Below are 55,635 nucleotides of genomic sequence, written 5' to 3'. Positions count from 1 at the left end.
GCTGGCCGTGGTCACCCTCGGTGCCGAGGGCGCGGTCGCGGTGGACGCGGGCAGCGGCGAGACCGCGGAGGTGCCCGCACTGATCGTGGACGCGCTCGACCCCACGGGGGCGGGGGACGTCTTCGTCGCCGGCTTCGTCACCGGCAGCCTGGCCGGCTGGCCGCTCACCGACCGGCTGGCCTTCGGCTCGCTGTGCGCGGCCCTGTCGGTCCAGGAGTTCGGCGGCTCGCTGTCCGCCCCCGGCTGGATCGAGGTCGCCGCGTGGTGGACGCAGGCCAAGGCCGCCGCCGGCACCCCGCCCGAGGCGCTGCGGCGGTACGCGTTCCTCGACGCCCTGATCCCGCCGGCGCCGCGCCGCTGGCCGCTGCCGCGGGCGGTGCCGACCATCGGCTTCCGCCGTGCGTGACCCGCAGGGTTCCGCCGAGCCTGGCGGGGAGCGCCGTCCTCGCGCAGTGGCGGGGTCACAACCGCAAATCCCCTCGGCCGCCGACGGCCCACGTCGTAGGCTTGGTATCCCAGGCCCGATCGGGCTCCTCGATCAGCAGAAAGCGGGATGAGCAGGCCCTAGTGCCGGCCCATGACTCAGACACCGACAAAGCAGCAGCCGCAGCCGCCGCAGGCGCGCGCCCACTTCGTCGTACCGGCCAAGCACCCCATGGTGACCGTCCTGGGATCTGGCGATGCTCTCCTCCGCGTGATCGAGCAGGCCTTCCCGGCCGTCGACATCCACGTCCGGGGCAACGAGATCAGCGCGGTCGGCGATGCCGACGAGGTGGCCCTCGTCCAGCGGCTCTTCGACGAGATGATGCTGGTGCTCCGCACCGGCCAGCCCATGACGGAGGACGCCGTGGAACGCTCCATCGCCATGCTGCGGGCCAACGGGAGCGCCGCCGACCAGGACGCCGAGACGCCCGCCCAGGTGCTCACCCAGAACATCCTGTCCAACCGCGGCCGCACCATCCGCCCCAAGACGCTCAACCAGAAGCGGTACGTCGACGCGATCGACCGCCACACGATCGTGTTCGGCATCGGCCCCGCCGGTACCGGCAAGACGTACCTGGCGATGGCCAAGGCGGTCCAGGCCCTGCAGTCCAAGCAGGTCAACCGGATCATCCTGACCCGCCCCGCGGTCGAGGCCGGAGAGCGCCTGGGCTTCCTGCCCGGCACCCTCTACGAGAAGATCGACCCGTATCTGCGCCCGCTCTACGACGCCCTGCACGACATGCTCGACCCGGACTCGATCCCCCGCCTGATGGCGGCCGGCACCATCGAGGTCGCCCCGCTGGCGTACATGCGCGGCCGTGCACAGCCGGTGTTCACCAAGGTGCTGACGCCCTCCGGTTTCCGCCCCATCGGGGACCTGCAGGTCGGTGACCTGGTCATCGGGTCGAACGGCGAGCCGACCCCGGTGCTCGGCGTGTATCCGCAGGGCGAGAAGGACATCTACCGCGTCACGGCCCAGGACGGGTCCTCCACCCTGTGCTGCGGGGACCATCTCTGGACGGTCCGCACCGCTGCCGACCGCCGTCGCGACAAGCCGTGGCGCGTCTTTGAGACGAAGGAGATGATCGGCAACCTCCGAGCCGCGCACGCGCGGCGCTACGAGTTGCCGCTGCTCACCGCTCCGGTGTGCTTCCCGGTCCAGGACGTTCCGATGGACCCGTACGCCCTGGGGCTGCTGCTCGGCGACGGCTGTCTCACCGGGTCGACCACGCCCTCCTTCGCCACGGCGGACACCGAGCTGGTCGCGGCTCTGCAAGCTGCGCTTCCCGGCGTCGAGGTGAACTGGAAGGACCGGGTCGACTACACCCTGAACCGGGTACGCGCACCTGGCGGCGTCATCACGCTGGAGAATCCGGTCACTGCCGCACTCCGGTCGCTGGACCTGCTCGGCAACGGGTCGCACGCGAAGTTCGTGCCCGAGGCCTACCTGCAGAATTCCGCCGAGGTCCGGCTGGCCGTGCTCCAGGGCCTGCTGGATGCCGACGGCGGCCCGGTCGTCCAGACCGGCCGGACCTGCCGCGTGCAGTACACGACCACGTCGAGCCTCCTCCGCGACGACGTGGTGGCCCTCGTCCAGTCCCTGGGCGGCGTTGCGTACACCCGTCGCAGGGCTGCGGAAGGGCGCAAGCCCGGCCGGGTGAACGGGCGCGATGTGCACCACCGCTACGATGCGCACGTTCTCGACATCCGGCTGCCCGAAGGCGTGGAGCCCTTCCGGCTGGCCCGCAAGCGGGAGATGTACCAAGCGGCCGGCGGCGGCGGCCGCCCGATGCGCTTCATCGACAGCATCGAGCCCGCCGGGCGAGAGGAGGCGGTGTGCATTCAGGTCGCTGCGGCCGACTCGCTGTACGTCACCGAGGACTACCTGCTGACGCACAACACTCTCAACGACGCCTTCATCATCCTGGACGAGGCGCAGAACACCAGCGCCGAGCAGATGAAGATGTTCCTGACCAGGCTCGGCTTCGACTCCAAGATCGTCATCACCGGTGACGTCACGCAGGTGGACCTGCCGAACGGGACCAAGAGCGGGCTGCGCCAGGTGCAGGACATCCTCGACGGCGTCGAGGACGTCCACTTCTCCCGGCTCACCAGCACCGACGTGGTGCGCCATAAGCTGGTCGGACGCATCGTGGACGCCTACGAGCGGTACGACAACGCGGTCGCCGAGCAAGAAGGCGGCGGTGCCGGCAACGGCCGCGGCGCCGGCAACGGCGCACGGTCCAAGAGAAAGTAACCGACCACATCACCATGGCGATCGACGTCAACAACGAGTCCGGCTGGGAGATCGACGAGCAGGCGGTCCTCGACGCCGCCCGCTACGCCCTCCAGCGCATGCGCATCCACCCGCTCTCCGAACTGTCGGTGATCGTGGTGGACGCCGACGCGATGGAGCAGCTGCACGTGCAGTGGATGGACCTGCCGGGCCCCACCGATGTCATGTCCTTCCCGATGGACGAGCTGCGGCCCGGCAAGGAGGACGAGGAGCCCGCGCAGGGCCTCCTCGGCGACATCGTGCTGTGCCCCGAGGTCGCCAAGAGGCAGGGCGAGGAGGCGCCGACCGGGCACTCCATGGACGAGGAGCTGCAGCTGCTCACCGTGCACGGCGTCCTCCACCTGCTCGGCTACGACCACGAGGAGCAGGACGAGAAGGCCGAGATGTTCGGCCTGCAGAAGGCCATCCTCGACGGGTGGCGGGCCGACCGCGGCATCGAGGGGCCGTCGCCGGCGCCCACCACCCACTGACGGCGGCGCGCACCGCATGATCGTCTCCGCAGTCCTGCTCGTCATCGTCGCGTGGCTCGCCGCGTGCGCCGAGACGGCCATCGCCAGGATCTCCCGCTTCCGAGCCGAGGACGCGCTGCGCTCGGGCCGCAAGGGCGCCGCGAACCTGCTCGCCGTGGCGTCCGACCCGACCCGCTATCTCAACGTCGCCCTGCTGGTCAGGGTCGGCTGCGAGACCGCTGCCGCCGTGCTGATCACGGTGGTCTGCGACCGCAACTTCGACCGCACCTGGCAGGTGCTGGCCGTCGCGATCGGCGTGATGGTGCTGGTGTCGTACGTGGCCGTGGGCGTCTCGCCGCGCACCATCGGCCGCCAGCACCCGATGAACACCGCGACGGTCGCCTCGTACGTCCTGCTGCCGCTGGCCCGGGTGATGGGTCCCGTGCCCGGGCTGCTGATCCTGCTCGGCAACGCCCTGACGCCCGGGAAGGGCTTCAAACGCGGCCCGTTCGCGAGCGAGGCGGAGCTGCGGGCGATGGTGGACCTCGCCGAGTCCGAGTCGCTGATCGAGGACGACGAGCGCCGCATGGTGCACTCCGTCTTCGAGCTGGGCGACACCATCGTGCGCGAGGTGATGGTGCCGCGGCCCGAACTGGTGATGATCGAGCGCTTCAAGACGATCCGTCAGGCCACCACGCTGGCGCTGCGCAGCGGCTTCTCGCGCATCCCGGTCACCGGCGAGAGCGAGGACGACGTCGTCGGCTTCGTCTACCTCAAGGACCTGGCCCGGCGCACCCACATCAGCCGGGAGGCGGAGAGCGACCTGGTCTCCACGCTGATCCGCCCCGCGGCCTTCGTGCCCGACACCAAGAACGCCGGCGACCTGCTGCGGGAGATGCAGCGCGACCGCAACCACGTCGCGGTCGTCGTCGACGAGTACGGGGGCACGGCCGGCATCGTCACGATCGAGGACATCCTGGAGGAGATCGTCGGCGAGATCACCGACGAGTACGACCGGGAGACGCCGCCGGTGGAGGCGCTGGGCGGCGGCCGCCACCGGGTCACCGCCCGGCTCGACATCGGCGACCTCGGGGAGCTGTACGGGGTGCTGCTGGACGACGACGACGTCGAGACGGTCGGCGGGCTGCTCGCGAAATCCCTCGGCCGGGTCCCCATCCCGGGCGCCACGGCCGTGGTTCCGCTGCCCGAGGACGGCTCGGGCGGACGGGCCACGGTGGCGCTGCGGCTGACCGCGGAGACCCAGGCGGGCCGCCGCAACCGGATCGGCACGGTGCTGGTCGAACCCCTGGGGGCACCGGAGCCGGCGCCGGACGAGGACGACGTATGAGCGGCACTTCCGGTTCGTAGCCGAAGCAGTCCATGGCATGGCTCCGCGTGATCGACGGCCCCCTCCGGTTGTTCCACGTTTCTTTAGGTAGCGCGGGGCCACGTACGCTGCGTCAGCGTACGTACGCGAAGGGTGGACGGTACGCGTCACCGGCTGTGACGCTGGGCGTTCGTGCGTGTGGCACGGATCACTCTGCGTTGGGGAGGTGGCCGGGATGGTCGAAGGGGCGAACGGTGGCGGCGGGACGGGCGGGGAGCCCGAGGCGTCGGACAGCCTGCGGACGTTCGGTGCGATGGTGCACGCGCTGCGCGAGCACCAGGGGCTCAGCAGGGAGGAGTTCGGCGAGCTGGTGCGGTTCTCCAAGCACACGGTGGCCTCGATCGAACTGGGCCGCAGGATGCCGGACGAGGATTTCGTCGAGCGCGCGGAACCCGTGCTCGGCGGTACCGGGGTGCTCCGCAGGGCGATCAAGCAGGTCGCGCGGCAGCCGGGACTCGCGGTCTGGTTCCGGCAGTGGGCCAGGCAGGAGGCGCTGGCGATCAGCCTGTGCACGTACGAGTGCCGGGTGGTGCCGGGGCTGTTGCAGACGGAAAGCTACGCCCGCGCGGTGTCCATGAGCGTGCCGCCGCTCGCGGTCGAGGCGGCCGTGGACCAGCGCGTCAACGCCCGCCTGGAGCGCCAGCAGTTGCTCTCCACGGACCGCGAACCGCCCTGCGCCTTCAGCTTCATCGTCGAGCAGGCCGTGCTGGAACGCCGCACCGGCGGTGCGGAGATCACCCGGGAGCAGCTCGACCGCCTGCTCGCGGTGGTCGACCGGCACTGGAATGTCGAGGTCCAGGTCATGCCGCTGGTCCAGCCCGTGCACGCCGGCCTGGACGGGCCGATCGCACTGCTGGAGACCCCGGAGAACCGGTGGTTCGGCTACTCCGAGGGGCAGGAGAACGGCCGCCTCATCTCCGACCCGAAATCGATCAGCATCCTTCAACGGCGGTATGCAAAACTGCGCTCGCAGGCTCTCACCCCCGAGGACTCCAGGAAGCTGCTGGAGCGAATGCGAGGAGCGCTATGAGCACGTCAGACCTGGTCTGGTTCAAGAGCAGCCACAGCAGCGGCAGTGAAGGCGACTGCGTCGAAGTCGCCGTCTCCTGGCGGAAGTCCAGCTACAGCGGTTCCCAGGGTGACAACTGCGTCGAGGTCGCCGCCTGCCCCGGCACCGTCCACGTCCGCGACTCCAAGGACCCGGACGGCCCCCACCTCGCCTTCGGCCCGGCCGAGTGGGCGTCCTTCCTCGCCTACGCGGCGGAGCACGCATAGACCCGCACCATCGAGATCCGGACGCCGGGTCGGCACGAGCCCATGCCGCAGGCAGCGGGCTCGTAAACTGACAGTGCGCAGCCGTGCACGGTCAGCCGCCGCCTCGAAGGGAAGCCCGTTGCCCCGGTCGGATCTCCGCTCGCTCTTCCGCTCCAACCAGCAGGACCTGACCGCCGAGGACGTCTTCGCGGACCGCAGGGACGAGTGGGGTGCGGTGGCGCGCAGCCTGGCCGCGCATGCTGCCGCGATCCGCCAACCCGGTTTCGAAGTGGCGGACTTCGAGAGCCCGCGCCGCAACGTGCTGGTCTTCTACGGCGTCGGCGGCATCGGCAAGTCCACCTTCTCCCGGCACCTGGAAGAGCACCTGTCGGCGGACGGGCCGAGCACCGCACAGTGGACGCCGGTCCCTGACGGGGTGGGCCGCTTACTCCCGGTGCGGATCGACCTCTCCCGGCAGTCCGGCCTGGGCTTCGAGGACATCCTGCTGGCGCTGCGGCTGACGGCCGGGCGTCTGGGGCGCCCGATGCCCGCGTTCGACCTGGCACTGCGGCGCTACTGGGACGTGAACCACCCCGGCGACCCGCTGGAGGCGTATCTGCGCCGCCACGGCTTCCTTCGCCGGTTCGCCACCGCGGTGTCCCTGCCTGAGCAGGTCCAGTCCGTGCTGGGGGACATCGCGCAGGCCGTCGCCTTGCCGGGCACGCTCGGCGCACTCGTCGGCCAGAGCCTGCGCTCGGTGGTCGGCTCGCTGCGGGAGCACCGGCAGAGCGTACGGGCACTGGCCGGCTGCGCCCGCCTCGCGGATCTGCTGGAGGCCGACGCCGACCCGGACGCGCTCTCGTACTACGCCCACCTGCTGGCCTGGGATCTCGCCCAACTCCCCGCCGACCGGTCGGGCACACCGGTGGTGCTGCTCGACACCTTCGAGGATGTGGGGGACCGCACCCACCGTGAGCTGGAGCGGCTGATCCAGCGCGTCGCCTGGCTGATGCCCAACGCGCTCTTCGTCGTCACCGGCCGCAACCGCCTCCAGTGGGACGACGAACGCCTCGACGGCCAACTCGACTGGGTCGGGCCGTCCGCGTGGCCGCAGCTCGCTCCCGGCGCCACCGCGGAGCCCCGCCAGCACCGGGTCGGCTACCTCTCCGCGCAGGACTGCGAGCACTACCTGTGCAGGCGCCTCACCCGGGACGGGCAGCCGCTGATGGCCGCGGACACCCGCCACGAGATCGTCCGGCGCTCCCACGGACTGCCGCTGTACCTCGACCTGGCGGTCATGCGCTATCTCGACCTCTACCAGCGCACCGGACATCAGCCCGAGGCGGGCGAATTCCACTACGACTTCCCCGCACTGGTGGCCCGTACCTTCCGCGATCTGTCCGCGGCCGAGCGCCAGGTGCTCCGTACGGTCAGCCTCTTCGACTCGTTCTCGGTCGACCTGGCGACGGCCGCCTCCGGCCTGGCGCAGGACGCACCCGCACTGCAACTGGTCGAGCGGCCGTTCATCGACTCCGACCCTGCGGCGCCCTGGCCGTACCACCTGCACAACCTGATCCGTGAAGCAGTCCACGACGCCGACGCGACCGCCGACGACCGCTGGTCCCCGGCGGACTGGCATCGGGCGGCGCAGCGCGCACTCGACGCGCTGGGCGCGGAACTACCTCACCCCGGCGAGGACCGGCCCCGGCTGCTGGCGTGCCTCAACCAGGGGCTGCGGCTGGCCCGGGACCACGGGTTGGAGCTCGGATGGCTGGTGGACGCGGCGTACCGCTACGTCGCCGACTTCGTCTGGGAGCCCGTGGAACTGCCGCCGGGCGCGCAGGCCGGCCCGGCGTCCGCGCTCGCGGCCACTCTCAGCGCGGTCGCGCGCCGCCAGCGCGTCCACCGGCAGGAAGTCGTCGACGAACTCACCGCGGTTCTCGACAGCGGGCTCCTGCCGCCGTCCGCGCAGGACCTCGCCCGCTATTACCTCGCCGAATGCCAGCGTGATCTGGGTCGCGCGCAGGAGTCGACGGCCGGCATGCAGCGGGTTGCCGCAGGGGACAGCCCCCTGGCGGCGGACGCCGCCCGCGGGCTCGTCCACCTCGGCCGCCGCCTCGGTGACTTCCCCGCCGTGCTGTCCGCCACCGAACGGCTCGGTAGCGACAGCCGCCGCCACCGCACCCTCGGCGATCTGTGGTGGACCCAGGGCAGCATCGCCCTGGCCTGCTCCGCCTACGACGACGCCTGCCGCGAGGCGGAGGCCGAATCGAGCGATGGGGAGGCCGCGTTGAGCAGGGCCTGCCTGGCCTTCGCCGCCGCCTTCCAGGACAGGTCACGCGCCGACCAGCAGATTCAGCTCGCGGAGCACCTCCTGCAGAGCGCCCACATCCGCTGGGCCGAGATCCAGACCAGGAACGCCGCTCTGCTCAGGGACGCGGGGACCGCTCCCGACCTGCCCGCGCGGGCAGCCGAGGTCGAAGCCGACGCCCAGGCCAGCGGCCTCTCCTCGTCGGTCGCCTACGCCCGTCTCGCCGTCTGCTTCCACCACGCCGTCCGCGCCGACCAGCCGGCCCTCGACGCCGCCCGTGTCCGGCTGCGCAACTGCGTCAACGGCGCTGAATTCGCCTACCTCCTGGAGATCTCCCACTTCTTCGACGGCAGCGAGCCCCCGCGCGATCTCCCCAGGGCCAGCTGGATCGACGGCACTCCGGCGACGGCCGCACGCTGGGCGGCCATCGCCGCGGACCGCCGAGCCGCCCTCGGAGGCCGCTGAAAAGGCCGGTTGCCCCTCCGCCGTCGCGGCCGGACGCTACGGTGCAGCCGTGGCCACCTACACCGCCCTCGACGATCTCGACCTGCCCGCCCTTGCCGCCAGGTACGGGCTGCGGGAGCCTGTCGCGCAGCCCATGAAAGGCGGAGCGGCGAACTCCAGCTTCCGGTTGGACACCCCGCATGACGGCCGTGCCTATGTGCTCAGCGCCCTGGACAACCACGACGCGGCCAGTGCCCGGCATCTGGCAGGGGTCACCAGGGGCTTCGCCCGCCTCGGCCTGCCCACGGCGCAGGTGGTGGCCAACAGGGACGGCGAGGACGTCACCCTCGTCGGGGACCGGCCGTTTCTCCTGAAGGACCACATCGCCGGTGAGGTCGAGGACCCGCTGCCGAGCGCGCTGCTCCCGGCTGCCGGAGAGCTCCTCGCGACGCTGCACGGCCTGGTCCCGGAAGGCCTTGACCTGCCGGTCGGTACGCGCCGCCTGTCCGCGGAACACCGTGCCGCGGCCGGGGACTTCCCCGACCGGGATTTCGCCGCCTGGCTGGATGGGCGGTTGGCCGAGATCGGCCGCCACGAAGCCGGACACCGGCGGCCGCACACCGCGATCCACGGCGACCTTTTCGCGGACAACCTCATCGTGCGCCCCGACCGGCGGCTGTCCGTCATCGACTGGGAGACCGCCTCCCTCGACGACCCGTTGCTCGACTTGGGCATGGCGGCCGTCGGGCTCTGCCAGGACGCAGCGGGGCACCTGTCCACCGAGCGGCTCCGACTTCTCCTCCATGGCTACAACAGCCTGCGGCCGCTGACGGCGGAGGACAGGGCGGAACTGCCGGTCGAGATCGTCCACGCGGCGGTCATCATCGCCTTCCACCGGTACCACCGCCACAACGTGCGGTTTCCCAACCCTGACCGTGCGACGTACTACCGCCTGATGGTCGCCTTCGCGGAGTCGGTCCCGCGCGACGCCACCGGTTGAGGGCCCGGGCGTGGTGCCCGGAGGTGCGGCTGGCCGGGGTCAGACGCCGAGGGTGCCGAGCATGCCGAGCAGGTTGGCGCTCGCCGCGTGGATCGAGCCGGCCAGGCTGGTGTCGGCCAGGTAGAAGCCGAAGGCCCCGCAGGCGAAGGCGTGGCTGGGTTTGAGGGCGCTCGTGCGTTTCAGGAAGATCGTGACGGCCGCGAGCGCGATGACGAAGGGCATGTGCAGAAGCATGCGGATCACCTCTAACGGACACACTGCCCCGCCAGGCTAGGCGCCCGTCGCCGAATGCGCATGTTCGGACACGGAGAGCTACGTCCGCCGGTAAGCCCTATGATCGCGCCTATGACCGATCAGCAGCCGGCCACCGACCTGCCGGACCCGGAAGACCGCAAGCTCGTGACCCTGGCCAGGTCCGCCCGGGCGCGCAACGGAGTGCCCGAGGGCGCCGCCGTACGCGACGAGACCGGCAGGACGTACGTGGCCGGCACGGTCGCGCTGGAGTCGCTGCGGCTCAGCGCGCTGCAGACCGCGGTCGCGATGGCGGTGGCCAGCGGTGCGCAGTCGCTGGAGGCGGCCGTGGTGGTCACGGCCGCCGGGGCCGCCGCCGACGCCGACCGGGCCGCGGTGCGCGACCTCGGGGGGCCGTCCGTACCGGTGATCGTGGCAGGACCCGATGGGTCGGTCCGCGGCACCGTCACCGCCGGCTGACCTCAGAGCGCGTCGGGGCCGCGCTCGCCGGTCCTGACGCGCACCGCGGTCTCGACCGGCACCGCCCAGACCTTGCCGTCGCCGATCTTGCCGGTGCGCGCGGCCGCGACCAGGGCGTCGATGACCGCGTCCGCCTCCGCGTCCTCGACCAGCACCTCGATACGGGCCTTGGGGACCAGGTCGACGCGGTACTCGGCGCCGCGGTAGACCTCGGTGTGGCCGCGCTGCCTGCCGTAGCCGCTGGCCTCGGTGACCGTCATGCCCTGCACCCCCATCTCCTGCAGGGCCGTCTTCACGTCGTCCAGCTTGTACGGCTTGATGACGGCGGTGACCAGCTTCATCCCAGTGGGCTCCTGTCGTGGGCGGCGTGCGCGGCGGCGTGCACGGCGGCGCCGTGGGACATGCCGTGCGTGAGTACGCCGTGATCGTAGGCGGTCTCCGCGTGCACGGTCAGGTCCAGGCCCGTCCTTTCGTGCTCCTCGCTCGCCCGGAAGCCCATCACCTTGTCGATGGCCTTGCCGATCCCGTACGTCAGGGCGAAGGCGTACGCGCCCACCGCCGCGACGGCGACGGCCTGCCTGCCGAGCTGCGCGAGCCCGCCGCCGTACAGCAGGCCCTCGGGCCCCCCGGTCATCGACTCGGTGGCCAGCAGCCCGATGAGCAGCGTGCCGACGATGCCGCCCATCAGGTGCACGCCGACCACGTCCAGCGAATCGTCCACGCCCCAGCGGAACTTCCAGCTCACCGCGTACGAGCAGAGCACGCCCGCCGCGAGCCCCACGAGGGCCGCGCCGGGGACGTCCACGCTGCCGCACGACGGGGTGATCGCGACCAGCCCGGCGATCGACCCGGACGCGGCGCCCAGCGTCGTGGCGTGCCCGTCCCTGCGCTTCTCCACGATCAGCCAGCCCAGCAGGCCCGCGCAGCCCGCCGTCTGGGTGTTGAGGAAGGCCGCGCCCGCCATCCCGTTGGCGCCCAGCGCGGAACCGGCGTTGAAGCCGAACCAGCCGAACCACAGCAGCCCCGCACCCAGCAGCACCAGCGGCAGGTTGTGCGGCCGCATCGAGTCCTTGCGGAAGCCGAGCCGCGGCCCGAGCACGATCGCCAGCGCGAGCCCCGAGGCGCCGGAGCACACCTCGACCACCGTGCCGCCCGCGTAGTCCAGGGCGTGCAGGTTCGCCACGATCCAGCCGCCGTCGGCGAAGACCCAGTGCGCCACCGGGACGTATACGGCCAGCGTCCACACCACCACGAAGACCACCCACGCCCCGAACCGCGCCCGGTCCGCCACCGCCCCGCTGATCAGGGCCGCGGTGATCACCGCGAAGGTCAGCTGGAAGGTCGCGAAGAGCAGGGTGGGCACATGGCCGTGCATCGAGGTGGGGCCGATGCCGTGCATCCCGACCTGCCGGAGGTTGCCGATCAGGCCGAGGCCTCCGGCGTCGTGGCCGAAGGCGAGGGAGTAGCCGGCGATCAGCCAGACCATCGTGACCAGGGCGATCGACACGAAGCTCATCATGAGCATGTTGAGCACGCTCTTGCTGCGGACCATACCGCCGTAGAAGAGCGCGAGGCCCGGCGTCATGAGCAGCACCAGTGCGGTCGCGGCGAGCAGCCAGGCGGTGTCGGCGGCGTTCACGGCCGTCTGGTCGGCGGACAGCAGCAGCACGAGGGGGTCCCCTTCCACGGGCGGGTAGTGGAAGCGTCACGGGCTCGCGTTACCGTACGTGGGCAAGCGTGTTTCCGCGGTGTTTCGTGTTGCGTGGGCGTTTCGGCATACTCACCGCAGGGCGCGGCCGGCGCCGCGCCGCCCGCCGTCCACGGACACCTCCGCGATCGGGGAGAATGAAGCACATGAGCGCTCGTACCCCCTCCGCAGCCGGTCCCGTGCACAGATCCGGCTTCGCCTGCTTCGTCGGCCGGCCCAACGCGGGCAAGTCCACCCTCACGAACGCTCTGGTCGGCCAGAAGGTGGCGATCACCTCCAACCGGCCGCAGACGACCCGGCACACCGTGCGCGGCATCGTCCACCGCCCGGAGGCCCAGCTCGTGCTGGTCGACACCCCCGGGCTGCACAAGCCCCGCACCCTGCTCGGCGAACGCCTCAACGACGTGGTGCGCAGCACCTGGGCCGAGGTCGACGTGATCGGCTTCTGCCTGCCCGCCGACCAGAAGCTCGGCCCCGGCGACACGTTCATCGCGCGCGAGCTGGCCGGGATCAGGAAGACCCCGAAGGTGGCGGTCGTCACCAAGACCGACCTGGTCGACTCCAAGGCCCTCGCGCAGCAGCTGCTGGCGGTCGACAAGCTCGGCCGGGACCTGGGCTTCGAATGGGCCGAGATCGTGCCGGTCTCCGCGGTCGCTGGGGAGCAGGTCGGCCTGCTCGCCGACCTCCTCGTCCCGCTGCTCCCCGAGGGACCCGCCCTCTACCCCGAGGGCGACCTCACCGACGAGCCCGAGCAGATCATGGTGGCCGAGCTGATCCGCGAGGCGGCGCTCGAAGGGGTACGGGACGAGCTGCCGCACTCGATCGCGGTGGTCGTCGAGGAGATGCTGCCCCGCGAGGGGCGCCCCGCCGACCGCCCGCTGCTCGACATCCACGCGAACCTCTACATCGAGCGGCCCTCCCAGAAGGGCATCATCATCGGCCCCAAGGGCGCCCGCCTGAAGGAGGTCGGCGTCAAGTCCCGCCACCAGATCGAGGCGCTGCTGGGCACCCCCGTCTTCCTCGACCTCCACGTGAAGGTCGCCAAGGACTGGCAGCGCGACCCCAAGCAGCTCAGGAAGCTCGGCTTCTAGCTCAGGAGCGGGTGGCCCGCGCCGGGTCGAGGTAGGGGCTCGGCCCCTTCAAGGTGCGATGGATCGGCGCGGTCTCCATCCGGCGGACGCCGGCGATCGCCGCCACCGGCCCGGTGAGATACCGGTAGAGCGCCCTCGCGTCGCGGCACAGCAGCGCCGCGTACACGTTCGCCGTCCCCGTCGTGGCGGCGGCGAACGCCACCTCCTCGTGCGCGGCCAGCGCGCGCCCCGCCGCCGCGAGCTCGGCCGGCTCGACCTCCAGCAGCAGCACCGCCCGCATGTCGGGCGCGAGGACCCCGGGGCCGAAGTCCAGGTCGTAGTAGAGCGCGCCGCTCGCCCGCAGCTCCGCCATCCGTCGCCGTACGGTCGTCTGGGACCAGCCGGTGAGCGCGGCGAGTTCCGCCGCGGGGGTCCGCCCGTCGCGGGTGAGCGCGCCGAACAGCCGCCGGTCCTCCGCGTTCAGCACGACCGGCTCGCCGTCCGCCGCGACGGGCGGCGGGCGCAGCGCCCGTATCTGGTCGGGGGCCAGCGGCCCGGTCCTGCTGACCGGGCTGAGGTCGTGGCCGAAGAAGACGTGCAGCAGCGCGTGCGCCGTGACCTGCACCACCCGCGGCGTCGCCGGAAGCTTCTGCAGCAGCAGCGCGTCGGCGTCCGTGCCGGGGCGTGAGGCGTAGGTGAGGCAGCTGATCTCCGTCCCCCCGGACAGCAGGCTCACCCAGCGGGTGTCGGTGCGCCGGGCCAGCGCCTCGCCGATCGACGCGGCGGCGTCGGGCGCGCACCGCACCCGTACGAACCACGGCGTCAGCCCGATCCGCAGCGGGTCGCTCAGCCCGAGCACCCGCAGCCCCGCGGAGGTCCGCAGCCGGGCGTAGCGGCGGGCGACGGTCTGGTCGGAGACGCCGAGCACCTCGCCGATCCGCCGGAAGGGCGCCCGCCCGTCGAGCTGCAGCGCCTGGGCGACCTGCTGGTCCAGCAGGTCGAAAGAGGCCAGCGGCATCTGCGGGGTGTCGGATTCCATCCCGACAGCGTAGGGCGTGTCGGATTCCGCCGCCGGGACCCCATTGGCTGTGGGATCGAGGCGTCCTCCCCGAGTCTGGGACGGTCGCCGCGGCACCACAGGACCGCGCCGCACGAACGGAGTCCACCCGATGCGCAAATGGCTGCCCCTTGTGACGATCTGCCTGGGGGCGTTCATCCTCCTGGTCGACGTCACCATCGTGAACGTCGCCCTGCCGAGCATGGCGTCCGACCTGGACGCCCCCTTCTCCGCCCTCCAGTGGGTGATCGACGGGTACGCCCTCGCGCTCGCCGCGCTGCTGATGGTCGCGGGCTCGCTCGGCGACCTGTTCGGCCACCGGCGGCTGTACGTCGCGGGCCTCGTCGTCTTCGCGGCGGCCTCGCTGGGCGCGGCCCTGTCGCCGAACGCCGCCGTGCTGATCACCGCGCGTGCGGTGCAGGGGGTCGGCGGTGCCGCGATGTTCGCCACCTCGGCCGCGCTGGTCGCGGCGACCTACCAGGGCCGCGACCGCGGGGTCGCCTTCGGCGTGTGGGGCGCGGTGAACGGTGCCGCCGCCGCGGCCGGGCCGATCCTGGGCGGGCTGCTCACCCAGGGCCTGGGCTGGCAGGCCATCTTCCTGGTCAACCTGCCGATCGCCGCCGTCGCCGTCGTGATCGCGCTGCGTGCCCTGCCGGCCGCGGCCAGGCGCGGCACGGGCCGGCTCGACCTGCCGGGCGCCGCCACCTTCACGCTGGCCGCCGCGGCCCTGACGTACGCCCTGATCCGCGGCGGCGACGCCGGCTGGACCGACGCGCTGGCGCTGACCGCCTTCGCGGTGACCGCGGTCGCGGCGGTCGCCTTCATGCTGGTCGAGGCCAGGTCGGACCACCCGGTGATCGAGCCGGCACTGCTGCGCCGGCCGGGCTTCAGCGGCCTGCTGGGCGGGGCGCTGCTCTACCAGGCCGCGGCCTTCAGCGGGCTCGTCTACTTCTCCCTGTGGCTGCAGAACGTCCTCGGCCTCAGCCCGATCCGCGGCGGCCTGGCCCTGATGCCGATGGCCGGCACCGCCTTCGTCGTCGCCGCGGTCGCCGGGCGGCACATGCACCGGTTCCCCCCGCGGGTGCCGATCGGCGGCGGCCTGTTCGTCATCGGCCTGGGCTGCGGCCTGCTGGCACTGACCGTCGACGCCTCCTCGGGCCAGTCCGCGATCTTCGCGGGCCTCGCGGTGATCGGCGTCGGCGTCGGCCTCACCACGCCCGTCCTGGTCTCCGCCGCGGTGGACGCGGTGCCGCCGCACCGCGCGGGCATGGCGGGCGGCGCGGTCAACACGGCGCGTCAGCTGGGGATGACCCTCGGCATCGCGCTGTTCGGCGCGGTCTTCACCTCCCGGCTGCGTACCGTCGCCGGGCACGGCGGCAGCCCGCACGCGGCGTACGCCTCGGGCCTGGACCGCATCTCCCTCTACGCGGCTGCCGCGGGCCTCGCGGGCGCGATCGCCGTCTTCGCGCTCGTCCGCCCGTCCCGCGGCGCGGACCCCCTTCCCGTGGACGCCCCCGCCGCGGAGCCCGCGGCCCGCTGACTCGCTCCCCCCTATCTATAGGGGGCCCTATATAGAGGGGGGAGCCCCTCTCCCTACACTCATGCCGTCGAAGGGGTGGGGCATGAAGCGGCGTGGGGGGAGCGGCCCGGTTTCCGGGCCGCTGGAGATTCGGGCCACCGGGATCGGGTGGCAGCTGCTCAGCATCGGGTGCAGTGCGCTGGGCCTGACGCGGCTGGCCCGCGACCGGGGCCACGTCGCTGCCCTCGTCGGCCTGGCGCTGCTGGTCCTCCTCGTCACCATGGTGGCGCTGCTGGTCGTGCGCCAGCTGCGGCTGCGCGCCCAGGGCGCGCTGCTGCGGCTCGACGACGCAGGGATCGCCCTCTTCGACGGCCGGACGGTCGGCTGGAGCGAGATCGGCGAGGTCCGCGAGGTCAGCAAGGGCACGGCCCTGGCCTTCTTCGCCAGGGGCTCGGCGGAGCTGCCGGCCTTCGCCCCGGGGGTCCTCCTTTTCAGCGCGGAGGGCGTCGCCCGCCGCAGGACCGCGCGCTACGGCACCCCGCTGGTGCTCTTCCCCGTGGCTCTCGACGCCACCAAGGAGGACATCGTCGCCGCGGTGCGCCGGTACGGCGCCGGCATCGCCCTGACCAGCGCCGACGGCGCGGCCGTCACCGCGCAGTGACCCAGGGGCATTTCGGGGGATCTTCCGCGTTTATGTCCTGATTCGGACCCCCGATTTCGGTGACCGGGGTCACATATTCTCCTCACGTAAAGCGCCCCCTCGTTCACCCGCCGTGAATGAGGGGGCGCCCCCTTGTGATCCCCTCGATAGGGCGTGGGTCACATACTAAGCCGCTTAGTGAACAGTCGGCCCGGTATTGCGGGGAGGATCGCTCCTCCATTCGGTCACTACGAATGCGTTGCGTAGACGGGGTCTTTGACCCGGCGTTCCGCCACCTCTAACAATTCAGGGGTCCCGCTACGGAAGAGGTAAATCCCTAATGCAGCTCCCCACGATCCCGAAGAAGCTCCCGACGTTCGCGAAGTTCAACCAGATGTCGAAGAAGCACAAGATCACCGCTGCCGGCGCTGTCGCCGCTGCCGCGGTCGTGCTGACGGTCACCGGGCTGGAAGCGACCGCTGGAGCCGGTTCGGCGACCGCGGCGGCTGACCCCACCGGGTTCTCCGTCTCCACCGGTACGCACGCCAAGGAACTCGGCGCGCAGACCGGTATGGCGTCGCAGCACGTGATCCACGAGTCCACGCAGCAGAAGGCCCAGAAGAAGACCGACCTGGCCGCTGCCGCGAAGAAGGCGGCCGCCGAGAAGGCCGCCGAGAAGAAGGCCGCCTCCGCCGCCGCCGAGCGCGCGAAGGAGAAGGCCGCCGCCAACCGCTCGACCCACCGTGCGGCCGTGGCCGCGCCCAAGAAGGCGCACACCGTCACGCCGAAGAAGGCTGTCGAGGCGAAGAAGGCGGCCGCCCCGAAGAAGGCGACCGTCAAGAAGTACACGAACAACCTGGACGGCTGGATCAGGCAGTCGCTCGACATCATGCACAAGAAGGGGATTCCCGGTACCTACGAGGGAATTCACCGGAACATCATCCGCGAGTCCAGCGGTAACCCGAAGGCCATCAACCTGTGGGACATCAACGCCCGCAACGGCATTCCCTCGAAGGGTCTGCTCCAGGTCATCAACCCGACCTTCGACCGCTACCACGTCTCCGGGACGTCCCACAACATCTACGACCCGGTCGCCAACATCACCGCCGCCTGCAACTACGCGGCCGACCGCTACGGTTCGATGGACAACGTGAACTCCGCGTACTGATCGCCACCACCCACGGGTGAAAGGGCGGCGCGGCCTGCAAAGGCCCCGCCGCCCTTCGGCGTTCCCGCCCGCGCGGCTCAGGGCCGGCAGGTGCTCGAATCCGGCGAGCACAGCCATCCGTCGTTGCCCGGATGGTCGAGGTCGTGGAGGAGGCCGAAGAGGCTCGCGAGCACGTACAGCGTGAAGGCCGCGCAGGCGGCGAGGCCGACCCACAGGGCGACCTTCCGCCACGGCCGCGCGGGGGGCGGGCCGGTACGCGCGGGCCCGGTGTCCGGCGCCTCGGCCTGGCCGGTGTGACGGCCCGCGTATCGCGGGCTCACAGCGTGGCCGCGATCGGCTCGGACGTCCCGCTGACGTCGAAGTCGCGGGCTTTGCCCGTGGTGTTCAGGTGTGCCATGTCGGCCTGTTCGAGGGTGATGCCGAGCGGTCCGAACCCCTCGGACTGCGTCGCGCGGTGCTCGCTGGGCACACCCCAGTCGTACCGCTTCTTGATCTGTATCCGGTACACGACCTGATCTCCCCGCTTCTCGCCGACCATCCGGTACTGGAAGTGGTTCAACGAGTAGTACCAGTCCGGGTTCCCACCGTCGGACAGATTGGGTGCCGTCGTCTGCCACGGCGTCTCGAAGGGGCCGTCCGGCCGTTTGGCGACATCCTGGGCGAGGGTGGTGTCCGCGTCCTTCCGGAACTGCGGGACGCCGTCGAGCAGGACCAGCGGATCGATCTCGACCGGATCACCCGAGGCGCCCAGGTAGTGCTTGATCAGCCACGCCGTGTTCACCCAGCCGCGCGCGTTGGCGAGCGCGCCGACGTTGTTGAGCTTGTTCCACGTCCTGCCGTCGGTGCCGTCGGGATCGAGGATGTCGAACTGCCGGTTCTCGGACTCGAAGTTGTGCGGCGTACCGAAGATCACCTTGATGTTCTGGGCGATCCACTTGTCCTCGTGTGTGGCCTTGCCCAGCACCGTCCGTACGCGCTGTTCGAGCGAGTCCGCCGTGCCCTGGCGCGTCTTGTGCCCGGCGGCGCTCCCGGGGTCGTTCGGGTCGTAGACGTCCGCGAACGAGACGCTTCCGTCGTCGTGGATCGTCATACCGTCCTCGGCGCCTTCGTCCCTCAGCGCCTGCGCCTGGCTCTGCAGGTCCCGGAGACCGGTGAAACCGCCCGCGCCCTTCACCCCGTCGACCTCGCCGGTGAAGAAGGACCGCAGGCCCTGCACCTCGGTGTCGAGGGCGTCGATGTCCAGTTGGATGCGGTCGCAGAACGACTGGGCCGCCCGCCCGGCCTTCCCGCGCCAGTGGTCCTGGTGCAGAGGGGTGACCACCTCGTCGTGGAAGTGTTCGCGGGCGTTCCTGAGCCGGTCGTGGACGTCGCCCCAGCTCGTCACGAAGGCGTCCAGGCCGCGCACGTCCAGGGCCAGCAGTTGCGTGAAGGTGACCATTGTCCGCCCCCTGGAGACGTCAGTGCCGGAAGTCGAGATCGAACCCGGTCGCCGCGTCGGTCCCGTCGAAGGCGTCGGCGCTGTCGCGGAAGTTGCCGGCCGCCTCGTGGAGCCGCCCGACGATCACCTTGTTCAGCGCCTCCCAGCGCGCGTGCATGTCCGTCACGCTGGTGACGAAGGACCAGCCGTCGTCCTGGCGCGCGATCTCCCAGCCGGCTTCCTCCGCCGCTGCTGTCGTGGTCCTGATGCGGCCCGCGCCACCCTCGCACTCGTCGGCCAGCCGGCGCAGGTACGACGACGACACCCCCACGTCCGGATCGCCGCCCCAGACGGGCGGCGGCGGGACGGGCTTCGGCCCCGGCGCCGGAGACGGTAAGTGCGCGGGCGGGTCCTGCGACGAAGGATCCTGCGGTGGCGCGGGCGACAGCCCCGGGTCCGGTGCGGCCGGCGGAGAAGCCGACGAGCCCGAGCCCGACGTCGTGGAATAGGCCGCCCGAGGATCGACAGGATGAGTCATGCTGTCCCCCCACCGCGAACATCCCGTTTCTGGCTGGCCACTCTAGCCGCGTGCACCCCACGGCACACTGCCGTATTTGCGCCACGCGAAGCGGCGGGTGAGGGCTACGCGCCTTCGCCCAGGACCGCCGCGATCAGTTCGCGTTGGGCCGGGGTCAGGTCGCCGTCCACGCAGTGGATGGTGCCGGTGCCGGTGGTGATCGTGTAGGAGTAGCCGTCGGGGTAGGGGGCGCGGTTGGTGCCGGACGGGGAGAGGGCGGCCTCGGCCAGGGCGTGGAGGTGGCCCGCGTCGGGACGGTCCGCGGTGTCCAGGGCGGCGTGGCGGGTGAGGCCTGCGAAGCCGCCGGAGCGGGTCACCTCGATACGCATCGGGCTGCTCACACCTCCTGCGGTTGGCCCGGCTGCTGGCGGGGGAGTCCCGTGACGGTCGCCGGGGTGACGCCGACCTCGGTCCAGGCGGCGCGCACCGCCCGGCTCTGGGCGTCTTCACCGTAGCGCGCCACCGCCGCCGCGACAGTGGCCGCGGCGAAGTCCGCGAACTGCGCCTGCGCCGACAGGGTGCCCCCGGTGAGGGTGTCGTACCAGACCTGCCCCGCCTGCTCCCAGGCGTGGCCGCCGATTGCGGCCGCGGTCAGGTAGAAGGCGCGGTTGGGGATGCCGGAGTTGATGTGGACCCCGCCGTTGTCCTGGCCCGTGGTGACGTAGCCGGACATCGTGGCGGGCTGCGGGTCCTTGCCGAGCTGCGGGTCGTCGTAGGCGGTGCCCGGGGCCTTCATCGAGCGCAGCGCCTCGCCGTTGACGCCGGGGGCGAGCAGGCCCGCGCCGATCAGCCAGTCGGCCTGGTCGGCGGTCTGGCCGAGCGCGTACTGCTTGATCAGGCTGCCGAAGACGTCGGAGACCGACTCGTTCAGGGCGCCGGACTGGCCCTGGTAGTCGAGGTTGGCGCTGTACTGGGTGACGCCGTGCGTCAACTCGTGGCCGATGACGTCCAGCGGGAGGGTGAAGTCCAGGAAGATCCGGCCGTCGCCGTCCCCGAAGACCATCTGCTCGCCGTTCCAGAAGGCGTTGTTGTAGCCCTTGAGGTAGTGCACGGAGGCCTTCAGCGGCAGGCCCGCGCCGTCGATCGAGTGCCGGCCGTAGGCCTTCAGATACGTCTCGAAGGTCGCGCCGAGGGCGTCGTAGGCGCGGTTGACGCTGCCGTCGGAGGTCGGCCCCGCGCCCTCGGCGCGGACCTTGCGGCCGGGCAGGTCGTCCTTGTGGCCGGCGTCGAAGACCGTGCGCACCGGGTGGTCCGCGGGGCTGCCGCCGTGCGCGGCGACCGGGCCGAGGACGGTGTTCAGCTGCCGCCGGGTGCGCTCGCGCGCGTCGTGTTCCAGGGTGCGGCGGGCGGCGGCCGCCGTGGCCGCGTCGTCGGTCCTGGCCAGCCGGTCCAGGACGTGCGGCGGCACGATCGTGCAGAAGACGGGGGTCGTGGCAGAGGAGTCCATGCCACGCAATGTCGCACGGTGAGCACGCTCTGTCACCGCCAAGACGTCGGAATTGACGAGAAGGAGCGAAGAACCAGGATTCTGGTGGACAGAACCGACCATCTTGCATGGTGAGAGGAACTACGCACCGGCTACGTGATTGCGTCCGGTCTCGGTTATGGTCGTTGCCATCATGCGTTTCGGGCTGCTTCTCCTTAGCTGCCGCGGCGAGGGCCTGTAGTCGTAGGCCGACCCCCTCCCCGCGGAGTTCGGCGTTTCCAGCCGTCGGCCGTTCCCCGAACGGACTCCCGAGGAGCCAGAGCCCCCATGACCAGCCCCAACAGCGTCGGCCGTGCCACGCCCATCACCGCCGCGACCGTCACCCAGCGCGCCACCGCGATGCCGATCCACAAGTACGGCCGGTACGAGCAGGTGGACCTGGCCGACCGCACGTGGCCGGACGCGCGGGTCACGAAGGCGCCGCGCTGGCTGTCCACCGACCTGCGGGACGGCAACCAGGCGCTGATCGACCCCATGTCGCCGGCCCGCAAGCGGGAGATGTTCGACCTGCTGGTGCGGATGGGCTACAAGGAGATCGAGGTCGGCTTCCCGGCCTCCGGCCAGACCGACTTCGACTTCGTACGCTCCATCATCGAGCAGGGCGCGATCCCGCAGGACGTGACGATCTCCGTCCTGACCCAGGCCCGCGAGGAGCTGATCGAGCGCACCGTCGAGGCGCTGCGCGGCGCCCCCAGGGCCACGGTGCACCTCTACAACGCCACCGCCCCGGTCTTCCGCCGGGTGGTCTTCCGCGGCACCCGCGACCAGGTCCGGCAGATCGCGGTGGACGGCACCCGGCTGGTGATGGAGTACGCCGACAAGCTGCTGGGCGAGGACACCGTCTTCGGCTACCAGTACAGCCCGGAGATCTTCACCGACACCGAGCTGGACTTCGCACTGGAGGTCTGCGAGAGCGTGATGGACGTCTGGCAGCCCGAGGAGGGCCGCGAGATCATCCTCAACCTGCCCGCGACCGTCGAGCGCTCCACCCCGTCCACGCACGCCGACCGCTTCGAGTGGATGTCGCGCAACCTGTCGCGGCGCGAGTACGTGTGCCTGTCGGTCCACCCGCACAACGACCGCGGCACCGCGGTGGCCGCCGCCGAGCTGGCGCTGATGGCCGGCGCCGACCGGATCGAGGGCTGCCTGTTCGGGCAGGGCGAGCGCACCGGCAACGTGGACCTGGTCACGCTGGGAATGAACCTGTTCAGCCAGGGCGTCGACCCGCAGATCGACTTCTCGCAGATCGACGAGATCCGCCGCACCGCCGAGTACTGCAACCAGATGGAGGTCCACCCGCGCCACCCCTACGCGGGCGACCTGGTCTACACCTCCTTCTCCGGCTCCCACCAGGACGCCATCAAGAAGGGCTTCGAGGCGATGGAGGCCACCGCCGCCGCTGCCGGGAAGACCGTGGACGACATCGAGTGGGCGGTGCCGTACCTGCCCATCGACCCCAAGGACGTCGGCCGCTCCTACGAGGCGGTGATCCGGGTCAACTCGCAGTCCGGCAAGGGCGGCGTCGCCTACGTGCTGAAGAACGGGCACAAGCTGGACCTGCCGCGCCGGATGCAGATCGAGTTCTCGAAGATCATCCAGACCAAGACCGACGCCGAGGGCGGCGAGGTCACCCCGGGCCAGATCTGGTCGGTCTTCCAGGACGAGTACCTGCCCACCCCCGACAACCCGTGGGGCCGGATCGCGCTGCGTTCCGCGCAGGCGTCAACGTCGAGCGACGGCACGGACGCCCTGACGGTGGAAGCCGTCGTCGACGGTGCCCCGACGGTGCTGAGCGGCAACGGCAACGGCCCGATCTCGGCCTTCTTCGACGCGCTGGCGAAGGCCGGCGTGGACGCCAGGCTGCTGGACTACAGCGAGCACACCATGAGCGAGGGCGCGTCCTCGCAGGCCGCCTCGTACATCGAGTGCGCCATCGGCGGCCGGGTCCTGTGGGGCATCGGCATCGACGCCAACACCACCCGCGCCGCCCTGCAGGCGGTCGTCTCGGCGGTCAACCGCGCCGACCGCTGAGCGGTCAAAACGGTACGAAGTACCCCACGCGTACGGGGGTGGTGATGAATTGCCCCCGTACGCGGTACTGACTGGGCCTCGCTGATGTGGCTAACATCACGGCGTACGGCACCGTTGCCGGGGCGTCTTCGCGCGCGTACGGGCCGATGCGGGTACGTACCGGGACGAAGACGGCCGGAGGGTGCAGCGTGATGAAGCTGGGGCTGAGGATCTGGGGTGTGCGGACGTCCTGGCACACCGAGGACGACGGTGAGTTCTTCTGTCCCGACTGCGGCGGTGACCGCAGCTACCACCGCAGAACCGGTACCCGCAGACTCACCGTGCTCAACGTCCCGCTGCTCAACCGCGGCACCGCGGGCTCGGTCATCGAATGCGCCGCCTGCCACGGCCAGTACGACTCGCAGGTGCTGCTCTGCCCCACCACCACCCGCTTCTCCGCGATGCTGCGGGACGCCGTCCACACCATCGCGCTCGCCGTGCTGACCGCGGGCGGCTCCACCGGGCGGCCCGCCCGCGAGGCGGCCGTCGGCGCGGTGCGCTCGGCCGGATTCAGCGACTGCACCGAGGACCAGCTGCTCGGCCTGCTCGCCGCGATCGTCGCCGACGAGGGCCGCTACACCGCCTCCCAGGAGCTGGGCCACCACTCCTTCGCGGACTGCGTGGACGGCTGCGGCAGCTGGCTGTCGATCGAGCTGCACGAGGCGCTGGAACCGCTCGCCGACCACCTCGCCCAGCAGGGCCGCGAGCGCGTGCTGCTGCAGGGCGCCCACATCGCGCTCGCCGACGGCCCCTACCTGCCCGCCGAGCGCGAGGTCCTCGAAGCGGTCGGCCGCTGCCTGTCGCTGCACACCGACGACATCGACCGGCTGCTCGCGGACGCCGCGACCGCCGCGAGCTGACCTGGCGGCCGCGCCGCCGGCACTCCGAACGGATACTCCGGGGGGAGTAGCAGGGGGCCGCGGCAGTCCCACGGAGTAGGGCACGGTTCGGCCGTGAGCCCGACGATTCGCGCTTCCCGCCCCGGGACGCTGGTGGTGTGACATCAGCGAACCCCGAGGGGAGACCCCGATGAGGGCCACCGGCACCACCACGAGCACAGGTGCGAGCGCGGGCGCGCGCACCGTACGGAGCAGGCTGCCCTGGGCGGTGATCGGCCTGTGGATCGTGGTGCTCGCCGTGTCCGCGGTCTTCGCGGGCAAGCTCAACGGCGCCAAGCACGACGACGCCGTCGACTACCTGCCGGCCAGCGCGCAGTCCACCCAGGTCGCCAAGATCCAGAAGGAGATGTCCGGCGGCAGCTCCACCGACCTGGTGCTGGTCTACGACCGGGCCGGCGGCCTGACCGCCGCCGACCGCGCCGCAGCCGACCGGCAGACCGCGGCGCTGGAGAAGGCCTACCCGCTGGCCGGCGCCAGGCCCGCCGCGGTCGCCTCCAAGGACGGCCGCACGCTGATCGTGCCGGTCTCCGTCGCCGAGAGCGCGGGCAAGCCCGAGGACGTCGTCAAGGCCGTCCGGGACCGGCTCGCCACCGACCGCCCCGCCGGGCTGACGATCGACGTCGGCGGCCCCGGCGCGGCACAGGGCGACGCCAAGGAGGTCTTCGCCAGCATCGACGGCACCCTGCTGCTGTCCACCGCGGGCATCGTCGCCCTGCTGCTGATCCTCACCTACCGCAGCCCCTTCCTGTGGCTGGTGCCGCTCGCCGTCGTCGGCGTCGCGGCGGGCACCGCGATGGCCCTGGTCTACGGCATGGTGCAGGCCTTCGGGCTCACCGTCTCCGACATGAGCTCGTCGGTGATGACCGTGCTGATCTTCGGCGCGGGCACGGACTACGCGCTGCTGCTCATCTCCCGCTACCGCGACGAGTTGCGCCGGGTCCCCGAGCCCTACGAGGCGATGCGGGCCGCCCTGCGCGGCGTCGGCCCCGCCGTACTCACCTCCGCCGCCACCGTCGTCGCCGGGCTGCTCTGCCTGCTGGCCGCGGACCTCAACAGCAGCCGGGGCCTCGGCCCGGTCGGCGCCGTCGGCATCGTCTGCGCGCTCGCCGCCATGACGACGCTGCTGCCCGCCGTGCTGGTGCTGCTCGGCCGCCGGGTCTTCTGGCCGCTGGTGCCCGCCTACGGCAGCCCGTCCCGCGCGGGCCGCGGCGTCTACCGCAGGATCGGCACGTTCGTGGTGGGCCGGCCGGTCGCGGTGCTCGCCGCCTCCGCCGTCGCCGTCGGCGCGCTCGCCCTGGGGATCGGCAACCTGCCCGGCGCCCTGCACCAGGACGACACCTTCACCAGTACGCCCGAGTCGGTCGCCGCCGACCACATCCTGCACCGCGCCTTCCCCGAGCGCAGCACCCAGGCGATCACCGTCGTCGTGCCCACCGACCGCGCGGCCGCGGCGAAGGCCGCGGTCAGCGGCACCGCGGGGGTGGCCGGCGCCGAGACCGGGCGGTCCGGTGGCGGCTGGACCGAGATCTCCGCCTACCCGGCCGCGGCGCCCGACACCACGGGGGAGAAGGACACGATCGAGCGGCTGCGGGTCACCACCACCCCTGACCACGGCCTGGTCGGCGGAGCCAGCGCCCAGCGGATCGACACCGCGAGCACCTCCTCGCGGGACAGCCGCCTGGTCATCCCGCTGGTGCTCGCCGCCGTCTTCCTGCTGCTCGCCGCGCTGCTGCGCAGCCTGGTCGCCCCCCTGCTGCTGACCGCCGCGATGGTCCTCGTCTGGGCCGCCGCGCTCGGCATAGGAGGGCTCATCTTCGGGCCGATCCTGGGCTTCCACGGCATCGACCCCGGGCTGCCGCTGCTCAGCTTCGTCTTCCTGGTCGCCCTGGGCGTCGACTACGGCATCTTCCTGATGCACCGCATGCGGGAGGAGACCCGCGGCGGCGCCGGCCCGAAGCGTTCGACGATGGTCGCCCTGGAGTCCACCGGCGGCGTGATCGCCTCCGCCGGCATCGTCCTGGCGGCGACCTTCACGGTCCTGGCGTCCCTGCCGCTGGTGATGATGGTCGAGATGGGGCTCGTCATCGCCCTGGGCGTCCTCCTGGACACCTTCGTCGTCCGCACCTTCCTCGTCCCCGCGGCCACGACGTTGCTGGGCGACCGCGTCTGGTACCCGGGCCGCCCCGGCCCTGCGGCCCCGACTCCGCACGAGGGCGCTCCCGCCCCCGCACCGGTGGGCGCCCCATAGCGGCGCGGGCGCGCGGGGGCGACCCCGCGCGCCCGCGTAAGGCAACGCCTCACGCGGAGGCACCCCTGTCCCGGAAGATGGAGCCGTGCGCAGACGACCACCGCCCGGCCGCGCAGCGGCCGAGACCGAGACCCCGCGGGTCACGTACAAGGACGTGGCCCTGGCCGCAGCGGTCTTCGCGGTCCAGGCCACCCTGGCCCTGACACTGCCGGAGGCGGCACGGAGCCACCGACCCGACGCCGTCGGATGGATCTGGCTGGCGTCCAGCGCCGCCGTGCTGACCTGGCGCCGTCGCGCCCCCATGTGGTGCCTGCTGGCGATGATCGCGGTCGTGGCGCCGTACCACTACCTGGAGAACATCCAGGACGCCCCGGTGCCGTCCAGCATGGTCGCGCTGTACTCCGTGGCCGTCGCGGGGCCGCCGATCAGGACCTTCCTGGTGGTGCCGACCCTGGTGGGCGCGATGGCCGCCGTGATGTCGGCCATCGGCAAGCCCACCTCCGGCGCCCCGATACTCCAGGGCGCCGGCTGGGTCGTGGCGGTCGCGGTGGCCGGCGAGCTCGTACGGATGCACCGCAACTACATCGCCGCGATCATGGAGCGCGCCGAGCGGGCCGAGCGGACCCGGGAGGAGGAGGCGGCGCGGCGGGTCGCGGAGGAGCGGCTGCGGATCGCCCGCGACCTGCACGACCTGCTGGCGCACAGCATCACGCTGATCGGGGTGCAGACCTCGGTGGCCGCGCACATCCTGCTCGCCGACCCCGAGCGGCTCGACCGGACCGCGGTGGCCGGCGCGCTGGACAACATCGCGGAGACCTGCCGGGAGGCGCGCTCCGAGCTGCGCACCACCCTGCGGGTGCTGCGGGCCGACAGCGACGGGCCGCTGCCCGACCTTGCGGGCATCCCCTCGCTGATCAAGGCGGCGGAGGCGGCGGGCGCCAGGGTCACGCTGTTCCTCTACCCGGGCGACGAGCCGGTGCCGCCCGCGGTGGGGGCGGCGGCGTACCGCATCATCCAGGAGTCGCTGACCAACACGGTGCGGCACGCGGGCGCCCCTGACCCGCGGGTGCAGGTGGCGGTCACGCACCAGGGGACCTCCCTGCACGTGTGCGTCGAGGACGAGGGACCCGACCCGGTCGGGCAGCCCGGCGCGGACAAGCCCGAGGGCTTCGGGATCGTCGGGATGCGGGAGCGGGCCAGGAGCGTCGGCGGTACGGTCACCGCCGGCCCCCGGGACGACGGCACGGCGGGTTTCGCGGTGACCGCCGTCCTGCCCTTCGCCGCGGAGGGGACGGAACCCGCGACCGAGCCCGCGACCGCCGTGCACCTGCCCGTGCACCCCGCGCTCCGCGCCGAACCCGAGGGAGACCCCGCATGACCACGCCCGAGCCGATCCGGGTGCTGCTCGCCGACGACCAGACGCTCGTCCGCGCCGCCTTCGCGATGCTGGTCGAGTCCGCCCGCGACATGGAGGTGGTCGGCCAGGCGGGCAACGGCCTGGAGGCGGTCGAGGGAGCCCGGGCCGCCCGGGCCGACGTCGTCGTGATGGACATCCGCATGCCGGAGATGGACGGCATCGAGGCCACCCGGCGGATCGCCGCGGACGACGACCTCGCCGGGGTGCGCATCCTGGTGCTGACCACCTATGACGACGACGAGCACGTGGTGGCGGCGCTGCGCGCGGGCGCGTCCGGCTTCCTGGTCAAGGACACCAGGCCCGCGGAGCTGCTCGACGCGATCCGTACGGTGGCGGCCGGCGACTCGCTGCTGTCGCCGGGGCCGACCGCCCGGCTGATCGCCCGGGTGCTGCGGCTGCCCGACCGCCCGCCGGTCAGCGCGGCCCCCGCCACCGGCCGGCTCAGCTGCCTGTCGGAGCGCGAACGCGAGGTGCTGACACTCGTCGCCCGCGGGCTGAACAACACCGAGGCCGGCGAGGCGCTCGGCCTGAGCCCGCTCACCGCCAAGACCCATGTCAGCCGGATCATGGGCAAGCTCGGCGCCCGCGACCGCGCCCAACTGGTCATCGCCGCCTACGAGTCGGGGCTGGTGGCACCCGGCACCGAGCAGTGAGGCAGGACCGGGGCCGCGGGGCTTCCCGCGTAGGCGAGAATGGGCCGTATGAGTCTGTTCCGCGACGACGGCATCGTGCTGCGCACCCAGAAGCTGGGTGAGGCGGACCGGATCATCACCCTGCTCACCCGGCGGCACGGCCGGGTCCGCGCGGTGGCCAGGGGGGTGCGGCGGACGAAGTCGAAGTTCGGCGCCCGTCTGGAGCCCTTCACCCATGTCGACGTGCAGTTCTTCGTCCGCGGCGGCGAGCTGGTCGGCCGCGGGCTGCCGCTGTGCACGCAGAGCGAGACGATCGCGCCCTACGGCAGCGCGATCGTCGCCGACTACGAGTGCTACACCGCGGGCACCGCGATGCTGGAGACCGCCGAGCGCTTCACCGACCACGAGGGCGAGCCCTCGGTGCAGCAGTATCTGCTGCTGGTCGGCGCCCTGCGGACGCTGGCCGCGGGCGACCACGACCCGCGGCTGGTCCTGGACGCCTTCCTGCTGCGCTCGCTGGCCGTCAACGGCTACGCGCCCAGCTTCGACGACTGCGCGAAGTGCGGGATGACCGGGCCGAACCGGTTCTTCTCGGTCGGTGCGGGAGGAGTCGTATGCGGCGAGTGCCGCGTGCCGGGAAGCGTCGTACCCTCACGGGAGGCACTGGAACTCCTCGGGGCGCTGCTCGGCGGCGACTGGGAGACCGCCGACGCCTGCGAGCCGCGGCACAGCCGGGAGGGCAGCGGGCTGGTGGCGGCCTACCTCCAGTGGCACCTGGAGCGCGGCCTGCGCTCCCTGCGGTTCGTCGAGAAGTAGGAGAAGTACGACCATGGCACGTCGCGGGATTCTGGGCCGGAACCGGACCTCGTACCGCACGCCCGACCCGCATCCCTCCGGCGCCCGGCCGCCCAAGCTGCCCGCGGAGCTGGTGCCCAAGCACGTCGCCGTGATCATGGACGGCAACGGCCGCTGGGCCAAGGAGCGCGGGCTCCCGCGCACCGAGGGTCACAAGGTCGGCGAGGGCGTCGTCCTCGACGTCCTCAAGGGTTGCCTGGAGATCGGCGTCAAGAACCTCTCGCTGTACGCCTTCTCCACCGAGAACTGGAAGCGCTCGCCCGAAGAGGTGCGCTTCCTGATGAACTTCAACCGGGACGTCATCCGCCGTCGCCGGGACGAGATGGACGAGCTGGGCATCCGCATCCGGTGGGTCGGGCGCATGCCGAAGATGTGGAAGTCGGTGGTCCAGGAGCTCCAGGTGGCCCAGGAGCAGACCGTCGACAACGACGCCATGACCTTGTATTTCTGCGTGAACTACGGGGGCCGGGCGGAGATCGCGGACGCCGCGCAGGCGATGGCGCGGGACGTCGCCGAAGGGCGCCTGGACCCGTCGAAGGTCAACGAGAAGACCTTCGCGAAGTACCTCTACTACCCGGACATGCCGGACGTCGATCTCTTCCTGCGGCCGAGCGGGGAGCAGCGCACGTCCAACTACCTGCTCTGGCAGAGCAGTTACGCGGAGATGGTCTTCCAGGACGTCCTGTGGCCGGACTTCGACCGGCGTGACCTCTGGCGGGCCTGCCACGAATTCGCCAGCCGCGACCGCCGCTTCGGCGGCGCCCTCCCGAACGAGGGTGCCGCCCTCTAGCCCCCGGGTGCCCCGGGACCGCCGTGCCTCAGCTTCCCTTCCATGGGTGCGGTGCCCATTCCGCCGGGCGCGGCGGTAGTGCGGTTCCCTTGCGCAGGGGGTGCTTTTCAGGGGCGCGGGGAACTGCGCGCTCAGCCCACCACCGGCCGGTGGTCCGGAGCGAAGCGAGATGGGGGCACCCCCAGGCGAAGCTCTGGGGGAGGACCGAACAGCCCCTTCGGGACGGGGACGACCCGCGCGCGGTCGGTGGCTGAGCGCGCAGTTCCGCCCCCAGAGCGTCGCCTGGGGGTACCCCCAGCGCCGCCTGGATGCGGCGGCGGACCGTCGCCACACGACGGCGGGGTGGGGGCTGAGCGTGCAGTTCCGCGCCCAGAGCTCCGTCTGGGGCACCCCCCACGCGCCCCTGGGGGCGTACCCCTGCGGAAGGGGTACCGCACAGGCCCCGCGCCCGGCGGAGGAGTGCCGCCGGCCGAAGCGGCGAGGTCAGCGCTGTGCCGCCGCGCAGTCGGCGCACGTGCCGAAGATCTCCAACGTGTGCGCCACGTCGACGAAGCCGTTGTCGGAGGCGACGGCCTCGGCCCAGCGTTCGACGGCGGGGCCTTCGACCTCGACGGCCTTGCCGCAGGCGCGGCAGACCAGGTGGTGGTGGTGGCCGCCGCCCGAGCAGCGGCGGTAGACGGACTCGCCCTCACCGGTGCGGAGCACGTCGATCTCGCCGGCGTCGGCGAGCGACTGGAGCGTGCGGTAGACGGTCGTCAGGCCGACCGAGTCCCCGCGGTGCTTGAGGATGTCGTGCAGGTCCTGCGCGCTGCGGAATTCGTCGACCTCTTCGAGCGCCGCGGCCACCGCGGCCCGCTGCCGGGTCGCCCGGCCCGCGACGGAGGGGCCGGAAGGCCCGGACGGCACGGAGTGCTTCATCGTGGTCACCGGTGCCTCCTCATGACGGCCTGCGCGCTCTGACGCCCCCATTGTGCCAGCCCGCGGCCCGCAGCCGCCCGGCTGCCGCGGCGAAGATCAGGAACACTCCCATCGAGGCCAGCACGATGCTGGACCCGGGCGGCACGTCGACGTAGTAGGAGAAGACGGTGCCGGACAGGGCGACGGTCACGCCGATGGCCACCGCCACCGCCAGCGTCCAGGCGAAACCGCGGGTGACCTGCTGGGCGGCGGCGACCGGGATCACCATCAGCGCGCTGACCAGCAGCAGCCCGACCGCCCGCATGGCGACGGTCACGGTGACCGCCGCGGTCACCGCGAGCAGCAGGTTGAGCGCCCGCACCGGCAGCCCGCCGACGTGCGCGAACTCCTCGTCCTGGCAGACGGCGAAGAGGTGCCGTCGCAGGCCGAGCACCACCAGCAGCACGAACGCGGCGAGCGCGATCATCGGCGGGATGTCCTGCGGCGAGACCGTGCTGATGGAGCCGAAGAGATACGTCGTGAGGTTGGCGTTGGAGCCGTTCGGCGCCAGGTAGATGATCATCACCCCGCCGGACATGCCGCCGTAGAAGAGCATGGCCAGTGCGATGTCGCCGCGGGCCTTGCCGTAGGAGCGGATCAGCTCCATGCCGATGGCGCCGGCCACCGAGACCGCCACCGCCGTCCAGACCGGGCTGACCTGGAGCAGGAAGCCGAGCGCGACGCCGGTGAGCGCGACGTGGCCGATGCCGTCGCCCATGATCGCCTGCCGGCGCTGGACCAGGAAGGTGCCGACCGCGGGCGCGGTGACGCCCACCAGCAGCGCGGCGAGCAGGGCGCGCTGCATGAAGGCGTAGTTCAGGAGGTCCATCGGTCGAGGTGTCCCTTCACCGGTACGGCCGCCGGGTCGGCGTGCGGGTGGACGTGGTCGGGCTCCAGACCGCCCGGCGGCGGCCCGTCGTGGGCGACGCGGCCGTCCCGCAGCAGCACCGCCCGGTCGATCAGCGGCGCCAGCGGTCCCAGCTCGTGCAGTACGAGCAGCACGGTCACCCCGGCCGCGACCTGGGCGCGTACGGTCTCGGCGAGGACCCGCTGGGCGGCCAGGTCGACGCCCGCCATCGGCTCGTCCATGATCAGCAGGTCCGGCTCGGTGGCCAGCGCGCGGGCGATCAGCACCCGCTGGTGCTGGCCGCCGGACAGCGCGTCGACCGCGTCGGAGGCCCGGTCGGCCATCCCGACCAGGTCGATCGCGCGGGCCACCGCAGCCTTGTCGGCCCTGCGCGGCGGGCGCAGCCCGGTCCTGGCCAGCCGCCCGGCGGCGACCACCTCCCGTACGGTCGCGGGCACCCCGCCGGCCGCGGTGGTGCGCTGCGGTACGTAGCCGATCCTGGCCCACTGCCGGAAGCGGTCGCCGGGGGTGCCGAACAGCTCCCAGGTCCCGGCCGACAGCCGCACCCGGCCGACCACCGCGCGTACGGCGGTGGACTTGCCCGAGCCGTTCGCGCCGAGCAGCGCCACCACCTCGCCGCGGGCCACCGCCAGGTCGACGCCGTGCAGCACCTGCCGGGCGCCCAGCGAGGCCGACGCGCCGCGCAGGGCCGCCACCGTGTCCGTCATCGGCCCGGCACCCCCAGCGCGGTCTGCAGCGCCGCCAGGTTGCTGCGCTGCACGGCGAAGTAGTCGGTGCCCTTCGACTTCGGGGTGATGCCCTCGATCGGGTCGAGCACGTCGGTGCGCAGGTGCAGGTCGCCGGCCACCGTCTTCGCGGTCTTGTCGCTGACCAGCGTCTCGAAGAAGACCGTGGTGACGTGCTCGCGCCCGGCGAGGTCGAGCAGCGCCTTCATCCGGGTGGCGCTCGGCTCGCTCTCCGGGTCGATGCCGTTGATCGCCTCCTCGACCAGGCCGTAGCGCTCGGCGAGGTAGCCGAAGGCGGCGTGGGTGGTGAGGAAGGTGTCGGAGGTGCGGTTCTTCAGCCCGTCGCGGAACGCGGTGTCCAGCGCGCCGAGCTGGGCGACCAGCGTGTCGGTGTTCGCGGCGTACGCGGCCGAGTGCGCCGGGTCGGCCTGGGCGAGGGCCTTGCCGACGCCCTTGGCGACCTCGGCGTAGCGGACCGGGTCGAGCCAGATGTGCGGGTCGGAGCCGGCGTCCTCGTCGCTCTCGCCGCCGCTGCCGTTGTCGGCGGTGGTGTGGTGGCGGCCGTCCACCTCGGTGCCGTGGTCCTCCAGGCGGGTCAGGGCGGCGGCGTCCACCCGGTGCTTGACGCCGGACTGCCCGATGGCGTCGTCCACGGCGGGCTGCAGCCCGTGCAGCGAGATGACCACGTCGGCCTTGCTCAGCGCGGCGATCTGCTTCGGGGCCAGCTCCAGGTCGTGCGGCTCGACGCCGGGCTTGGTCAGGTCGGTGACCTGCACGTACGAGCCGCCGATCCGGTCGGCGAGGAATTCCAGCGGATAGAAGGATGCGGTGACCCGCAGCTTCCCGCCCTCCTTGCCGTCGTCCGCGGCGCCGGCCGAGCCGGAGCAGGCGGCGAGCGCCGGGAGGGCGAGAGCAGCGAAGGCAAGGGCAACGGCCGGTATCGCCCGGCGACTGTTGTTCATGACAGTCATTTTCAACAAAGATGGAAACGATTGTCAATTGCGTCGCTGCGGCCCGTCCGGGACGCGCCCGTCCTTGCCTCCGGCCGAACGGATTTGATATGCGCCCCGCCCCCGCCGGTAATCTGGGGCAACTGACCCCTTCGTCGTACTGAAGAGAGCACCGTGGCCGCCGACAAGATCGACACCATCGTCAGCCTGAGCAAGCGCCGTGGCTTCGTTTTCCCGAGCAGTGAGATCTACGGCGGCTCCAAGGCCGCCTGGGACTACGGGCCGCTGGGCGTCGAGCTGAAGGAGAACATCAAGCGCCAGTGGTGGCGTGCGATGGTGACCTCCCGTGAGGACGTGGTGGGCCTCGACTCGTCGGTGATCCTCGCCCCCGAGGTGTGGGTCGCCTCGGGTCACGTCGCCACGTTCTCCGACCCGCTCACCGAGTGCACCTCCTGCCACAAGCGCTTCCGCGCCGACCACCTGGAGGAGGCGTACGAGGCCAAGCACGGCCGGCTGCCCGCCAACGGGCTGGCCGACATCAACTGCCCGCACTGCGGCACCAAGGGCGCCTTCACCGAGCCCAAGCAGTTCTCCGGCATGCTGCAGACCCACCTCGGCCCGACCCAGGACGCCGGCTCCGTGGCGTACCTGCGGCCCGAGACCGCGCAGGGCATCTTCGTGAACTTCGGCCAGGTGCAGACCACCTCGCGCAAGAAGCCGCCGTTCGGCATCGCCCAGATGGGCAAGTCGTTCCGCAACGAGATCACGCCGGGCAACTTCATCTTCCGCACCCGCGAGTTCGAGCAGATGGAGATGGAGTTCTTCGTCAAGCCCGGCGAGGACGAGAAGTGGCACGAGTACTGGATGCAGGAGCGCTGGAACTGGTACACGGGCCTCGGCCTGCGCGAGGAGAACATGCGCTGGTACGAGCACGCCAAGGAGAAGCTGTCGCACTACTCGAAGCGCACCACTGACATCGAGTACCGCTTCAACTTCGGCGGCCAGGAGTTCAGCGAGCTGGAGGGCGTCGCCAACCGCACGGACTTCGACCTCGGCGCGCACTCCAAGGCCTCGGGGCAGGACCTGTCCTACTTCGACCAGGAGGCCGGCGAGCGCTGGTTCCCGTACGTGATCGAGCCGGCGGCGGGCGTCAACCGCGCCATGCTGGCGTTCATGCTCGACGCGTACAACGAGGACGAGGCGCCCAACGCCAAGGGCGTCATGGAGAAGCGGACCGTCATGCGGCTCGACCCGCGGCTCGCCCCGGTCAAGGTCGCGGTGCTGCCGCTGTCCCGCAACCCCGAGCTGTCGCCGAAGGCCAAGGGCCTGGCCACGGCGCTGCGGGCGCACTGGAACATCGAGTTCGACGACGCCGGTGCCATCGGGCGGCGCTACCGCCGCCAGGACGAGATCGGCACGCCGTTCTGCGTGACGGTCGACTTCGACACGCTCACCGACAACGCGGTGACCGTGCGCGAGCGCGACACGATGAAGCAGGAGCGGGTGTCCCTCGACCAGGTCGAGGGCTACCTGGGCAGCAGGCTGCTGGGCTGCTGAGTTCCCACCGCGGCGGCCGCCGTCAGCGCCAGTACGGCGCAGGCGGCCGCCAGCGGCAGCTCGGCGAGCAGGGCCATGGCCACGGCGGCGAGCAGGCAGGTGCCGTCGGAGGTCGCAAGGTCGAGTGAGGCGTCCAGCAGCAGCGCCGCCGCGGTGGCGGTGGCGACGGGGGTCAGCGCTGCCTTCGCGCGCAGCGCCAGGACGCCGGTGGTGAGCAGGCCCACGGCCTCCAGCGAGTCGAGGGCGACCCAGCCGGGCGCCGCGGCGCCGGCCACCACGGCCAGCCACGGTATGAGCAGGGCGCCGCACACGAGCGGTACGTAAGCGAGGCGCGACCTTGCTTTCGCCTCCGGCGCTGAGCCGATCCTCAGTGACCGCAGCTCGTCCACGGACATCACACCACCACCTCCCGCCTCTTCAACGCTCCTGGCTCCGCCGGTCTTCCGGGGTCCCCCGACCCCAGCCTTTTCCGGCCGTCCCCGTGACCTCCCCCCGGCGGTGGGCTGGTCGCGCAGCTCCCAGCGCCCCTCAGGGGTTGCCCCTTGCGATGGGCCGGCATCTTCCGGTGCGTCTCGGCTACGCGCGCCCACGCGGCGCCGGCCGCAGATCAGACGCAGCCCCGCGCCCCTGAAAAACGGTCACCCTCTGCGCGGAGGGCAAGCCATCAGGGGCGCTGGGGGTACCCCCGGGCGAAGCTCTGGGGGCGCGACCAGCCACGGCCGGGGGAAAGGAGCGACGCCACCGCAAGGGGCAGTCACCGCAGCCCCCAGCTCGCCGCAGGCGCACGGCGGGTCAGACCACGGACTTCGGGAGCCGCAGGCTGAGCGTGGTGGTGAGGGCGCCGGCGGCGACCTGGGCGAGGAGCGCCCAGACGAGGGCGTCACGGAAGCCGACCGACGTGCTCAGCGTCAGGAAGAGCGTGCCCAGCGTCGCAACGCCCAGCGCGAGGCTGGACTGCTGCGTGGTCGCCATCGCACCGCTGCCGACCCCCGCCTGCGCCGAAGGCACCTCGCTGAGGACGATGCGGAAGACGACCGGCAGCACCAGGCCCTGCCCGAAGCCGATGACCGCCATGCTCGGCGCGAGGGCGAGGACGCCCACGTGGGGCCAGCCCCAGGAGAAGGTCGCGGCCAGGGCCACCAGGCCCACCGCCTGGATCAGCGTCCCGGCGGTGACGGTGCGGCGCCCGTGGCGGGCGACCATGCGCGGGCCGAGCAGCGAGGCCGCGAAGAACGCGGCGCACAGCGGCGCGAGCGCCGCACCCGCGGCGAGCGCACCGAGGTGCAGCCCGTCCTGCAGCGCCACCGCGAGCACGAACATGAAGCCGCCGAAGCCCAGGCAGAACGGCACGATGAGCAGCAGCCCGCTGCGCACGCTGTGGATGCGGACCAGCGACGGCGGCAGCAGCGGGTTCCCGCCGGTGCGCTCACCGTGCCGCTCGACAACGACGAAGGCGGCCGCGGCGAAGGGGGACAGCGCCAGCAGCACCCACGACCACAGCGGCCAGCCGGCCGCCCGGCCCTCGGTGAGCGGCAGCAGCAGGGTGATCAGGGTCAGTGCCAGCAGCACCGTGCCGGCCCGGTCGATCCGCGCCGGGTTCGCCGAGCGGGTCTCCGGTACCGACTTCAGGGCCAGCGCCAGCGCCACCGCGGCGACCGGCACGTTGACCAGGAAGATCGCCCGCCAGCCGCTGCCCGCGAGGTCCGCGGAGACCAGGACGCCGCCGAGCACCTGGCCGACGACGCTGGCGATGCCGGCCGTGGCGCCGTAGTAGCTGAGCGCCTTGCCGCGGCTGCTGCCGGAGGTCGCGGACTGGATGGTGGCCAGCGCCTGCGGCAGCAGCAGCGCGGAGGCCGCGCCCTGGGCGACCCTGGCCGCCACCAGGGTCCAGGCGGTCGGGGCGAGGCCGCAGGCAAGCGAGGTCGCGGCGAAGAGCCCGAGGCCCCACAGGAAGAGGTTGCGGCGGCCGAAGAGGTCGCCGAGCCGGCCGCCGAGCACCAGGAGGACGGCGTACGCGACGCCGTAGCCCGCGACCACCATCTCCAGCACCGCGGGACCCGCGTCGAGGTCGCGGTCGATGGTGGGCAGGGCCACGTTGACGATGAAGAAGTCCACCATCGGCAGGGCCGCACCGAGCAGCACGGTCAGCAGGCCGAGCGTGCTGAGCACCGGGCCGGCGGGCGAGGAGGACGGGGACTGGGACGGGGACTTCGGGGGAGCGGAAGGGGAAGGCGCCGCGATACGGGTCACGCGGGGCAGCACCTGCGCCCGGGAGGGAAGTGTCTGATCCATTCGGTCGTTCACATGGTCCACACTGGACCTGTGCCCAGGGTGGTACCAGAGAGGGTTTATCCAGGTATACCGAGCACCTGGCAACCGGCTGACGCGTCCGGCATCCTGGGAATATGAGCGCGACCGGCACCTCACCCACCGAAGCCTTCGACACCGACTCCGCCGCGAGCCGCCGGCACGAGCTGGCGTCGTTCCTGCGCAGCCGCCGCGAGCGCATCGCGCCCGAGCAGGTCGGGCTGCCGCCCGGCCGCAGGCGCCGCACCCCGGGGCTGCGCCGCGAGGAGGTCGCGCAGCTCGCCGCGGTCGGCGTGACCTGGTACACGTGGCTCGAACAGGCCCGGGACATCCAGGTGTCGAGCCAGGTCGCCGACGCCATCGCCCGCGCGCTGATGCTGGACCGCAACGAGCGCCGGCACCTGTTCACGCTGGCCGGCACCGCGGACCCGCATCCGCATCTGGACTGCCCCGTCATCTCGCCGGCGGTCCGCGGGATGCTGGACCAGCTGGAGCCGCTGCCGGCCGCGGTCTTCAACGGCCGCTTCGACATCATCGCGTACAACCGCACCTACGGCCGGCTGGTCTGCGACCTGGACACGCTGCCGGCCGAGGACCGCAACGTGATGTGGCTGGCCTTCACCGACCCGCGGTGGCGCGAGAGGATGCTCGACCGCGAGGAGAACACCCGGGTGATGGCGGCGAAGTTCCGCGCCTCGATGGCCAACCACCTTGCGGAGCCCGCCTGGAAGGAGCTGCTGCGGCGGCTCCAGCAGAATTCGCCGGAGTTCCGCGAGGCCTGGGAGCGGCACGAGGTGCTGCAGCCCGGCAGCCATGTGAAGCGCTATCTGAATCCCGAAGTGGGCCTGCTGGCCTTCGACTTCACGCATCTGTGGCTCGGCCCGCAGGACGGCCCGCGGATGACGACGTATTCACCGGTGGACGAGCTGACCAGGGATCGGCTGGAACGGCTGCACCGCATCGTGCGCGCCGAGCGGGAGCCGGTCGCGGTCTGATGCCCGCGGCCACGGCTTAAAATCGGGGTCATGACATCCACCCGCGCCAGGGGTCCAGGCCTGCGTGAGCTGACCCGCAGAACCGTCCGCGCCCAGATCGCGGAGCGGGCGATCGAGCTGTTCATCGCCCAGGGCTTCGAGGAGACCACGGTCGAGCAGATCGCCAGCGAGGTCGGAATGTCCGCGCGCAGCGTCTTCCGCTACTTCGACACCAAGGAGGACATGGTCGTCGGAAGCATGCAGGAGTCCGGCGCCAGGCTCGCCGGCGCGCTGGCCGACCGGCCCGCGGACGAGGAGCCGTGGCAGGCGCTGCGCGGTGCGCTCGCGGTGCTGCTGGCCGGGATATCCGAGGACCGGGAGGGCATGCTGGCCAGGGCGCGGATGTTCGCGAGCACCCCGTCGCTGCGGGCGGCCAGGCAGCAGAAGCACGCCCAGTGGCGGGAGTTGCTGCTGCCGGGGATGCTGGCCAGGCTGCACGACGGCCCCGAGGAGACCCGCGAACTGCGGGCGGCGGCCACCATCACCGCGCTGCTCGGCTGCCTCGACGTGTCGATCACCCACTGGTTGGCGGCGGGCGGCAAGGGCAGCCTCGACGACGTGCTGGACGTCGCGATCACCGCGGTGCGCGGGTGACGTCCTGCGGGGTGCGGTTCAGTCCTGGGGGTGCGCGGCCAGCGCCGAGGTGATCCGGTCCAGGTCCGCCAGGTCCGCCGCCGACAGCGCCAGCAGGGCGGGCGGCGGGTTGCGCAGGATCGCGTTGGCACGGGCGGCCGCGGCGAGGCCCGCCTCGGTGGCAGACACGATCTTGCAGCGCCGGTCGGTGGGGTGCTGCCTGCGCTCCACCAGGCCGCGCTTCTCCAGGTCGTCCACCACCAGGGTCAGGTAGGGGCGGTCCGAGGCCAGCTCCGCCGCCAGCTCGCCCATCTGGGACGGCCGCTTGGCGATCCTGCGCAGCGCCTTGGCCCGGAAGAAGCTCATGCCGAGGGCCTCGGCGACCTCCTTGCGGCGCTCGTTGCGCTCCAGCACGAGGGAGCGCAGGTTGCGCCACACGCGCTCGGCGGCTTCCTCGGCCACCTCGGCCACCTCGTCCCCGGATTCCCCCGGGGCCTCCACCGCTTCCCGGCCACGTGCCTGCTCGCCGTTCGCGGGCGCCGCCGTCTCCTGCCCTGCCGTCGTCGTCACACCTTCACCGCCATCCGGTTGCCCTCCGCCTCGGGGGTGAACAGCTGTTCCGCGGTACGTGCCGCCGTGGCCTTGGCCCACCGGCCGGTGGTGAGCGTACCCAGCACGAGCACCGCCGCACCACAGGCCGCGATGATCCACCAGGCCCCGTCGTGCAGCCCGGCGGCCAGCGCCGCGCCCAGCACCGCCACGCCCAGCGACTGGCCGACCTGCCGGCTGGTCGAGGCGACCGCCGCCGCCACGCCGGCCTGCGCACGCGGCATGCCGGACACCGCGGTGTTGGTGATGGGGGCGTTGACCAGGCCGAAGCCGATGCCGAAGAGCACGTAGGAGGTGAAGAGCAGCACGTTGGACGACTGGGCGTCGAGCGCTGCGAGGAGCACGCCGCTTGCCGTCATCGTGACTCCCGCCAGCACCAGCGGGATACGCGGCCCGCGGGTGCCGACCAGGCGGCCGGACAGCGGCGCGAAGACCAGCGCCATCGCGGCCATGGGCAGCATGTACAGGCCGGCGTCCAGGGCGGACAGGCCGCGCTCGTTCTGCAGGTAGAGCGTGTTGAGGAAGAGGAAGCCGCCGAGCGCGGCGAAGCCGCAGACCGCGATCACGGTGGCGCCGCTGAAGGGCACGCTGCGGAAGAACCGGGTGTCGATCAGCGGGTCGGTCCGCCGCTTCTCGTACGTCGCCAGGCCCACCGCGGCGAGCGCGGCCACCACGAAGCAGCCCACGATCTCCGGCGAGGTCCAGCCCGCGCCCGAGCCTTCGATGATGCCGTACGTCAGGGTGCCGAGCAGGGCGATGACCAGCAGCTGGCCGACCGGGTCCACCCGCCTGGCCCGCGGGGCGCGCGACTCGGGGACGAAGCGGGCGGTCAGCGCCAGCGCGGCGAGCCCGATCGGCAGGTTGATCCAGAAGATCGACCGCCAGCCCACCGACTGCACCAGGGCGCCGCCCACGATCGGCCCGGCCGCCATGCTGATGCCGACGACCCCGCCCCACACCCCGATCGCCCGGGCGCGCTCGCGCGGCTCGGAGAAGGTGTTGGTGATGATCGACATCGCCACCGGGTTGAGCATCGACCCGCCGACCGCCTGCACCATGCGGAACGCGATCAGCCACCCCAGGCTCGGGGCCAGGCTGCACAGCAGGGACCCGGCGGTGAAGAGCACGAGCCCGGTCTGGAAGACCTTCTTACGGCCGATGCGGTCGGCCGTCGACCCGGACAGCAGCAGCAGGGACGCGATGACCAGCAGATACGCGTCGATCGTCCACTGGAGTCCGGACACCGAGGCGTGGAAGTCCTTCTGCAGCGACGGCAGTGCGACGTTCAGGATCGTGTTGTCCAGGCTGACGATCAGCAGGCTCATACAGCAGATCGCCAGGATCAGGGTGCGGCGCCGTGCGGTCGTTTCCGACATGGATGGCGTGTCCAATGATTGTGCGAGTAGAACGATTATTATCGTACAACGATTATGCGAGCCGGCCCCCCGCGGGTGACCGTCTTCTGGCCACCGCCGCGGGTACGGGACAATGGACGGCATGACCGCTGACACCCTCCTGGCCCCGTCCCTGCCCGGGCTCCTGCGGATCGGCCCGCACACCGTGCAGCCGCCGGTCGTCCTCGCGCCGATGGCCGGGATCACCAACGCGCCCTTCCGCACGCTGTGCCGGGAGTTCAGCGGGGGCAAGGGCCTGTTCGTCAGCGAGATGATCACCACCCGCGCCCTGGTCGAGCGCAACGAGAAGACCATGCAGCTCATCCACTTCGACGCCAGCGAGACGCCGCGTTCGATCCAGCTCTACGGCGTCGACCCGGTGACCGTCGGCAAGGCCGTGCGGATGATCGTGGACGAGGACCTCGCCGACCACATCGACCTCAACTTCGGCTGCCCGGTGCCCAAGGTCACCCGCAAGGGCGGCGGCTCCGCGCTGCCGTACAAGCGCAACCTGCTGCGGGCGATCCTGCGCGAGGCGGTCGGCAACGCCGGGGACCTGCCGGTCACCATCAAGATGCGCAAGGGCATCGACGACGACCACCTGACGTACCTCGACGCCGGGCGGATCGCCGTCGAGGAGGGCGTCACCGCCGTCGCCCTGCACGGCCGCACCGCCGCCCAGCACTACGGCGGCACGGCCGACTGGGACGCCATCGCCCGGCTCAAGGAGCACGTCCCCGAGATCCCGGTCCTCGGCAACGGCGACATCTGGTGCGCGGAGGACGCGCTGCGGATGATGCGGGCCACCGGGTGCGACGGTGTGGTCGTCGGCCGCGGCTGCCTGGGGCGGCCCTGGCTCTTCGGCGACCTGGTCGCCGCCTTCGAGTCCCCCGGTTCGGCCCCCGCCGCCCCCGACTTCGGCCAGGTCGCGGCGGTCATGCGGCGGCACGCCGAACTGCTCGGGCTCTGGCTCGGCGACGAGACCCGCGGGGTCGTCGACTTCCGCAAGCACGTGCCCTGGTACACGAAGGGGTTCGCCGTCGGGTCCGAGACCCGCCGCGCCCTCGCGACGGCCTCGACCCTGGCGGAACTCGACGCCCACCTCGGCGGCCTGGACCAGACCCAGCCCTGGCCGGCCCACGCGGACGGGCCTCGCGGCCGTACGGCGGCGGGCAAGCGCGTTGTCCTGCCGGACGGGTGGCTGGGCGACCCCTACGACTGCGCCACCCCGTCGTCCGACGCCGAATCCGACACCTCGGGCGGCTGAACACCCGCCGGCCGCGGGGCTGAGCGGTTCCCCTCGGCCAGGGGGCGCCCTTCCGCGGGCCGCGGTGGCCTGGGGTTCCCCTTGCGCAAGGGCGCAACCACCAGGGGCGCGGGGAACTGCGCGCCCAACCGGCCACCGGCGGGTGGTCCGTCTCCGACAGGAACAGCCCCTTTGGGCCGGTGGCGACCCGCGGGCCGGTGGTGGGCTGGTCGCGCAGTTCCCCGCGCCCCTGGGGTGGTGGCGGTCTGTCCGCCACGCGGCGGTGCGTCGTGGCTGGTCGCGCAGTTCCGCCCCCAGAGCTTCGCCTGGGGGTACCCCCAGCGCCCCTGAAAAGACTCGCGCGCCCGGGAGCGCAGAGCACCGTCCTCGAAGGGCTCGCGCGCCCGGGAGGGCAAGCCCCCCGCCCCCGGGTGGGGGTGCCCGACGCGGGTGGGGTCGGGGCACGTCCGGGGGGTGAGACCCGGACGTGATTCGTACCACGCCTGATGCAGTACGCGCTCAAATGAGCGCGCATTCGAGCGCTCCACCTCTCGAATGCGTGGCACGCAGTGCCACCCGTCCACCCTGCACAGGGTCACACCAATGCTCACTCTCCGTGGACGGGGACGCCCCGAAGCCTCGCGGAGCGAGACCTTGGGTTCGAGCCGTGAACGCACGGCAAAGCCACGGCGGCGAGCCGAATGCATTCGATCCATCGGCAGACGGGCGGTTAAGACCGTGTGTCGTGGTGATGGATGCAGTGCGGAGCCTTGGAGATGGGTACGCTCCCCGCCGTCAGGGCAACCCGGTCGCGAGGAGTCGAGGCCCAGTGTCGGCACGGCAGCAGCAGCGGAAATTCGTCTACGACTTCACAGAGGGCAACAAGGACCTCAAGGACCTGCTCGGCGGGAAGGGTGCGAACCTCGCCGAGATGACCAACCTCGGGCTTCCGGTCCCTCCCGGATTCACCATCACCACCGAGGCCTGCAAGGAGTACCTGGAATCCGGCGCGGAGCCCGCCGCGCTGCGCGACGAGGTGAGTGCGCACCTCGACGCGCTGGAGCAGCGGATGGGCAAGCGGCTCGGCCAGGCCGACGACCCGCTGCTGGTGTCCGTGCGGTCGGGCGCGAAGTTCTCGATGCCCGGGATGATGGACACCGTCCTGAACATCGGCCTGTCCGACGCCTCGGTGGCCGGGCTCGCGGCCCAGGCGGACAACGAGCGGTTCGCGTGGGACTCCTACCGCCGCCTGGTGCAGATGTTCGGCAAGACCGTGATGGGCGTCGACGGCGACCGGTTCGAGGAGTCGCTGGAGGCCGCCAAGCAGGCCAAGGGCGCGGAGAGCGACCTCGGCCTCGACGCGGCCGACCTGAAGCAACTGGTCGAGGACTTCAAGCAGATCGTCGTCGAGCAGACCGGCCGGGAGTTCCCGCAGGAGCCGCGCGAGCAGATGGACCTCGCGGTGCGCGCGGTGTTCGAGTCGTGGAACACCGACCGGGCCAAGCTCTACCGCCGCCAGGAGCGTATCCCCGGTGACCTGGGCACCGCCGTCACCGTGTGCTCGATGGTCTTCGGCAACCTCGGCCCGGACTCCGGTACGGGCGTGGCCTTCACACGCGACCCGGCCAGCGGCGCGCAGGGCACGTACGGCGACTACCTGCAGAACGCGCAGGGCGAGGACGTCGTGGCCGGCATCCGCAACACCGTGCCGCTCGCCGACCTCGAAGGCATCGACAAGACGTCGTACGACCAGCTGACGACGATCATGGAGACGCTGGAGACGCACTACCGGGACCTGTGCGACATCGAGTTCACCATCGAGCGCGGGCACCTGTGGATGCTCCAGACCCGGGTCGGCAAGCGGACCGCGGCGGCGGCCTTCCGGATCGCCACCCAGCTGGTCGACCAGGGCCTGATCACCGAGGCCGAGGCCCTGCAGCGGGTCAACGGGGCGCAGCTCAGCCAGCTGATGTTCCCGCGGTTCGACGACACGGTCGCCGAGAGCGGCGAGGTCAGGCGGATCGGCTGGGGCATCGCCGCCTCGCCGGGTGCCGCGGTCGGCAAGGCGGTCTTCGACTCGTACACCGCCGTGAAGTGGTCGCGCTCGGGTGAGCAGGTGATCCTGATCCGCCGGGAGACCAACCCCGACGACCTCAACGGCATGATCGCCGCCGAGGGCATCCTCACCTCGCGCGGCGGCAAGACCTCGCACGCGGCCGTCGTGGCCCGCGGCATGGGCAAGACGTGCGTGTGCGGGGCCGAGGAGCTGGAGGTCGACACCAAGCGGCGCAGGCTGACCGCGCCCGGTGGCGTGGTGATAGAGGAGGGCGACCTCATCTCGATCGACGGCTCCACCGGCAAGGTCTACCTGGGCGAGGTGCCCGTGGTGCCGTCGCCGGTGGTCGAGTACTTCGAGGGCCGGATGCACGCGGGTGCCGACGAGGCCGACGGCCTGGTGCAGGCCGTGCACCGGGTGATGGCGTACGCCGACCGGGTCCGCAGGCTGCAGGTACGCGCCAACGCGGACAACGCCGAGGACGCCGCGCGCGCCCGCCGCTTCGGGGCGCAGGGCATCGGCCTGTGCCGTACCGAGCACATGTTCCTCGGCGAGCGCCGCGAGATGGTCGAGCGGCTGATCCTGGCCGACACCGACGCCGAGCGGGACGAGGCGCTGGGCGCGCTGCTGCCGCTGCAGAAGGCCGACTTCATCGAGCTGTTCGAGGCGATGGACGGGCTGCCGGTGACCGTACGGCTGCTGGACCCGCCGCTGCACGAGTTCCTGCCCGACATCACCGAGCTGTCGGTGCGGGTCGCGCTCGCGGAGTCCCGCGAGGACGCCAACGAGAACGACCTGCGGCTGCTCCAGGCGGTCCACAAGCTGCACGAGCAGAACCCGATGCTGGGCCTGCGCGGGGTGCGCCTGGGCCTGGTCATCCCCGGCCTGTTCGCGATGCAGGTACGGGCCATCGCCGAGGCCGCCGCCCACCGCAAGGCCGCCAAGTGCGACCCGCGGGCCGAGATCATGATCCCGCTGGTCGGCACCGTCCAGGAGCTGGAGATCGTCCGCGACGAGGCCGACCGGGTCATCAGCGAGGTCGAGGCCGCCACCGGTACCCGGCTGCGGCTGGCCATCGGCACGATGATCGAGCTGCCGCGGGCCGCCCTGACCGCGGGCCAGATCGCCGAGGCCGCCGAGTTCTTCTCCTTCGGCACCAACGACCTCACCCAGACCGTCTGGGGCTTCTCCCGCGACGACGTCGAGGCGTCCTTCTTCACCGCCTACCTGGAGAAGGGCATCTTCGGGGTGTCGCCCTTCGAGACCATCGACAAGGACGGCGTCGGCGCGCTGGTACGCAGCGCCGCGGCCGCGGGCCGCGCCACCCGTCCCGACCTCAAGCTCGGCATCTGCGGCGAGCACGGCGGCGACCCGGAGTCCGTCCACTTCTTCCACGACGTCGGCCTGGACTACGTCTCGTGCTCGCCCTTCCGCATCCCCGTCGCCCGCCTGGAGGCCGGCCGGGCCGCCGCCCGCACCTCCTCCCCCTGACCGCCTGACCGGGCCGGCCCGGTCCACCGCCGGCGGCCCCTTGCCCTGGGGGCCGAAACCCTCACCGACCGGTGGACCCCGACCGGCCTTCCCCACCGGGGGCGGCGCTTCGTGCGGAAGCGCCGCCCCCGGCTGTTTCATGGAAGGGTCAGTGGCTGCTGCGACGACGCAGCCGGGCCGAGGCCAGGGTGGCGCCGCCGCCCAGCAGGAGCGCGCCGCCCGCGAGGCCGGCGGTGGTCGCCGAGCTGCCGGCGCCGGTCTCGGCGAGCTGCGCGGCGGGGGCCGGTGCCGGGGGGGGTGGTCGTGGCGGTCGCGGTGGGCGTGGCGGGAGCCGACGCCGTGGCCGTGGGGGTCGGGGTCGGGTCCAGGGCGTTCGTGACGTTCAGCCACGTCGAGTCGTCGCAGAACGTGGTGCCGTCGAAGGCCGGCGTGCCGGGCCGCTCGTTGACGATGACGCAGCCCTCCAGCCGTGCGCGGGCCACCGGCGCGTCGGCACGCCAGGCGACACGGACCCGGGTGGTGGACGAGCTGTCCGGGGCGACCGTGGAGTTCGGGCCGGCGAGGTAGAAGCCCTGGGCGAAGTAGTCCGCGTCCGGGTTGGTCACCGCCGGGACGGTGGTCCACTTGTCGCCCTTGAGCACCTGCACGGACGTGTACTTGTCGGTGAAGAGCACGTACGAGAGGTTCGTGTACTTCGACTTGGTGGTGTTGGTGAGCTTCGCGCCGAACTCGATCGGGGCGCCGCCCGGGGACGCGTACAGCGGCACCTCCACGAAGGAATGTGCCGGCGGTGTGACCTTGATCGTGTGCGTGTCGTCGACGTCCGCGATCAGTTCCCCTTCGGGGATCAGCGACGAGTTCAGCGTGATGTGGTCGGTGCCGCCGTTGGTGTCCCCGTGGTGCGGGGTGCCCATCGGCATGCCGATCCGCAGGTGGACGGTCTGCGTGGTGCCCGGCGCGACGGAGAAGGTCTCGGTCGTCCGGCCGTAGAACTCGCCGTAGTTGGCGTTGTACGTCAGGTCGAGCGGCTCCCACTTGCCGTTGGCGGCGAGGTAGTCCAGGGTCATGCTGTCGGCGGACACCCCGCTGCCGGTCTCCGCCGCGAAGTGCAGGTATTCGGGCACGAAGGTCGTGCCGGTGTTGCCGAACGTCTCGGTGAACTCGACGGGCCCCCCGGCGAAGCCGATCTCCGTCGGAGCGTCCACCGACAAGGTCATCTGCCGCGTGTCGTCGATGGCCAGGGCCGACGGCGCGAGGGCCAGGGCGGCGCCCGACATGACGAGTGCGACGGCCGATGCGCGCAGGGCGCGGCGGTACATGGTGCGGTTCAACGGATCCCCCCAAGGATGCGTGATGCGGCCGGGCCTGTCGGGCCGGCCGGCGAAGTGACAGCGGGTCTTCTTCAGCCGAAGTCCGTGTCGCAAGGAGAGACAGGGGAGCCCGCCAAGTAGTTGTCCTCGAAAATGTCTTGGATCCGTAACAGACCGCGGGGAGCGGGCGTTGGGGCGCGGGCGGGTGCCGGGCGGCCCGCGGGCGGGTGCCGGCCGATCTGGTTTCCGAATATTTCGATAGCGTAACCGAATCTTTTTATGCTCCAGGAAGAGAATCGACACCGCTGGGACGCGGACGGACGTCACCTCGCCGGGCTACGATCGCTGCCATGAGTGCCACGATTCCCCAGCCTTCGCACGATGACCAGTCGGGAACCATCGGCGAGGGCACGGCGACGCTCGCCGAGATCGCCCGGGCCGCCGGGGTCTCGGCTCCGACTGTTTCGAAAGTGCTCAACGGCCGCGGTGACGTGGCCCCCGCCACCCGCAGCCGGGTCGAGGACCTGCTGCGCCGGCACGGCTACCAGCGCCGCCGCGGGAGTATGCAGCCCGCTCCGCTGCTCGACCTGGTCTTCCACGAGCTGGAGAACTCCTGGGCGATGGAGGTGATCAGGGGCGTCGAGCGGGTGGCCGGGCAGGAGGGTCTGAGTGTGGTGCTGTCGGAGTCCGCGGGCCGCCTCACCCCGGGCCAGACCTGGGTGGACGGGGTGCTCGCCCGCCGGCCGACCGGCGTCATCCTGGTGCTGTCCGGACTCGACCCGGCGCAGCGGGCGCAGCTGATCAGCCGCGACATACCGTTCGTGGTGCTCGACCCGGCCGGCGACCCGGGCGAGGACGTGCCCGCGATCGGCGCGACCAACTGGCAGGGCGGCCTCGCCGCCACCCGCCACCTGCTGGACCTCGGCCACACCAGGATCGCCGTCATCGGCGGCCCCGCGCGGATGATGTGCAGCAGGGCCAGGATCGACGGATACCGGGCCGCCCTGGAGACCGCGGGGGTGCGCTTCGACCCGGATCTGGTGGTCGCGGGCGACTTCAACCACGAGACGGGCTACACGGCCGGGCTGGAGCTGCTGCGCAGGCCCGACCGCCCCACGGCCGTCTTCACCGGCGATGATCTCCAGGCGCTCGGCCTCTACGAGGCGGCCCGCGAGCTGGGCCTGTCGATCCCGCGCGACCTGAGCGTGGTCGGCTTCGACGACCTGCCGCTCGCCACCTGGATCAGCCCGCCGCTGACCACCGTGCGGCAGCCGCTGACGGAGATGGCGGAGGCGGCCGCGCGGCTGGTGCTCGACCTGAGCCGCGGCCGGGAGCCCAGCACGCTGCGGGTGGACCTGGCGACCAGGCTGGTGGAGCGCAGCAGCACGGCGCCGCCGGCCGCCGCCGCCCAGGCCGCCGCCGGGGACTCCGCGGACGCGTGACGCACGGTCCGGCCGCGCAGATCGGGAAGAAGGCCGAAACATTCGGCGGTTTCCCGGTCCGCGCGGCCGGCGTCGCCCGCCCGGGAGGCACGGGCGGCGCCTGATCCCTTCGCTGTGCAGAGAGGTGCCGGCCCATGCTGTCGAAGCGAGCCCTGGGAGTCGTCGCGGGAGGGTCGGCCGTGGCGCTGCTCGCCCTGGCCGCCGTGCTGGTGGCCCACCGGTCCTCCGGCGGCGGCCCGTCCGGCACCGCGGCGCAGGGCGCAAGGCCCACCGCCGCCACCGTCCCGCTGCGCGACCTGGCGGCCGCCCGGGGCATCCACCTGGGCACCGCGCTGGCCGCGACCCGGCTCACCGGCACCCCCGGGTCGATCGCCGCCCGGCAGTTCGACGCGGTCACCCCGGAGAACGAGATGAAGTGGGAGAGCGTCGAGCCCGAGCGCGGGACCTACGACTGGGCGGCGGGCGACGCGATCGTCGCGTTCGCGAAGGCGCACGGCATGCAGGTACGCGGTCACAACCTGGTGTGGCACAGCCAGCTGCCGGAGTGGCTGACCACCGGCGACTTCAGCGACGACGAGCTGCGGGCCGTGATGCTCAAGCACGTCACCGACGAGGTCACCCACTACAAGGGGCGGATCGCCGCCTGGGACGTCGTCAACGAGCCCTTCACGGACGACGGCGGCTACCGCGCCGGGCTCTGGTACCGCCGGCTCGGGGTCTCCTACATCGCGGACGCCTTCAGGGCCGCGCACGCCGCCGACCCGGCCGCGAAGCTGTACCTCAACGACTACGGCATCGAGGGCATCGGTCCGAAGAGCGACGCGATGTACGCACTGGCGACGTCGCTGAAGCAGCAGGGCGTGCCGATCGACGGGGTCGGCTTCCAGGCGCACTTCGCCCTCGGCCGCGTGCCCGCCGACTTCCGGGCGAACCTGCAGCGCTTCGCCGGCCTCGGCCTGGACGTGGCCGTCACCGAGCTCGACGTACGGATGCCGACCCCGCCCGACGCCGCCTCGCTGCGGCAGCAGGCCGACGACTACGACGCGGTGCTGCGCGCCTGCCTGGCCGTCGCCCGCTGCCGCGGCGTCACCGTCTGGGGCTTCAGCGACGCCACCTCATGGGTGCCCGGCGCCTTCCACGGCCAGGGCGCCGCCACCCCCTACGACGCGCACTACCGGCCCAAGCCCGCGTACGACGCCATCGCGGCGGCGCTCCTGGCCGGCCGCGGCTGACCCCGGGGAGCGGTCAGGCCCGCGCGGGCTCCACCCGCACCGGGTAGCTGGCCACCGCCACCGTGTCGTCGTCGAGGCAGCGCCCGTCCGCGAGGTCGAAGCGCTGCTTGAGCAGCGGCGAGGCGACGTAGGTACGGTCCTGGACCGTGCCGAGCAGGCCGTGGCTGAGCACGCCCGCGCCGGTGAAGGGGTCCACGTTGCCGATCGCGTAGAGCCGCCCCGAACGGTCGAGGAAGAGCGCGGCCTGCCGCCCGTCGGGCAGCAGCGCGGCCACCCCGCGGCCCGGCAGCAGCTCCTCGGCGGAGCAGACCGCCAGCCAGCCGTCCGCGGTGCGCAGTTCGACCGTGCCGCGCAGGGCGGTGGCGGGGGAGGAGAGGTCGGTCGTGGCGGTCATGCGGTCACCGTTTCTGTCAGGGCCAGCAGGATCGGCTCGGGCTTGATCTGGCCGCGCTCCGGAACGAAGCGGACGGTCGGGTCGGGGGTGTCGGGCGCGTTGACGAAGGACACGAAACGGCTCAGCCGCTCCGGGTCGTTGATGGTGTCCGCCCACTCGTCGCGGTAGCCGGCGACGTGCGCGGCCATCAGGGCCTCCAGCTCGTCGCAGATGCCCAGCGAGTCGTGGACGACGACGTCGCGCACGTGGTCCAGGCCGCCCGCGATGCGCTGCAGCCACACGCTGGTGCGCTCCAGCGGCTCGGCGGTACGGATGTAGAACATCAGGAAGCGGTCGATGAGCCGCACCAGTTCGGCGTCCGAGAGGTCCTGCGCCAGCAGGTCGGCGTGCCGCGGAGTGGCGCCGCCGTTGCCGCCGACGTACAGGTTCCAGCCGTTGGCGGTGGCGATCACCCCGAAGTCCTTGCTCTGCGCCTCCGCGCACTCGCGGGCGCAGCCGGAGACAGCCGACTTGAGCTTGTGCGGCGAGCGCAGGCCCCGGTAGCGCAGCTCCAGGTCGATCGCCATCCTGACGCTGTCCTGCACGCCGTAGCGGCACCAGGTCTGCCCCACACAGGACTTCACCGTCCGCAGCGCCTTGCCGTACGCGTGGCCCGACTCGAAGCCGGCGTCCACCAGCCGTGTCCAGATCAGCGGCAGCTGCTCCACCCGGGCGCCGAACAGGTCGATGCGCTGGCCGCCGGTGATCTTCGTGTAGAGGCCGAAGTCGCGCGCCACCTCGCCGATCACGATCAGCCGCTCGGGGGTGATCTCACCGCCGGGGATGCGCGGCACGATCGAGTACGAGCCGTTCTTCTGCATGTTGGCCAGGAAGTGGTCGTTGGTGTCCTGCAGCGCGGCCTGCTCGCCGTCCAGGACGTGCACGCTCGCGCCGACAGTGGCGGCCAGCGAGGCCAGGATCGAGGCGACGGCCGGCTTGCAGACCTCGCAGCCGTCGGTGCCGCGCGCGCCCTCCCGGCCGTGGGCGTCCAGCAGTTCGCGGTAGGAGGAGATCCGCAGCGCGAGCACGATCTCGTACAGCTCGGCGCGGGTCTGCGCGAAGTGCGGGCACAGGCCCTTGTCCACCTCGACGCCGCCTGCCTCCAGCTCCGCGGTCACCAGCTGGCCCAGCACCTTCACGCAACTGCCGCAACTGGAACCGGCCTTGGTGCACTTCTTCACGTCCGGCACGCTGGTGCAGTCATGGTCGGTGACGGCGCCGCGGATCGCGCCCTTGGTCACGTTGTTGCAGCTGCAGATCACCGCCTCGTCGGGCAGCGCGGTCGGGCCGAGGGTGACCGGGGCGCCCGCGCCGGCCGGCAGCACCAGGTGCTCCGGCGCGACCGGCGGCACCGAACCCGTCAACGGCCGCAGCACACCGTACGATTCGACGTCGCCGACCAGGATGCCGCCCAGCAGCGTCCCGTCGGAGCCGACCACCAGCTTGCGGTAGATCCCGGAACGGGCGTCGGAGTAGCGGACGTCGAGGCAGCCGTCGGTGGTGCCGTGCGCGTCGCCGAAGCTCGCCACGTCCACGCCCAGCAGCTTGAGCTTGGTCGACAGGTCGGCGCCGGTGAAGGAACCCGCGTCGCCCGCGATGGTCCGCGCCGCCGTCTCGGCCATCTCGTTGCCGGGCGCCACCAGGCCGTAGACCCGGCCGTCGGAGGCGAGCGCGCACTCGCCGATCGCGAAGACCGCCGGGTCCTGCGTACGGCACTGCTCGTCCACGACGATGCCGCCGCGCTCGCCGACCGGCAGCCCGCAGTCCCGCGCCAGGTCGTCCCGCGGGCGGACGCCGGCGGAGAAGACCACCATGCCGGTGGGCAGCACCGAGCCGTCGGACAGGGCCATCCCGCTGACCCGGCCGTCGTCGCCGACGGCGATCTCCTGCGTGCCGACGCCGGTGTGCACGGTCACCCCGAGCCCCTCGACGCTGCGCCGCAGCGCCTGGCCGCCGCCCTCGTCGACCTGCACCGGCATCAGGCGCGGCGCGAACTCCACGACGTGCGTGTCGAGTCCGAGGCCCCTGAGCGCGCCCGCCGCCTCAAGTCCCAGCAGCCCGCCGCCGACCACCGCACCGCTGCTGACGCCCTGCGCGTACGCCTCGATCGCCAGCAGGTCCTCGATGGTGCGGTAGACGAAGCAGCCGTCGGCGTCCTTGCCCGGCACCGGCGGGACGAACGGGTACGAGCCGGTGGCCAGCACCAGCGTGTCGTAGCCCACCGTCAGGCCCGAACGGGCCGTCACCGTACAGGACTCGCGGTCCACTGCGACCGCCGGGTCGCCCACGTGCAGCTCGATGCCGTGCCGCGCCATGAAGCCGTCCTCGACCATCGACAGGTCCTCGGGGCTGGCTCCTTCGGAGAAGTACGACGTCAGGTGCACCCGGTCGTACGCCGGGCGCGGCTCCTCGCACAGCACGACGACCCGCGCCCGCTCGGTCACCCCGCGGTCGGCGAGGGCTTCGAGGAAGCGCTGGCCGACCATCCCGTGACCGACCAGCACGATCGTGTTGTCCCTGGTGTTGCGGCTCGTAGCCGTGGTGACAGCCATGCTCAGAAACCTCCGTCGTCGGCCATGCCCCGAGCCTGGGCCGCGGCTGTTTCCCACCCGCATCCCCGCCATTAACCGAAAGGAACGGTGCGCTCATCCGCCCCCGCGCCGGACTGTGAGCCGGTCCTGTGGGCGGTGACCGGATCGTTCCGCACCGGGTCGCGATCGTGTCTGGCGGCGGCACCGCCGCGTCGCGCAGGATTCCGGCTATGACAGCCATCGGTAACACCGCGAACACCGCGCTCATCGTCGTCGACGTCCAGGAGTCCTTCAGGCAGCGGGACAGCTGGCAGGCCGCCTCCGACCCCGACGTGGCCGACAAGGTCGCCCTGCTGGTCGAACACTCCCGGCTGCACGGCCACCTGGTGGTGTGGGTGCTGCACTCCGAGCCCGGCAGCGGCACCGTCTTCGACCCCGCGCTCGGCCACGTCCGGCCGATCGAGGGGCTGGCCCCCGCGCCCGGCGAGCCGGTGCTCACCAAGACGTCGCACAACGCCTTCACCACGACCAACCTGCAGCAGATCCTGACCGAGCGGGGCATCCGCGCCCTGACCACCTGCGGCATCCGCACCGAGCAGTGCGTCGAGACCACCACCCGGCTGGCGAGCGACCTCGGCTACGACGTCACCTTCGTCGTCGACGCCACCGCCACCGAGCCCATCGCGCACCGCGACGCGCCCGCAGGGCGCCCGATCGCCGAGGTGCTCGCCGACCCGCGTACGCTGCTGCCCGCCGAGATCATCGCCCGTACCGAATACGCGCTGGCGGGTCGCTTCGCCACCGTCACCACCGTCAAGGAGCTGACCGGATCGTGAGCCGGGTGGTCTTCCTGCTCGTCCCGCGGCTGCATCTGCTCGACCTCGCGGGACCCGCCCAGGTGTTCTCCACCGCCGCCGACCAGGGCCTCGGACACACCTTGCACTACGCGGCCGAGCAGGCGGACGTACCCACCGCGCAGGGCATCGCGCTGCGCGCCGACCCGGTGCTGCCCGCGCTCGGCGCGGGCGACCTGATCCTCGTGCCCGGCTGGCGCTCGCACAGCCTGCGCGACAACGGGCGGCTGGCCCCCGCCACCCTCGACTGGCTGCGCGACCACCACGCGGCGGGCGGCACCGTCGCGAGCGTCTGCGCGGGGGCCGACGCGCTGGGCCGCGCCGGCCTGCTCGACGGCCGCCGCTGCACCACCCACCACGACGTCCAGGACGAACTGGCCCGCCGCTACCCGCGGGCCACCGTCGTACGCGACGTCCTCTACGTCGTCGACGGCCGGGTCGTCACCTCCGCCGGCATCGCCAGCGGCATCGACCTGGCCCTGCACCTGGTCGCCGTGCAGCACGGCCCCGGCGCCGCGGCGCGCATCGCCCGCGAGATGGTCGTCTACGCCCGCCGCAACGGCGACGAGCAGCAGACCAGCGCGATGCTCAGGCACCGCTCCCACGTCAGCGACGCGGTCCACCGCGCCCAGGACCTCATCGACGCCCGCTACGGCGACCGCCTCGCCCTCGCCGACCTGGCCACCGCCACCGGCCTGAGCGAACGCACCCTCACCCGCCGCTTCTCCGCGGCCACCGGCCTGACACCGCTGCGCTACCAGCACGAGTTGCGCATCGAACGTGCGGAACACCTCATCGCCCACGGCACGACGGTGGAGTCCGCGGCGCGGGCGGTGGGCTTCCAGGACGCGAGGATGCTGCGCAGGCTCAGGGCGCGGACGCCGTGACCGTCACCGCCGGGCTGTGGCGGACGGGGAAGTTGACGGAGTTCGCGATGAAGCACAGCCGGTGGGCGTCGGCGTGCAGGGCGGCGGCCTTCTCCGCCATGGCCGCGTCGGCGACCTCCACCGCCGGGTGCAGCACCGCCTCGGTGAAGTGCCCGCCGCCGTCCGGGGTCTGGACCATCGTGCCGGCGGCCTGGTCGGTGTAGCCGGTCACCGTCACGCCGTTGACCGCGCACAGGTGCAGATACGCCATCATGTGGCACTGCGACAGGGCGGCGAGCAGCAGCAGTTCGGGATTCCAGCGGCTCGCGTCCCCGCGGAAGGCCGGGTCGGACGACCCGAGCAGGACCGGCACGCCGGGGGCTGACACCTCGTGGGCGCGCTCGTAGGCGCGGTAATTACTCGTGCCCGAGCCGAGGTTGCCGGTCCACACCAGGTCGGTGCGGTAGGTGTGGGTGTTCGCTGACGCCATCAGGGCGGGTCCTTTCAGCCGCAGGTGTCGAGTACGTGCCGGCGGGCGATACCGGCTGCGTCCGCTGCCCGGCCCTCGGTGATCGCGGCCAGCAGATCGCGGTGCTGGCCGTTCACCAGCGCCGGTCGGTGCGGCGGGTCGAGCGAGGCGCGCGTGGAGACCACGATCTGGTCCCACAGGCGCTCCAGGACGGCCTGCGCGGGGGCGTTCGCGGACAGGGCCGCGATGCGGCTGTGGAAGCGGCGGTTGTACGTCACCGCCTCCGCGAAACGGCCCGCCGCGGTGGCCTCCTCCGTCAGGGCCGTGTCCGCCTCCAGCGCTGTCAGCTCCGCCGGGGCGATCCGGCCTGCGGCCTGGCGTTCCGCGGCCAGCTCCGCGGTCAGCGCCTCCAGCGCCGCCCGCACCCGGTAGGTGTCCCGGAGCGCCGCCGCGTCCAGCGCCGTCACCACGACGCCGCGGCCGTCCGCGCTCCTGACCAGGCCGTCGGCCTCCAGCCCCCGCAGTGCCTCCCTGACCGGCGTCCGGCTCATCGCCAGCACGCCGGCGACCTCCGTCTCGGTCAGCCGCTCCCCGGGCGCGTACGCGCCCCCCACGATCAGCTCCCGCAATCGCGCGTGCGCTGCGTCTGTCTGCTGCATGCCACCAGCGTACCGCGTGCACGGTATGCATTGCATGCAGCCCCCGCGGGAGTGCCCTTGCGCTGCGCGCGTGCCTGGCAAGCCACGATGCGGCCGCAGGTAAGGGATGCGCCGCAGGGGGCACTCACCTGGGGCGCGGGGAACTGCGCGCTCAGCCGCCGTGGCGGGAAAGACGACCGCTTAC

At 72.1% G+C, this 55,635-nt stretch carries 51 protein-coding genes (1 of these 51 cut by a window edge); 29 read left to right on the top strand and 22 right to left on the bottom strand.

The window, feature by feature from the left end; all coding sequences use genetic code 11:
- The 8 genes from NFU81_RS11535 to NFU81_RS11500 form a co-directional block, all read left to right on the top strand.
- Window positions 1-406: the final stretch of a carbohydrate kinase family protein gene (locus tag NFU81_RS11535; RefSeq protein WP_251488407.1), read on the top strand. It extends 713 nt beyond the left edge of the window; the window shows 406 of its 1,119 coding nt (coding positions 714-1,119); its start codon lies beyond the left edge, outside the window; its stop codon occupies window positions 404-406.
- Between the two features lie 171 nt (window positions 407-577).
- The gene (locus NFU81_RS11530; RefSeq protein ID WP_251488404.1) at window positions 578-2,740 is read left to right on the top strand and encodes a PhoH family protein; all 2,163 of its coding nucleotides are present in this window, start codon (window positions 578-580) and stop codon (window positions 2,738-2,740) included.
- Window positions 2,741-2,754: 14 nt separating this feature from the next.
- Window positions 2,755-3,249 (top strand): rRNA maturation RNase YbeY, encoded by a 495-nt coding sequence (ybeY, locus tag NFU81_RS11525; protein WP_251488401.1) that lies wholly within the window; start codon window positions 2,755-2,757, stop codon window positions 3,247-3,249.
- A gap of 16 nt (window positions 3,250-3,265) precedes the next feature.
- Window positions 3,266-4,576, top strand: a complete 1,311-nt coding sequence (locus NFU81_RS11520; RefSeq protein WP_251488398.1) for a hemolysin family protein — start codon at window positions 3,266-3,268, stop codon at window positions 4,574-4,576.
- Window positions 4,577-4,790: 214 nt separating this feature from the next.
- Window positions 4,791-5,645 (top strand): helix-turn-helix domain-containing protein, encoded by an 855-nt coding sequence (locus NFU81_RS11515; protein ID WP_251488395.1) that lies wholly within the window; start codon window positions 4,791-4,793, stop codon window positions 5,643-5,645.
- A complete protein-coding gene (locus NFU81_RS11510; protein WP_251488392.1) occupies window positions 5,642-5,890 on the top strand; it encodes a DUF397 domain-containing protein in 249 nt (82 codons plus the stop codon). Before NFU81_RS11515 ends, NFU81_RS11510 begins: the two co-directional genes overlap by 4 nt.
- Window positions 5,891-6,008: 118 nt before the next feature.
- The gene (locus NFU81_RS11505) at window positions 6,009-8,645 is read left to right on the top strand and encodes an ATP/GTP-binding protein (RefSeq protein WP_251488389.1); all 2,637 of its coding nucleotides are present in this window, start codon (window positions 6,009-6,011) and stop codon (window positions 8,643-8,645) included.
- A gap of 49 nt (window positions 8,646-8,694) precedes the next feature.
- On the top strand, window positions 8,695-9,624 hold the full coding sequence (locus NFU81_RS11500) for a phosphotransferase (RefSeq protein WP_251488386.1): 930 nt from the start codon (window positions 8,695-8,697) through the stop codon (window positions 9,622-9,624).
- A 39-nt stretch (window positions 9,625-9,663) separates the two neighbouring features.
- On the opposite strand, the gene NFU81_RS11495 is transcribed toward NFU81_RS11500, so the two are convergent.
- Window positions 9,664-9,858, bottom strand: coding sequence for a hypothetical protein (locus NFU81_RS11495; protein ID WP_251488384.1), 195 nt, complete (start codon window positions 9,856-9,858; stop codon window positions 9,664-9,666).
- Window positions 9,859-9,969: 111 nt separating this feature from the next.
- Between NFU81_RS11495 and NFU81_RS11490 the strand changes: the two genes are divergently transcribed.
- Complete coding sequence (locus NFU81_RS11490; protein WP_251488380.1) at window positions 9,970-10,335, top strand: cytidine deaminase; 366 nt, start codon at window positions 9,970-9,972, stop codon at window positions 10,333-10,335.
- Window positions 10,336-10,337: 2 nt separating this feature from the next.
- On the opposite strand, the gene NFU81_RS11485 is transcribed toward NFU81_RS11490, so the two are convergent.
- Window positions 10,338-10,676: a P-II family nitrogen regulator gene (locus tag NFU81_RS11485; RefSeq protein ID WP_251488377.1), complete on the bottom strand. Its 339-nt coding sequence runs from the start codon at window positions 10,674-10,676 to the stop codon at window positions 10,338-10,340.
- On the bottom strand, window positions 10,673-12,022 hold the full coding sequence (locus NFU81_RS11480) for an ammonium transporter (protein ID WP_274037262.1): 1,350 nt from the start codon (window positions 12,020-12,022) through the stop codon (window positions 10,673-10,675). The genes NFU81_RS11485 and NFU81_RS11480 overlap by 4 nt, the downstream gene beginning before the upstream one ends.
- A 158-nt stretch (window positions 12,023-12,180) precedes the next feature.
- Here NFU81_RS11480 and era point away from each other — a divergent pair, with 158 nt between their 5' ends.
- On the top strand, window positions 12,181-13,134 hold the full coding sequence (gene era / locus NFU81_RS11475) for a GTPase Era (RefSeq protein ID WP_422665178.1): 954 nt from the start codon (window positions 12,181-12,183) through the stop codon (window positions 13,132-13,134).
- Window position 13,135: 1 nt separating this feature from the next.
- On the opposite strand, the gene NFU81_RS11470 is transcribed toward era, so the two are convergent.
- Entirely contained in the window at window positions 13,136-14,152 is a 1,017-nt protein-coding gene (locus tag NFU81_RS11470; protein ID WP_251488370.1) for an Lrp/AsnC family transcriptional regulator, read from the bottom strand.
- A 130-nt stretch (window positions 14,153-14,282) separates the two neighbouring features.
- On the opposite strand from NFU81_RS11470, the gene NFU81_RS11465 reads away from it, so the two are divergent.
- From NFU81_RS11465 to NFU81_RS11455, 3 genes are all read left to right on the top strand, one after another.
- The gene (locus NFU81_RS11465) at window positions 14,283-15,710 is read left to right on the top strand and encodes an MFS transporter (RefSeq protein ID WP_251488367.1); all 1,428 of its coding nucleotides are present in this window, start codon (window positions 14,283-14,285) and stop codon (window positions 15,708-15,710) included.
- Window positions 15,711-15,792: 82 nt separating this feature from the next.
- Complete coding sequence (locus NFU81_RS11460; protein WP_251488365.1) at window positions 15,793-16,350, top strand: hypothetical protein; 558 nt, start codon at window positions 15,793-15,795, stop codon at window positions 16,348-16,350.
- 319 nt (window positions 16,351-16,669) lie between these two features.
- Complete coding sequence (locus NFU81_RS11455; protein ID WP_251488362.1) at window positions 16,670-17,497, top strand: transglycosylase SLT domain-containing protein; 828 nt, start codon at window positions 16,670-16,672, stop codon at window positions 17,495-17,497.
- A gap of 77 nt (window positions 17,498-17,574) precedes the next feature.
- On the opposite strand, the gene NFU81_RS11450 is transcribed toward NFU81_RS11455, so the two are convergent.
- The 5 genes from NFU81_RS11450 to NFU81_RS11430 form a co-directional block, all read right to left on the bottom strand.
- A complete protein-coding gene (locus NFU81_RS11450; RefSeq protein ID WP_251488361.1) occupies window positions 17,575-17,817 on the bottom strand; it encodes a hypothetical protein in 243 nt (80 codons plus the stop codon).
- Complete coding sequence (locus tag NFU81_RS11445) at window positions 17,814-18,935, bottom strand: hypothetical protein (RefSeq protein ID WP_251488359.1); 1,122 nt, start codon at window positions 18,933-18,935, stop codon at window positions 17,814-17,816. Before NFU81_RS11445 ends, NFU81_RS11450 begins: the two co-directional genes overlap by 4 nt.
- Window positions 18,936-18,954: 19 nt before the next feature.
- Entirely contained in the window at window positions 18,955-19,239 is a 285-nt protein-coding gene (locus NFU81_RS11440) for a hypothetical protein (RefSeq protein WP_251488357.1), read from the bottom strand.
- 317 nt (window positions 19,240-19,556) lie between these two features.
- Complete coding sequence (locus tag NFU81_RS11435; protein ID WP_251489032.1) at window positions 19,557-19,820, bottom strand: protealysin inhibitor emfourin; 264 nt, start codon at window positions 19,818-19,820, stop codon at window positions 19,557-19,559.
- A gap of 8 nt (window positions 19,821-19,828) precedes the next feature.
- Window positions 19,829-20,938 (bottom strand): M4 family metallopeptidase, encoded by a 1,110-nt coding sequence (locus NFU81_RS11430; RefSeq protein ID WP_251488355.1) that lies wholly within the window; start codon window positions 20,936-20,938, stop codon window positions 19,829-19,831.
- Window positions 20,939-21,244: 306 nt separating this feature from the next.
- Between NFU81_RS11430 and leuA the strand changes: the two genes are divergently transcribed.
- The 7 genes from leuA to NFU81_RS11395 all read left to right on the top strand — a co-directional run bounded on the left by leuA (window position 21,245) and on the right by NFU81_RS11395 (window position 29,888).
- Window positions 21,245-23,008 (top strand): 2-isopropylmalate synthase, encoded by a 1,764-nt coding sequence (leuA, locus tag NFU81_RS11425; RefSeq protein ID WP_251488353.1) that lies wholly within the window; start codon window positions 21,245-21,247, stop codon window positions 23,006-23,008.
- Window positions 23,009-23,199: 191 nt separating this feature from the next.
- A complete protein-coding gene (locus NFU81_RS11420; RefSeq protein ID WP_251488351.1) occupies window positions 23,200-23,907 on the top strand; it encodes a TerB family tellurite resistance protein in 708 nt (235 codons plus the stop codon).
- 169 nt (window positions 23,908-24,076) lie between these two features.
- Entirely contained in the window at window positions 24,077-26,194 is a 2,118-nt protein-coding gene (locus NFU81_RS11415; protein ID WP_251488347.1) for an MMPL family transporter, read from the top strand.
- An 85-nt stretch (window positions 26,195-26,279) separates the two neighbouring features.
- Complete coding sequence (locus tag NFU81_RS11410) at window positions 26,280-27,572, top strand: sensor histidine kinase (protein ID WP_422665177.1); 1,293 nt, start codon at window positions 26,280-26,282, stop codon at window positions 27,570-27,572.
- Window positions 27,569-28,264 carry a response regulator gene (locus NFU81_RS11405; RefSeq protein WP_251488342.1) on the top strand — a complete coding sequence of 232 codons (696 nt, stop codon included), beginning with the start codon at window positions 27,569-27,571 and terminating at the stop codon, window positions 28,262-28,264. Before NFU81_RS11410 ends, NFU81_RS11405 begins: the two co-directional genes overlap by 4 nt.
- 48 nt (window positions 28,265-28,312) lie before the next feature.
- Window positions 28,313-29,059: a DNA repair protein RecO gene (gene recO, locus NFU81_RS11400; RefSeq protein ID WP_251488339.1), complete on the top strand. Its 747-nt coding sequence runs from the start codon at window positions 28,313-28,315 to the stop codon at window positions 29,057-29,059.
- Between the two features lie 13 nt (window positions 29,060-29,072).
- The gene (locus NFU81_RS11395) at window positions 29,073-29,888 is read left to right on the top strand and encodes an isoprenyl transferase (RefSeq protein ID WP_251488337.1); all 816 of its coding nucleotides are present in this window, start codon (window positions 29,073-29,075) and stop codon (window positions 29,886-29,888) included.
- 483 nt (window positions 29,889-30,371) lie between these two features.
- Here the strand turns inward: NFU81_RS11395 and NFU81_RS11390 are convergent, their stop codons facing one another.
- The 4 genes from NFU81_RS11390 to NFU81_RS11375 are packed head-to-tail and all read right to left on the bottom strand — an operon-like array spanning window position 30,372 to window position 33,400.
- Window positions 30,372-30,806, bottom strand: a complete 435-nt coding sequence (locus tag NFU81_RS11390) for a Fur family transcriptional regulator (RefSeq protein ID WP_251489028.1) — start codon at window positions 30,804-30,806, stop codon at window positions 30,372-30,374.
- 19 nt (window positions 30,807-30,825) lie between these two features.
- Window positions 30,826-31,674: a metal ABC transporter permease gene (locus NFU81_RS11385; protein ID WP_251488334.1), complete on the bottom strand. Its 849-nt coding sequence runs from the start codon at window positions 31,672-31,674 to the stop codon at window positions 30,826-30,828.
- On the bottom strand, window positions 31,662-32,420 hold the full coding sequence (locus tag NFU81_RS11380; protein WP_251488331.1) for a metal ABC transporter ATP-binding protein: 759 nt from the start codon (window positions 32,418-32,420) through the stop codon (window positions 31,662-31,664). The genes NFU81_RS11385 and NFU81_RS11380 overlap by 13 nt, the downstream gene beginning before the upstream one ends.
- Complete coding sequence (locus tag NFU81_RS11375; RefSeq protein ID WP_251488328.1) at window positions 32,417-33,400, bottom strand: metal ABC transporter substrate-binding protein; 984 nt, start codon at window positions 33,398-33,400, stop codon at window positions 32,417-32,419. Before NFU81_RS11375 ends, NFU81_RS11380 begins: the two co-directional genes overlap by 4 nt.
- A gap of 162 nt (window positions 33,401-33,562) precedes the next feature.
- Here NFU81_RS11375 and NFU81_RS11370 point away from each other — a divergent pair, with 162 nt between their 5' ends.
- A complete protein-coding gene (locus NFU81_RS11370) occupies window positions 33,563-34,945 on the top strand; it encodes a glycine--tRNA ligase (protein WP_251488325.1) in 1,383 nt (460 codons plus the stop codon).
- Here NFU81_RS11370 and NFU81_RS11365 read toward each other — a convergent pair.
- Window positions 34,915-35,340, bottom strand: a complete 426-nt coding sequence (locus NFU81_RS11365; RefSeq protein WP_251488322.1) for a hypothetical protein — start codon at window positions 35,338-35,340, stop codon at window positions 34,915-34,917. The genes NFU81_RS11370 and NFU81_RS11365 overlap by 31 nt on opposite strands.
- A gap of 397 nt (window positions 35,341-35,737) precedes the next feature.
- On the bottom strand, window positions 35,738-37,237 hold the full coding sequence (locus NFU81_RS11360; protein ID WP_251488319.1) for an MFS transporter: 1,500 nt from the start codon (window positions 37,235-37,237) through the stop codon (window positions 35,738-35,740).
- A 113-nt stretch (window positions 37,238-37,350) separates the two neighbouring features.
- On the opposite strand from NFU81_RS11360, the gene NFU81_RS11355 reads away from it, so the two are divergent.
- Together NFU81_RS11355 and NFU81_RS11350 are read left to right on the top strand one after the other, a co-directional pair.
- Entirely contained in the window at window positions 37,351-38,247 is an 897-nt protein-coding gene (locus NFU81_RS11355) for a helix-turn-helix transcriptional regulator (protein ID WP_251488317.1), read from the top strand.
- Between the two features lie 30 nt (window positions 38,248-38,277).
- Entirely contained in the window at window positions 38,278-38,880 is a 603-nt protein-coding gene (locus NFU81_RS11350) for a TetR/AcrR family transcriptional regulator (protein ID WP_251488314.1), read from the top strand.
- An 18-nt stretch (window positions 38,881-38,898) separates the two neighbouring features.
- On the opposite strand, the gene NFU81_RS11345 is transcribed toward NFU81_RS11350, so the two are convergent.
- A complete protein-coding gene (locus NFU81_RS11345; RefSeq protein WP_251488313.1) occupies window positions 38,899-39,429 on the bottom strand; it encodes a MarR family winged helix-turn-helix transcriptional regulator in 531 nt (176 codons plus the stop codon).
- Window positions 39,426-40,844, bottom strand: a complete 1,419-nt coding sequence (locus NFU81_RS11340; RefSeq protein WP_251488310.1) for an MFS transporter — start codon at window positions 40,842-40,844, stop codon at window positions 39,426-39,428. Before NFU81_RS11340 ends, NFU81_RS11345 begins: the two co-directional genes overlap by 4 nt.
- Before the next feature lie 121 nt (window positions 40,845-40,965).
- Here NFU81_RS11340 and dusB point away from each other — a divergent pair, with 121 nt between their 5' ends.
- Both dusB and ppdK read left to right on the top strand, forming a co-directional pair.
- Window positions 40,966-42,129 carry a tRNA dihydrouridine synthase DusB gene (gene dusB / locus NFU81_RS11335; RefSeq protein WP_251488308.1) on the top strand — a complete coding sequence of 388 codons (1,164 nt, stop codon included), beginning with the start codon at window positions 40,966-40,968 and terminating at the stop codon, window positions 42,127-42,129.
- A gap of 808 nt (window positions 42,130-42,937) precedes the next feature.
- On the top strand, window positions 42,938-45,655 hold the full coding sequence (gene ppdK, locus NFU81_RS11330; protein ID WP_422665176.1) for a pyruvate, phosphate dikinase: 2,718 nt from the start codon (window positions 42,938-42,940) through the stop codon (window positions 45,653-45,655).
- Between the two features lie 137 nt (window positions 45,656-45,792).
- Here the strand turns inward: ppdK and NFU81_RS11325 are convergent, their stop codons facing one another.
- A complete protein-coding gene (locus tag NFU81_RS11325) occupies window positions 45,793-46,986 on the bottom strand; it encodes a hypothetical protein (protein WP_251488304.1) in 1,194 nt (397 codons plus the stop codon).
- A 329-nt stretch (window positions 46,987-47,315) separates the two neighbouring features.
- Between NFU81_RS11325 and NFU81_RS11320 the strand changes: the two genes are divergently transcribed.
- Entirely contained in the window at window positions 47,316-48,407 is a 1,092-nt protein-coding gene (locus NFU81_RS11320; RefSeq protein ID WP_251488301.1) for a LacI family DNA-binding transcriptional regulator, read from the top strand.
- A 134-nt stretch (window positions 48,408-48,541) separates the two neighbouring features.
- A complete protein-coding gene (locus tag NFU81_RS11315) occupies window positions 48,542-49,639 on the top strand; it encodes an endo-1,4-beta-xylanase (RefSeq protein ID WP_308208276.1) in 1,098 nt (365 codons plus the stop codon).
- Window positions 49,640-49,652: 13 nt separating this feature from the next.
- Here the strand turns inward: NFU81_RS11315 and nirD are convergent, their stop codons facing one another.
- Both nirD and nirB read right to left on the bottom strand, forming a co-directional pair.
- Complete coding sequence (gene nirD / locus NFU81_RS11310) at window positions 49,653-50,033, bottom strand: nitrite reductase small subunit NirD (protein ID WP_251488299.1); 381 nt, start codon at window positions 50,031-50,033, stop codon at window positions 49,653-49,655.
- Window positions 50,030-52,624 carry a nitrite reductase large subunit NirB gene (gene nirB / locus NFU81_RS11305; RefSeq protein ID WP_251488296.1) on the bottom strand — a complete coding sequence of 865 codons (2,595 nt, stop codon included), beginning with the start codon at window positions 52,622-52,624 and terminating at the stop codon, window positions 50,030-50,032. Before nirB ends, nirD begins: the two co-directional genes overlap by 4 nt.
- Window positions 52,625-52,833: 209 nt before the next feature.
- Between nirB and NFU81_RS11300 the strand changes: the two genes are divergently transcribed.
- Window positions 52,834-53,439 carry a cysteine hydrolase family protein gene (locus NFU81_RS11300; RefSeq protein WP_251488293.1) on the top strand — a complete coding sequence of 202 codons (606 nt, stop codon included), beginning with the start codon at window positions 52,834-52,836 and terminating at the stop codon, window positions 53,437-53,439.
- A complete protein-coding gene (locus NFU81_RS11295; protein ID WP_251488290.1) occupies window positions 53,436-54,344 on the top strand; it encodes a GlxA family transcriptional regulator in 909 nt (302 codons plus the stop codon). Before NFU81_RS11300 ends, NFU81_RS11295 begins: the two co-directional genes overlap by 4 nt.
- Here the strand turns inward: NFU81_RS11295 and NFU81_RS11290 are convergent.
- Both NFU81_RS11290 and NFU81_RS11285 read right to left on the bottom strand, forming a co-directional pair.
- The gene (locus NFU81_RS11290) at window positions 54,325-54,813 is read right to left on the bottom strand and encodes an OsmC family protein (protein ID WP_251488289.1); all 489 of its coding nucleotides are present in this window, start codon (window positions 54,811-54,813) and stop codon (window positions 54,325-54,327) included. The two genes, NFU81_RS11295 and NFU81_RS11290, sit on opposite strands and share 20 nt — an antisense overlap.
- 14 nt (window positions 54,814-54,827) lie before the next feature.
- The gene (locus NFU81_RS11285) at window positions 54,828-55,451 is read right to left on the bottom strand and encodes a GntR family transcriptional regulator (RefSeq protein WP_251488288.1); all 624 of its coding nucleotides are present in this window, start codon (window positions 55,449-55,451) and stop codon (window positions 54,828-54,830) included.
- Window positions 55,452-55,635: the final 184 nt, after the last annotated feature.

Source organism: Actinacidiphila cocklensis, assembly GCF_907177275.1.
GTDB lineage: Bacteria > Actinomycetota > Actinomycetes > Streptomycetales > Streptomycetaceae > Actinacidiphila > Actinacidiphila cocklensis.
Note: the sequence above shows the minus strand (reverse complement) of the source record. Positions and strands in the feature narration are given on the sequence as shown.

Excerpts from the sequence above, each read along its gene's own strand:
- NFU81_RS11365 (WP_251488322.1), bottom strand. The coding sequence starts at position 35,340 with ATGTCCGTGGACGAGCTGCGGTCACTGAGGATCGGCTCAGCGCCGGAG.
- NFU81_RS11285 (WP_251488288.1), bottom strand. The coding sequence starts at position 55,451 with ATGCAGCAGACAGACGCAGCGCACGCGCGATTGCGGGAGCTGATCGTG.
- NFU81_RS11355 (WP_251488317.1), top strand. The coding sequence starts at position 37,351 with ATGAGCGCGACCGGCACCTCACCCACCGAAGCCTTCGACACCGACTCC.
- nirB (WP_251488296.1), bottom strand. The coding sequence starts at position 52,624 with ATGGCTGTCACCACGGCTACGAGCCGCAACACCAGGGACAACACGATC.
- NFU81_RS11530 (WP_251488404.1), top strand. The coding sequence starts at position 578 with ATGACTCAGACACCGACAAAGCAGCAGCCGCAGCCGCCGCAGGCGCGC.
- nirD (WP_251488299.1), bottom strand. The coding sequence starts at position 50,033 with ATGACCGCCACGACCGACCTCTCCTCCCCCGCCACCGCCCTGCGCGGC.
- NFU81_RS11520 (WP_251488398.1), top strand. The coding sequence starts at position 3,266 with ATGATCGTCTCCGCAGTCCTGCTCGTCATCGTCGCGTGGCTCGCCGCG.
- NFU81_RS11495 (WP_251488384.1), bottom strand. The coding sequence starts at position 9,858 with ATGCTTCTGCACATGCCCTTCGTCATCGCGCTCGCGGCCGTCACGATC.
- NFU81_RS11430 (WP_251488355.1), bottom strand. The coding sequence starts at position 20,938 with ATGGACTCCTCTGCCACGACCCCCGTCTTCTGCACGATCGTGCCGCCG.
- NFU81_RS11485 (WP_251488377.1), bottom strand. The coding sequence starts at position 10,676 with ATGAAGCTGGTCACCGCCGTCATCAAGCCGTACAAGCTGGACGACGTG.
- NFU81_RS11420 (WP_251488351.1), top strand. The coding sequence starts at position 23,200 with ATGAAGCTGGGGCTGAGGATCTGGGGTGTGCGGACGTCCTGGCACACC.
- NFU81_RS11350 (WP_251488314.1), top strand. The coding sequence starts at position 38,278 with ATGACATCCACCCGCGCCAGGGGTCCAGGCCTGCGTGAGCTGACCCGC.
- NFU81_RS11300 (WP_251488293.1), top strand. The coding sequence starts at position 52,834 with ATGACAGCCATCGGTAACACCGCGAACACCGCGCTCATCGTCGTCGAC.
- NFU81_RS11390 (WP_251489028.1), bottom strand. The coding sequence starts at position 30,806 with ATGAAGCACTCCGTGCCGTCCGGGCCTTCCGGCCCCTCCGTCGCGGGC.
- NFU81_RS11510 (WP_251488392.1), top strand. The coding sequence starts at position 5,642 with ATGAGCACGTCAGACCTGGTCTGGTTCAAGAGCAGCCACAGCAGCGGC.
- NFU81_RS11315 (WP_308208276.1), top strand. The coding sequence starts at position 48,542 with ATGCTGTCGAAGCGAGCCCTGGGAGTCGTCGCGGGAGGGTCGGCCGTG.
- ybeY (WP_251488401.1), top strand. The coding sequence starts at position 2,755 with ATGGCGATCGACGTCAACAACGAGTCCGGCTGGGAGATCGACGAGCAG.
- NFU81_RS11290 (WP_251488289.1), bottom strand. The coding sequence starts at position 54,813 with ATGGCGTCAGCGAACACCCACACCTACCGCACCGACCTGGTGTGGACC.
- NFU81_RS11375 (WP_251488328.1), bottom strand. The coding sequence starts at position 33,400 with ATGAACAACAGTCGCCGGGCGATACCGGCCGTTGCCCTTGCCTTCGCT.
- NFU81_RS11380 (WP_251488331.1), bottom strand. The coding sequence starts at position 32,420 with ATGACGGACACGGTGGCGGCCCTGCGCGGCGCGTCGGCCTCGCTGGGC.
- NFU81_RS11465 (WP_251488367.1), top strand. The coding sequence starts at position 14,283 with ATGCGCAAATGGCTGCCCCTTGTGACGATCTGCCTGGGGGCGTTCATC.
- dusB (WP_251488308.1), top strand. The coding sequence starts at position 40,966 with ATGACCGCTGACACCCTCCTGGCCCCGTCCCTGCCCGGGCTCCTGCGG.
- NFU81_RS11455 (WP_251488362.1), top strand. The coding sequence starts at position 16,670 with ATGCAGCTCCCCACGATCCCGAAGAAGCTCCCGACGTTCGCGAAGTTC.
- era (WP_422665178.1), top strand. The coding sequence starts at position 12,181 with ATGAAGCACATGAGCGCTCGTACCCCCTCCGCAGCCGGTCCCGTGCAC.
- NFU81_RS11405 (WP_251488342.1), top strand. The coding sequence starts at position 27,569 with ATGACCACGCCCGAGCCGATCCGGGTGCTGCTCGCCGACGACCAGACG.
- NFU81_RS11490 (WP_251488380.1), top strand. The coding sequence starts at position 9,970 with ATGACCGATCAGCAGCCGGCCACCGACCTGCCGGACCCGGAAGACCGC.
- NFU81_RS11340 (WP_251488310.1), bottom strand. The coding sequence starts at position 40,844 with ATGTCGGAAACGACCGCACGGCGCCGCACCCTGATCCTGGCGATCTGC.
- NFU81_RS11435 (WP_251489032.1), bottom strand. The coding sequence starts at position 19,820 with ATGCGTATCGAGGTGACCCGCTCCGGCGGCTTCGCAGGCCTCACCCGC.
- NFU81_RS11515 (WP_251488395.1), top strand. The coding sequence starts at position 4,791 with ATGGTCGAAGGGGCGAACGGTGGCGGCGGGACGGGCGGGGAGCCCGAG.
- NFU81_RS11445 (WP_251488359.1), bottom strand. The coding sequence starts at position 18,935 with ATGGTCACCTTCACGCAACTGCTGGCCCTGGACGTGCGCGGCCTGGAC.
- NFU81_RS11460 (WP_251488365.1), top strand. The coding sequence starts at position 15,793 with ATGAAGCGGCGTGGGGGGAGCGGCCCGGTTTCCGGGCCGCTGGAGATT.
- NFU81_RS11415 (WP_251488347.1), top strand. The coding sequence starts at position 24,077 with ATGAGGGCCACCGGCACCACCACGAGCACAGGTGCGAGCGCGGGCGCG.
- NFU81_RS11320 (WP_251488301.1), top strand. The coding sequence starts at position 47,316 with ATGAGTGCCACGATTCCCCAGCCTTCGCACGATGACCAGTCGGGAACC.
- leuA (WP_251488353.1), top strand. The coding sequence starts at position 21,245 with ATGACCAGCCCCAACAGCGTCGGCCGTGCCACGCCCATCACCGCCGCG.
- NFU81_RS11385 (WP_251488334.1), bottom strand. The coding sequence starts at position 31,674 with ATGGACCTCCTGAACTACGCCTTCATGCAGCGCGCCCTGCTCGCCGCG.
- NFU81_RS11360 (WP_251488319.1), bottom strand. The coding sequence starts at position 37,237 with ATGGATCAGACACTTCCCTCCCGGGCGCAGGTGCTGCCCCGCGTGACC.
- NFU81_RS11470 (WP_251488370.1), bottom strand. The coding sequence starts at position 14,152 with ATGGAATCCGACACCCCGCAGATGCCGCTGGCCTCTTTCGACCTGCTG.
- recO (WP_251488339.1), top strand. The coding sequence starts at position 28,313 with ATGAGTCTGTTCCGCGACGACGGCATCGTGCTGCGCACCCAGAAGCTG.
- NFU81_RS11395 (WP_251488337.1), top strand. The coding sequence starts at position 29,073 with ATGGCACGTCGCGGGATTCTGGGCCGGAACCGGACCTCGTACCGCACG.